This window comes from Providencia sp. wls1914 (genome assembly GCF_009706645.1).
Lineage (GTDB): Bacteria > Pseudomonadota > Gammaproteobacteria > Enterobacterales > Enterobacteriaceae > Providencia > Providencia zhijiangensis.
This window is the reverse complement of sequence record NZ_WLUN01000012.1, coordinates 1-57,671: the sequence shown is the minus strand read 5'-3', so window position 1 is coordinate 57,671 and position 57,671 is coordinate 1. Positions and strand designations below refer to the sequence as shown.

39 protein-coding genes and 5 pseudogenes (1 of these 44 running past the window's edge) are annotated in these 57,671 nt (G+C 44.5%); 23 read left to right on the top strand and 21 right to left on the bottom strand.

All coding sequences use genetic code 11. The features are described from left to right. The 3 genes from GKR74_RS08360 to GKR74_RS08350 all read left to right on the top strand — a co-directional run. Positions 1 to 1,553, top strand: partial view of a PTS ascorbate-specific subunit IIBC gene (locus tag GKR74_RS08360; RefSeq protein WP_154603229.1) — the 3' portion only. The gene continues 220 nt to the left of window position 1, outside the view; the window shows 1,553 of its 1,773 coding nt (coding positions 221-1,773); the start codon falls outside the window, past its left edge; the stop codon is at positions 1,551 to 1,553. Positions 1,554 to 1,619: 66 nt separating this feature from the next. Beyond that, positions 1,620 to 2,087, top strand: a complete 468-nt coding sequence (locus tag GKR74_RS08355) for a PTS sugar transporter subunit IIA (RefSeq protein ID WP_154603228.1) — start codon at positions 1,620 to 1,622, stop codon at positions 2,085 to 2,087. A gap of 50 nt (positions 2,088 to 2,137) precedes the next feature. Beyond that, the gene (locus GKR74_RS08350) at positions 2,138 to 2,782 is read left to right on the top strand and encodes a 3-keto-L-gulonate-6-phosphate decarboxylase UlaD (RefSeq protein ID WP_154603227.1); all 645 of its coding nucleotides are present in this window, start codon (positions 2,138 to 2,140) and stop codon (positions 2,780 to 2,782) included. Positions 2,783 to 2,835: 53 nt separating this feature from the next. On the opposite strand, the gene GKR74_RS08345 is transcribed toward GKR74_RS08350, so the two are convergent. Continuing rightward, a complete protein-coding gene (locus GKR74_RS08345) occupies positions 2,836 to 4,128 on the bottom strand; it encodes an MFS transporter (RefSeq protein WP_154603226.1) in 1,293 nt (430 codons plus the stop codon). A 559-nt stretch (positions 4,129 to 4,687) separates the two neighbouring features. Here GKR74_RS08345 and GKR74_RS08340 point away from each other — a divergent pair. Then, entirely contained in the window at positions 4,688 to 5,764 is a 1,077-nt protein-coding gene (locus GKR74_RS08340; protein WP_154603225.1) for a nitrilase-related carbon-nitrogen hydrolase, read from the top strand. A 68-nt stretch (positions 5,765 to 5,832) separates the two neighbouring features. Here GKR74_RS08340 and GKR74_RS08335 read toward each other — a convergent pair whose 3' ends face one another. Genes GKR74_RS08335 through GKR74_RS08325 form a run of 3 tightly spaced genes read right to left on the bottom strand, consistent with a single transcriptional unit; the run spans position 5,833 to position 8,477 of the window. After that, positions 5,833 to 6,807 carry a sugar phosphate isomerase/epimerase family protein gene (locus GKR74_RS08335; RefSeq protein ID WP_154603224.1) on the bottom strand — a complete coding sequence of 325 codons (975 nt, stop codon included), beginning with the start codon at positions 6,805 to 6,807 and terminating at the stop codon, positions 5,833 to 5,835. Between the two features lie 23 nt (positions 6,808 to 6,830). Next, positions 6,831 to 8,084 (bottom strand): MFS transporter, encoded by a 1,254-nt coding sequence (locus GKR74_RS08330; RefSeq protein ID WP_154603223.1) that lies wholly within the window; start codon positions 8,082 to 8,084, stop codon positions 6,831 to 6,833. A gap of 15 nt (positions 8,085 to 8,099) precedes the next feature. Continuing rightward, entirely contained in the window at positions 8,100 to 8,477 is a 378-nt protein-coding gene (locus tag GKR74_RS08325) for a RidA family protein (RefSeq protein WP_154603222.1), read from the bottom strand. 193 nt (positions 8,478 to 8,670) lie between these two features. Here GKR74_RS08325 and GKR74_RS08320 point away from each other — a divergent pair, with 193 nt between their 5' ends. After that, the gene (locus GKR74_RS08320) at positions 8,671 to 9,318 is read left to right on the top strand and encodes a helix-turn-helix transcriptional regulator (protein WP_154603221.1); all 648 of its coding nucleotides are present in this window, start codon (positions 8,671 to 8,673) and stop codon (positions 9,316 to 9,318) included. A 62-nt stretch (positions 9,319 to 9,380) separates the two neighbouring features. Here the strand turns inward: GKR74_RS08320 and GKR74_RS08315 are convergent, their stop codons facing one another. Further along, positions 9,381 to 10,253, bottom strand: coding sequence for a hypothetical protein (locus GKR74_RS08315; RefSeq protein WP_154603220.1), 873 nt, complete (start codon positions 10,251 to 10,253; stop codon positions 9,381 to 9,383). A gap of 69 nt (positions 10,254 to 10,322) precedes the next feature. Then, positions 10,323 to 10,862, bottom strand: a complete 540-nt coding sequence (locus GKR74_RS08310; protein WP_154603219.1) for a TetR/AcrR family transcriptional regulator — start codon at positions 10,860 to 10,862, stop codon at positions 10,323 to 10,325. Between the two features lie 93 nt (positions 10,863 to 10,955). Here GKR74_RS08310 and GKR74_RS08305 point away from each other — a divergent pair, with 93 nt between their 5' ends. Then, on the top strand, positions 10,956 to 12,455 hold the full coding sequence (locus GKR74_RS08305) for an MFS transporter (RefSeq protein ID WP_154603217.1): 1,500 nt from the start codon (positions 10,956 to 10,958) through the stop codon (positions 12,453 to 12,455). 30 nt (positions 12,456 to 12,485) lie between these two features. Here GKR74_RS08305 and GKR74_RS08300 read toward each other — a convergent pair whose 3' ends face one another. After that, positions 12,486 to 13,916, bottom strand: coding sequence for an MFS transporter (locus GKR74_RS08300; RefSeq protein WP_154603216.1), 1,431 nt, complete (start codon positions 13,914 to 13,916; stop codon positions 12,486 to 12,488). Positions 13,917 to 13,990: 74 nt separating this feature from the next. On the opposite strand from GKR74_RS08300, the pseudogene GKR74_RS08295 reads away from it, so the two are divergent. Further along, positions 13,991 to 14,689: pseudogene (locus GKR74_RS08295) on the top strand (helix-turn-helix transcriptional regulator). On the opposite strand, the gene GKR74_RS08290 reads toward GKR74_RS08295, so the two are convergent. From GKR74_RS08290 to nagK, 5 genes are all read right to left on the bottom strand, one after another. After that, entirely contained in the window at positions 14,654 to 15,232 is a 579-nt protein-coding gene (locus GKR74_RS08290) for a rhomboid family intramembrane serine protease (protein ID WP_154603212.1), read from the bottom strand. The pseudogene GKR74_RS08295 and the gene GKR74_RS08290 overlap by 36 nt on opposite strands. Beyond that, complete coding sequence (locus GKR74_RS08285; protein ID WP_154603211.1) at positions 15,232 to 20,169, bottom strand: DNA repair ATPase; 4,938 nt, start codon at positions 20,167 to 20,169, stop codon at positions 15,232 to 15,234. The genes GKR74_RS08290 and GKR74_RS08285 overlap by 1 nt, the downstream gene beginning before the upstream one ends. Positions 20,170 to 20,288: 119 nt before the next feature. Next, the gene (locus GKR74_RS08280) at positions 20,289 to 22,490 is read right to left on the bottom strand and encodes a flotillin family protein (RefSeq protein WP_154603209.1); all 2,202 of its coding nucleotides are present in this window, start codon (positions 22,488 to 22,490) and stop codon (positions 20,289 to 20,291) included. Positions 22,491 to 22,564: 74 nt separating this feature from the next. Further along, entirely contained in the window at positions 22,565 to 23,203 is a 639-nt protein-coding gene (locus GKR74_RS08275; RefSeq protein WP_154603208.1) for an OB-fold-containig protein, read from the bottom strand. Positions 23,204 to 23,598: 395 nt separating this feature from the next. After that, on the bottom strand, positions 23,599 to 24,510 hold the full coding sequence (nagK, locus tag GKR74_RS08270; protein WP_154603207.1) for an N-acetylglucosamine kinase: 912 nt from the start codon (positions 24,508 to 24,510) through the stop codon (positions 23,599 to 23,601). A gap of 195 nt (positions 24,511 to 24,705) precedes the next feature. On the opposite strand from nagK, the gene ykgO reads away from it, so the two are divergent. After that, the gene (gene ykgO, locus GKR74_RS08265; RefSeq protein WP_006660624.1) at positions 24,706 to 24,831 is read left to right on the top strand and encodes a type B 50S ribosomal protein L36; all 126 of its coding nucleotides are present in this window, start codon (positions 24,706 to 24,708) and stop codon (positions 24,829 to 24,831) included. Positions 24,832 to 24,913: 82 nt separating this feature from the next. Here ykgO and yidZ read toward each other — a convergent pair. Both yidZ and GKR74_RS08255 read right to left on the bottom strand, forming a co-directional pair. Continuing rightward, positions 24,914 to 25,903 (bottom strand): annotated as a pseudogene (yidZ, locus tag GKR74_RS08260) (HTH-type transcriptional regulator YidZ). Further along, a complete protein-coding gene (locus GKR74_RS08255) occupies positions 25,896 to 27,080 on the bottom strand; it encodes an MdtL family multidrug efflux MFS transporter (RefSeq protein ID WP_154603206.1) in 1,185 nt (394 codons plus the stop codon). The pseudogene yidZ and the gene GKR74_RS08255 overlap by 8 nt, the downstream one beginning before the upstream one ends. A gap of 325 nt (positions 27,081 to 27,405) precedes the next feature. On the opposite strand from GKR74_RS08255, the gene asd reads away from it, so the two are divergent. After that, complete coding sequence (gene asd / locus GKR74_RS08250) at positions 27,406 to 28,512, top strand: aspartate-semialdehyde dehydrogenase (RefSeq protein ID WP_154603205.1); 1,107 nt, start codon at positions 27,406 to 27,408, stop codon at positions 28,510 to 28,512. Positions 28,513 to 28,646: 134 nt separating this feature from the next. Here asd and GKR74_RS08245 read toward each other — a convergent pair whose 3' ends face one another. The 5 genes from GKR74_RS08245 to dnaA all read right to left on the bottom strand — a co-directional run bounded on the left by GKR74_RS08245 (position 28,647) and on the right by dnaA (position 37,922). After that, complete coding sequence (locus tag GKR74_RS08245; RefSeq protein WP_154603204.1) at positions 28,647 to 31,634, bottom strand: autotransporter domain-containing protein; 2,988 nt, start codon at positions 31,632 to 31,634, stop codon at positions 28,647 to 28,649. A gap of 253 nt (positions 31,635 to 31,887) precedes the next feature. Continuing rightward, positions 31,888 to 34,302 (bottom strand): DNA topoisomerase (ATP-hydrolyzing) subunit B, encoded by a 2,415-nt coding sequence (gyrB, locus tag GKR74_RS08240; protein WP_036950665.1) that lies wholly within the window; start codon positions 34,300 to 34,302, stop codon positions 31,888 to 31,890. A gap of 18 nt (positions 34,303 to 34,320) precedes the next feature. Then, positions 34,321 to 35,415, bottom strand: coding sequence for a DNA replication/repair protein RecF (gene recF, locus GKR74_RS08235; protein ID WP_036950667.1), 1,095 nt, complete (start codon positions 35,413 to 35,415; stop codon positions 34,321 to 34,323). A 9-nt stretch (positions 35,416 to 35,424) separates the two neighbouring features. Beyond that, entirely contained in the window at positions 35,425 to 36,525 is a 1,101-nt protein-coding gene (gene dnaN, locus GKR74_RS08230; RefSeq protein WP_132496996.1) for a DNA polymerase III subunit beta, read from the bottom strand. A gap of 5 nt (positions 36,526 to 36,530) precedes the next feature. Beyond that, positions 36,531 to 37,922, bottom strand: coding sequence for a chromosomal replication initiator protein DnaA (gene dnaA, locus GKR74_RS08225; RefSeq protein ID WP_181477752.1), 1,392 nt, complete (start codon positions 37,920 to 37,922; stop codon positions 36,531 to 36,533). 802 nt (positions 37,923 to 38,724) lie between these two features. Here dnaA and rpmH point away from each other — a divergent pair. The 5 genes and pseudogenes from rpmH to mnmE all read left to right on the top strand — a co-directional run bounded on the left by rpmH (position 38,725) and on the right by mnmE (position 42,610). Further along, positions 38,725 to 38,868 (top strand): 50S ribosomal protein L34, encoded by a 144-nt coding sequence (gene rpmH, locus GKR74_RS08220; protein WP_004906236.1) that lies wholly within the window; start codon positions 38,725 to 38,727, stop codon positions 38,866 to 38,868. An 18-nt stretch (positions 38,869 to 38,886) separates the two neighbouring features. Further along, positions 38,887 to 39,291: pseudogene (rnpA, locus tag GKR74_RS08215) on the top strand (ribonuclease P protein component). Beyond that, positions 39,210 to 39,470 (top strand): membrane protein insertion efficiency factor YidD, encoded by a 261-nt coding sequence (yidD, locus tag GKR74_RS08210; protein ID WP_006660611.1) that lies wholly within the window; start codon positions 39,210 to 39,212, stop codon positions 39,468 to 39,470. The pseudogene rnpA and the gene yidD overlap by 82 nt, the downstream one beginning before the upstream one ends. A gap of 2 nt (positions 39,471 to 39,472) precedes the next feature. Next, positions 39,473 to 41,134, top strand: a complete 1,662-nt coding sequence (gene yidC / locus GKR74_RS08205) for a membrane protein insertase YidC (protein WP_154603203.1) — start codon at positions 39,473 to 39,475, stop codon at positions 41,132 to 41,134. A gap of 111 nt (positions 41,135 to 41,245) precedes the next feature. Continuing rightward, positions 41,246 to 42,610 carry a tRNA uridine-5-carboxymethylaminomethyl(34) synthesis GTPase MnmE gene (gene mnmE / locus GKR74_RS08200; protein WP_154603202.1) on the top strand — a complete coding sequence of 455 codons (1,365 nt, stop codon included), beginning with the start codon at positions 41,246 to 41,248 and terminating at the stop codon, positions 42,608 to 42,610. A 103-nt stretch (positions 42,611 to 42,713) separates the two neighbouring features. Here the strand turns inward: mnmE and fdhD are convergent, their stop codons facing one another. Next, the gene (gene fdhD / locus GKR74_RS08195) at positions 42,714 to 43,544 is read right to left on the bottom strand and encodes a formate dehydrogenase accessory sulfurtransferase FdhD (protein WP_154603201.1); all 831 of its coding nucleotides are present in this window, start codon (positions 43,542 to 43,544) and stop codon (positions 42,714 to 42,716) included. A 175-nt stretch (positions 43,545 to 43,719) separates the two neighbouring features. On the opposite strand from fdhD, the gene fdnG reads away from it, so the two are divergent. From fdnG to fdoI, 3 genes and pseudogenes are all read left to right on the top strand, one after another. Further along, positions 43,720 to 46,767: a formate dehydrogenase-N subunit alpha gene (fdnG, locus tag GKR74_RS08190; protein ID WP_154599595.1), complete on the top strand. Its 3,048-nt coding sequence runs from the start codon at positions 43,720 to 43,722 to the stop codon at positions 46,765 to 46,767. Between the two features lie 11 nt (positions 46,768 to 46,778). Continuing rightward, a pseudogene (gene fdxH, locus GKR74_RS08185) lies at positions 46,779 to 47,792 on the top strand (formate dehydrogenase subunit beta). Next, positions 47,720 to 48,376, top strand: coding sequence for a formate dehydrogenase cytochrome b556 subunit (gene fdoI / locus GKR74_RS08180; protein ID WP_036950687.1), 657 nt, complete (start codon positions 47,720 to 47,722; stop codon positions 48,374 to 48,376). The pseudogene fdxH and the gene fdoI overlap by 73 nt, the downstream one beginning before the upstream one ends. Positions 48,377 to 48,450: 74 nt before the next feature. Here the strand turns inward: fdoI and GKR74_RS08175 are convergent, their stop codons facing one another. After that, entirely contained in the window at positions 48,451 to 49,104 is a 654-nt protein-coding gene (locus GKR74_RS08175) for a YoaK family protein (RefSeq protein ID WP_154603199.1), read from the bottom strand. Positions 49,105 to 49,417: 313 nt separating this feature from the next. Between GKR74_RS08175 and fdhE the strand changes: the two genes are divergently transcribed. The 6 genes and pseudogenes from fdhE to GKR74_RS08145 all read left to right on the top strand — a co-directional run. Then, on the top strand, positions 49,418 to 50,353 hold the full coding sequence (gene fdhE, locus GKR74_RS08170; RefSeq protein WP_154603198.1) for a formate dehydrogenase accessory protein FdhE: 936 nt from the start codon (positions 49,418 to 49,420) through the stop codon (positions 50,351 to 50,353). A gap of 37 nt (positions 50,354 to 50,390) precedes the next feature. After that, positions 50,391 to 51,827, top strand: a pseudogene (gene selA, locus GKR74_RS08165) (L-seryl-tRNA(Sec) selenium transferase). Then, complete coding sequence (selB, locus tag GKR74_RS08160) at positions 51,779 to 53,647, top strand: selenocysteine-specific translation elongation factor (protein ID WP_154603196.1); 1,869 nt, start codon at positions 51,779 to 51,781, stop codon at positions 53,645 to 53,647. Before selA ends, selB begins: the two are co-directional and overlap by 49 nt. A gap of 75 nt (positions 53,648 to 53,722) precedes the next feature. Continuing rightward, a complete protein-coding gene (locus tag GKR74_RS08155; protein ID WP_154603195.1) occupies positions 53,723 to 55,399 on the top strand; it encodes an LTA synthase family protein in 1,677 nt (558 codons plus the stop codon). Positions 55,400 to 55,464: 65 nt separating this feature from the next. Then, complete coding sequence (locus GKR74_RS08150) at positions 55,465 to 56,466, top strand: NAD-dependent epimerase (protein WP_108479134.1); 1,002 nt, start codon at positions 55,465 to 55,467, stop codon at positions 56,464 to 56,466. Between the two features lie 60 nt (positions 56,467 to 56,526). Then, positions 56,527 to 57,671: nucleotide sugar dehydrogenase (locus tag GKR74_RS08145; protein WP_154603194.1), on the top strand; the 1,145-nt coding region annotated here is incomplete at its 3' end.

Sequence of the window (57,671 nt, the reverse complement as noted above, 5' to 3'; positions counted from 1 at the left end):
CAGAGTATCATCACCTTACCGGTTCAGTTATCGACCCATACACCTCAATGATGGCCACCATGGAAACCATGGGGGATAACTATTCATGGGTTGGATATACGGTTCTGATTGCATTGGCGATTAATATTCTTTTGGTACTTTTCCGCCGTATTACGGGGATCCGCACCATAATGCTGACGGGGCATATCATGTTCCAGCAAGCGGGATTGATCGCCGTATTCTATTTTGTGCTGGGCACCAGCATGTGGGAAACCATTATCTACTCAGCCGTTCTCATGGCGCTGTATTGGGGCATTTCATCCAATATTATGTTTAAGCCAACGGAATCTGTTACAGGTGGAGCAGGGTTTTCAATCGGTCACCAGCAGCAAGTCGCATCATGGGTTGCCACTAAAATTGCCCATAAACTCGGTGATAAAAACGATAGCGTTGATAATCTTAAACTACCGAAATGGCTGCATATTTTCCATGATAGCATCGCTGCCACCGCGATTGTGATGACCGTTTTCTTCGGCATTATTCTTCTTTCCTTTGGGTTAACTAACTTACAAGAAATGGCAGGGAAAACCCATTGGACTATCTATATTCTCGAAACGGGTTTGAAATTCGCGGTTGCCATTCAGATTATTGTTACTGGCGTGCGGATGTTTGTTGCTGAGCTTTCTGAAGCGTTTAAAGGGATTTCCGAGCGCGTTATTCCTAACGCGGTACTCGCCATTGACTGTGCCGCAATTTACGCTTTCTCTCCTAATGCCATGGTATTCGGCTTTATGTGGGGGGCGTTGGGACAGTTTACTGCGGTATTGATTATGTTGGGATTAAGTTCCCCGATCATGATTATTCCCGGTTTTATCCCGATGTTCTTCTCCAATGCGACAATTGGGGTATTTGCCAACCATTTCGGTGGCTGGAAAGCGGTCATGAAAATCTGTTTCGTGATGGGAATTATTGAAGTTGTTGGGTCTGCATGGGCAATTTCATTATTTAGCCAGCAAGGAACGGATTTTAGCGGTTGGATGGGCATGGCCGACTGGGCGTTAGTTTTCCCACCAGTGATGCAGGGGCTTTCCTTCTCCAAATATTTCTTCTTTGTCTTGATTGGACTGTCGTTTGTTTACATGTACTTTGCGTCGAAAAGATTGCGTGCGGAAGAAGATGCACAAGCCGCTGCGGCAGCAGAGCCACAAGTGGAGCTGAGTGTTGAAAATACGTCAGTTGAAGCGACAGAACAGCCTATTTCAACGGGAGCTAGACCCGTCAGTATTCTCGCGGTATGTGGTAATGGGCAAGGTTCATCGATGATGATGAAAATGAAAATTGCTAAGTACCTTGAAGGTAAAGGCATTCCTCATGTGATGGATTCCTGCGCCGTCTCTGATTACAAATCAAAATTGGCGAATACAGACATTATTGTCTCTTCCAAGCATCTCTCTTCTGAAATGGATGCGGGGGAAGGTAAATTCGTACTGGGTGTGCAGAATATGTTAAATCCTAATTCATTTGGCGATGAATTACTGGCGATTATTCATAATAACTTTAGTGAATCGAAATAAATCCAATAACTAAATTTGTCATGGGGATTCAGTGATGTATGCCCATGACGATAGGAGAGCAATGCCATGGGTTTCAAACAATCTCTAATGGATAACAATTCCATTAAATTACATGCCTCAGCGGATAATTGGCAGGATGCAATTAAGATTGGCACCGATATGCTCATCGCATCTGGGGCGATTTTGCCGGATTACCATGAAGCCATTATTAGCAGCGTCAAAGAGTTAGGCCCTTATATCTGTATTGCACCTAATTTAGCCTTACCTCATGCCCGCCCAGAAAATGGTGTTTTAAAAACCGCATTTGCCTTGGTGACATTAAAAGAACCGATTTTATTTGATGGGGAAAGTGAGCCTGTGGATGTCCTCATTACACTCGCGGGAAGTTCTTCTGATGAACATATGGAAGGCTTAATGGAAGTGACTCAAGTATTGGATGATGAAGAGAGCGAAACGGGGATTGACCTCGATAAAATTCGCCGCTGCACCAGTGCAGATGAGGTCTATCAGGTGATTGATGCGGCATTGGCTTAGGCCATTATTCACCAGATACCCGATTTAATCTAAAACACTAGGATAATCAAATGACTAAACCTTTAATTCAAATTGCATTAGACCAAACCAATCTGAAAGATGCGCTGGCGGTTGCTGACAATGTGGAGTCTTTTGTTGATGTGATTGAAATTGGTACTATTTTGGCTTTTGCGGAAGGCATGAATGCGGTTTCAACCCTACGTAAAAATCATCCATCACACATTATTGTTTGCGATATGAAAACCACGGACGGCGGTGCGATTTTATCGAAAATGGCGTTCGAAGCAGGCGCGGATTGGATCACGGTTTCGGCAGCGGCGCATATTGCCACTATCACGGCATGTAAAAAAGTAGCGGATGAATTTGGTCGTGAAATCCAAATTGAACTGTATGGTAACTGGACATTAGACGATGCGAAGCGCTGGGTAGACTTAGGGATCAAACAGGCGATTTACCACCGTTCTCGTGATGCTGAGCTCGCTGGCGTGGGCTGGGGACCTGAAGATCTCACTAAAATGCGCCAACTTTCTGATTTAGGACTCGAACTGTCGATAACTGGCGGGATTGTGCCAGAAGATATTCACCTTTTCGAAGATATCAAAGCTAAAGCCTTTATTGCTGGGCGTGCATTGGTTGGGGAAAAAGGAAAAGCCACCGCAGAAGCACTGCGTGAACAAATTGCTCGTTTCTGGTAATTGGTATTGATAAAAATCCCCTCGAAATTACCGAGGGGATTTTGTTTTTGGGTTTATAAGCGTTTACTTGGCAGTAGCATTACGGCAATACCGCCTATTACCGTTACCGCAGAGAACGCGGCAAAGTTCCAACTACTGGTGACCCCAAGGCTGGCAATATAGGCACCAAACATAGGGCCTGACATGGCTCCGACACGGGAGATACTCATTGTCCAACCTGTTGCAGAAGCTCGCACACTGGATGGATAGAAATGGGCGACATAGCCGGTCAAAATTAATGGTGCAGAAATACAGCCAATCCCCGCGAGACCAACAAGCAAATAATTCATATAGATATTTTGCTTGAAGACCATCAATCCAATCCCCATAGCACCGAGCATAAAGAAGAATGCAACTGTGCCGCGAGCGCCGCATTTATCGGCGACTTTCCCAAGGAATAACCCGCCTAGCGCAGAAGATAAACTGAACACCACTAAGAACGTTAAGCTGGAGCCAAGATCATAACCTTCTTTACGCATGATGGATGGCAGCCACGTATTTAAGCCGTAAACGATGAAGCCTCCACAGAACAGCGCGACCCAAAAACAGCAAGTTGCTCGCAGGTAATCTTTGGAAAAGATAATCGCGACGACTTCTTTTAGGCTACGAGAAGCCTGCTTTTCTAGCTTCACGGGTTCGTGATAGGTGACTTCAAGTTTCTCCGCCAGTTTTCTCGCTTTTTCGTGTTGCCCTCGGTTATTGAGGTATTCAATTGACTCTGGTAACAGGCGGGACATTGGCCAAATTAATAATAAGGGCAACGACCCAACTATCATCACACCACGCCAACCAAATTGACTAAGAATAGCAATCGCGACTAAGGCGGCACATAAGATACCCAGAGAGTAGCCTGAGTACATAATGGCATAGTTAAACGACCGTTTTTCGGTTGGTGAATATTCAATGGTGAGCGCGGCTGCGACAGGGATCACACCCCCAAGTCCGATTCCGCCGATAAAACGCATTAATCCAAAAAACCAAGGTGTTGGCGCTAAAGCAGTGGCTAACATGGTGGACGAAAATAGCGTAACGCAGATTAATAGCATGCGTCGTCGACCATATAACTCGCTTAATGTTCCAATAATAAAAGCACCAAAGAACATTCCCACGAGGGTGTAACTGCTCAAGGCGCCTAATTCAATAGGGGTTAAATTCCACTCTTTATATTCAGAGAGTGTCGGTAAAACAGCACCCATCACCCCCACGTCATAACCTTCAAATAAAATGCTTAGCCAGCAAACCAGCATGACTTTGAAGGTCGTGCGCTTTGAGGAGACAGATGTAATTTCAGATGTTTGTATTGTCATAAATCACTCTCTAATCGTTATTCGACCGATATTTTTTTAATGGCAAGTACGTATATTTTTTAAATCTGAAAAGCCGACATTACACTTTACTTTTTTAAGTTAAATCACAATAGAAATGTTAATGAAATGTACAATAAATGCAGGAATAGGATATTTATTGCAGTTTTTGTTTTTGGATTAAATATTAATAAATCTTATATTTACTCACTATTTTTGTTTCTATTTTTAAGAATGAAAATGCTTTCCTATATTAGTTTTAAGCGGAAATTAAAAATAATAACAAAATTTCATGATATTGATATTAAATGATTTTAAAATAAAATAACGCAAGGTTATATTTATAATTAATAAGATAATTGCTAGATTGTTAATATGTTTATAGCCTGATTTTTTATTTTAAATATTAGTCTTAAATATTGAACAGATTAAGAGTGAATATCCAAAAAATGAAATTTAATATTTATTTGACATAAATTTAACATGTGAATAATATTCGATAAGTTTGATTTTTGAACAATACCAAATGCAGGTAAATCGAAAATAGAATCGGAGAATTATTATGATAAAGCCATATGGTGTAGTGGGTTTAGTGCCAACAACGTGGGGAATAAAAACGCGTAGCGATATTATGAAAAATATCGACCATCTTGAAGAGCTATCTCATGGTGCGCTGTGGCTATCTTCATTGGATCTCCCTGTTCGTTTACTCGTTCTTCCTGAAGGGGCTTTACAAGGTTTCAACGATGAAGCCCTAGATTTACCGATTGCTGAATTTTTAAAAGATGGCGCCATTGATATCCCTGGCCCAGAGACTGACAGGCTGGGAGAGTTAGCGAAATCTCAAAATGTGTACATCATGGCGCAAGCGAAAACCCGTGATCCTGATTGGCCGGGAATTATGTTTAACGTTGGGTTTGTTATTGATCCCAAAGGCAACATTATCCTGAAACACCATAAAATGTCCTCTTTGCTGCCGTGTGAGCGTTCGGCATCGCCTCATGATCTGTACGATGAGTGGATAAAAAAATATGGGCGCTCATTACAATCTTTTTGGCCAGTTGTTGATACTGAAATTGGTCGATTAGGGGTAATGATGGCCATGGAAGGCAACTTCCCTGAAAACGGTCGTGGTCTGGCATTAAATGGGGCAGAGGTGGTGTATCGCGCCTCATTACCGACACCATTTACTGAAAATGACCTGTTTGAAATTTCTAACCGCGCCCGTGCGTTGGAAAATAACTTCTATGTTGTGGCACCGAATATTGGCTCAATGTATATGTTCCCGACTACACAAGCACCAATTGACTGTGGCGGTGGTCGCTCACTGATTGTGGACTACAAGGGTAAAATTGTGGGTAAACAAGAGGATACTAACGGTTCAACCTATGTTTATGGGGTGATTGATATTGAAGCGATGCGTCATCACCGCGCAAATGCCTCGGTGAGTAACTGGCTGAAAGATATTCGAACTGAATGCGCTCAGCTCATTTATGAAACACCAATTTACCCGAAAAATACCTACTTACATGAGCCACAAGGCAATCATAAACACTATCGAGAGACTATTTTAAATAAGCAAATCGAGAAAATGATCGAGCGAAATGTGTTTGTGCCGAGTGTGTATGATAAAAAATAGAATCTTAATCGATAAAAAATCCGATGACGTTATTCACGAAATCGGATTTTTTATTATGGAAAGAAGGGCTATTTATTAAGAACTGCGAGTGCTTCTTGCTTTAACTCTTCAGCGATATTTTTGATGAACGTAAGCTGATTCATCGCATCATTGAGCTCTTTTTCTAACCGGGCATCGAGCCCCTCGACTGGCATCGGAGTTTCACTAGCTCCGCGGTAAGGGATCCATGGATTATCGCCTTCATCATCAAAACGAAATGCTGGCGCATAGTAATCCACTTCCTCTTCTAAACCGAATGAAACCACTTGAGGTTGTTCATCGCCTAAGCAAATCAATTGCTTTAATAATGTTTTGACGGGAACTTCCCCTTCACCAGAAAGACTGGCTTTATGACCAAAACCCTTGCCTTCAGGAACACGTATTGCATCTTTCATATGCACTTGGGTAATGTTGTTTTTCATGTTTTCGAATGCTTCTAGTGGAAGCTCGTTGGCATTAAACATATTGCCAAAATCAAACAGTAATGAAAAATTAGGGAAATTGGCGTCTTCAACCAATTGATTTAATTCATGACTTTTTAAATCTTCATGTTGTTCAATAACAAATTTCAGCCCTGTGTGCTCATAGGTCTCTTTGATGTATTGAATATCCCCTTTGACCTTTTGAAGTACGTCTTGCAGGTTGCCTTCATAGCGAGGGTAAAAGCGAATAGAACTTGCCCCGGTTTTCAACGCAATATGTACCGCTTCATCAATAGCGCTAGCTGCGGATGAGCTAGTTTCAATTTTAAGGTCGAGATTATACTCTTTGGCTTTTTGTCCAAATGCCTCTAATTGCTCGTCACTCATAGTTTTCAGTGCTTGAGTTTCGCCATCTTCAACATGGATTTTAGCGCCAGTTAAATAAAGCTTTTTCGCTATCTCTAATAAATCATCGGGTAAAATTCGCTCTTTTCTCATGTTTAAATGGAATGCATAAGCATGAAGATACAGCGGCATTGAATCAATTCGTTCAATAATTTTTTGGGCTTCGATATTAGTCATTTTTTTCACCTGTGATTTCAAGTCTATTCATTCGCTGTGGCAGTGTCAGCTTCGCGTTGTTTGATGCGTTTAGTTAAGATTTTAGCTGTCACAAAACCGAGTAAACTGAACATGATCATCATGCCAAAAACAAAGTTATAGCCAGTAATGCCCGGGTAGTTATCTAAGAATGAACCATAAATAGCGTAAGCAAACATCGCTGGCATATAACCAAGAATACAAGCAAATGCCATCGCAGAACCTGCATATTCACGCTTGGTACCAATTTCTTCCATTGGCGCGAAGAAGATAGCGCGTTGGCAGAAAATAATTGCGCCAAATCCTAATGTCGCTGCCATACCTAAATAGACGTTCATGGTTTCATGAGGTAGCAACATGAACAGACCCATTGCGGCTGCGGATAATAAACATGTGAACTGTAAAAATTTAGTTGGTGATTTGAATACTTTATCAGATAAGAAACCACCAATTGGGCCGCCGACCATTTTAAGAGCGTATTGGTTAATAATCCCGTAAGCACCGACTAGTGCGATTGGTAGTGCATAAATATCTTTCAAGAATGGGATAAAGTAAGTTAATCCACAATATGATGCATAGATAAAAAAGATGGTCATCGATGCTAACCATAGGTTAGGGCACTTAATGACGCTTTTAATACCTTCAATAACTTGTTTATTCGCTTCGGATGAATTCTCGGCCACTTTTTTATCATCATCACTGACAATAAAATAAGTGATGACCCCGATTAATACCGTTACGATGGTATAGAACATCAACCCAGCTTGCATACCTGCTTTGCCTTCACCAAATAGCACAAACACGTACAGTGCACCGGAAGCAATGATCACGTCAACAATACCGCGGCCAGCTTCTAAGAAACCAAATAAACGACCTTGCTCTTTTTTATCACCGAGCAAACGAACGGCTTTAAGCAAGACAGGCCAGTAAATCACGTCGGCGAACAAGGCCATCACAGCAAATGAGATGAGATAGCCTGTAAATGGCGGAAGTGTGGATAAGTATGCTCCACAAAGTCCAACACCAATTAATCCTACGGGTAGAAGAATTTTTTTGGAAAATCTATCCGCAATATATAACGATGAAAATAGACCAATGGTTTGAACAATAGTGTAAACAGTAAAACCGAAACCAATTTGAGCATTTGTTAGTCCCCAATCTTGCTGCATAGGAACATAGAAAACATCTTTCATGCTGGATAACTTGAAAATGGTTCCAGCACCAAGAATGAGAAAACTAAGTCTTATCCACTTATTCATACATCCGCCTTGTTATTATTGTTTTACAACGACAGCCTCAACTTCAATCAACACATCTTTTGGTAGACGAGAAACTTCCACACATGAGCGAGCAGGGTAGGTGCCTTCAGAGAAATAGGATTGGTAGATCCCGTTAAATGTTGCAAAGTTATTCATATCACTGATAAAGCAGGTGGTTTTGACGACGTCATTCATCGTCAAACCCGCAGCTTCAACGATGGCTTGTAGGTTTTTCATTACCTGATGGGTTTGTTCCGTGATGTCTGTTCCGACAACGGATCCATCTTCATGATGAAAAGGGCAGCAGCCAGAAATATAAACGGTATTACCTACTTGTCTTGCTTGAGAATAAGGGCCGATAGCCTTTGGGGCATTGGTGGTTGAGATGATCATTTTGACTCCTTTAATGACGCTATTTGATGATCAGCATTTAACCACATGGGAAAATTCAACACCGTGATGGGTGTCTATAATTTGATTAAGTAAAAAAATAGTTTACTAAGTAAGGTGATTTTGTTTTTTAGGATTGAAATAGTTGACTTGATTATCTAAAATTAATAAATCAATTGATTGAAGGCTAACAAATATGGAAACGAGTATTAATCATGTATTTACGGAAGATGACCGCAAGTTACTGCGATCTTATATTCCGATGATTGAGTGCCTTGGTGAATTTTTGGGGCCATATTGTGAAGTTGTTCTACACAGTTTTGAAGATTTGCACAGTTCAGTGATCCATATCGCGAATGGGCATTTAACAGGAAGGTCATTGGGTGCACCAGTAACCAATATCGCGCTAGAAAAGTTGGCAGGATTTAAAAAGAATCATTCATCGTGGGATGTTTACTTTAATACCAAAAGTATCCGCCCTTTTCGTTCTTCTTCCACACTGATTGTTAACTTAGATAATCAACCTATTGGAATGGTGTGCATGAACTGGGCATTGGACATGCCGATGAATGCTATGGTTGATTTGATGAGCAGTAGTCATAACTCAAAGAATGAAAATTTTTCTCAGGATATTAATAAGTTAATTATGGATCACCTTGAGCCTATCAAGAATACAGTCTATTCCAACAAAAATATCCCAAGTAAAAATAAGAATTACGAAATCATCAAAGAACTCCATGATAGTGGAATGTTTGAGTTTCCAGCGGCTCATAAAATTGTCTCTGCTGAATTAGGAATAAGCTCTGCGACAATATATAAGCACTTGCGAAAAATTAATGCCTAATACTTTCAGATAAAATCCGGTTAATGTTAACCGGATTTTCAGTTTGCTTATTAATTGTATTGTTATTGATTTTTATAGCGCTTATAGATTTCAATGGTACCTATAGACAGGGTGCGATTTAGCTGTTTAGGCTGCGCAGCAAAATCAGCATCAATTAAAAACAGATTATTGTGCCTGTCTTTTTTTACGTTACCTTCGGAGCCAGGATCAAAAAGAGTGCGTCCTCTTGATTTAACAAAATCAAAAGCCGCCTTGCCTTTTATCGATTTCCCATCAATAAACTTAGTGACTAAAACAACATTGCCGTTTGCTAACGTAGTCGAGCGAGCAAAATTAATATCTTGATTTATTTCATTTAATACTCTGACGCAGCGATCGTACTCCGCATATTTATTGTATTTAAATATTAAATCGCGATGAGGAATTTTAATCGCAAAGTCACCAATGCGATAGGCGGTTCCATATTCCCCCTTACCAAGATAATTATGTCTGTTGAGGGTGATTGTGCGACATGTAGGGTTATTTTTGACTAAAAAGGTAGGTCGATGATCAGCGCCGAACGCATCATTTTTAAAGATGATATTGAGGCGATGTAATTTTTCTGTGAATTGGTCTATTTCGCTTGGTGCCGTTTTCGCGATTATAGGCTCAATATGTACTTTATTCGGTGCTAAATTCGTATTTTTGAGTGTCTTTAGAGGGATAACTTCAGGTATTGCCAGCTTTACGAAACCCTGATTGAGAGGGATTATTTTGGTATTTTTTGTTTTCTTGGGATGTTTTAGCAATTTATTGAACAATCCGGTATTAAATAATCTGTTTAGTCTCTCTATAAACAGGTTTTTTCCATTTTTAGGTTGCGCTAAAGTGGATTGGTTTTGTTCAATATATGACTGAGATACTTTATCTCTGCACCCATTATTTATTCTATTCATTGAATACTCTCCTTTTTAGATAAAAATATAAAAAAGAGAGTGTTAGAGATATCAAAAATGGATTTTCACCTAAAATTTAAAGGTGTTTTCGATATCACTGAAGATTGACTGCCATTCTGCATCATCAATATCCATCAAACCAAAATGGCGCAAAATAAAAGTACCTTCAGTGGCTAAAAACATTAGTCGAGCTCGCTTGCCGCTTTCGGTTGATAAGTCTAAATTAGCAATGCGTTCTCGATACCATTTACGGGTACTTTCTAAATATTCGGGTGTTTGCAGCAAAGAAGCCATTAACGCAGCACCCTTGGCGATACTGGTTTTATCGTGCTCCGCTGTGGCTTTCATATGGGCAACTACATGGCCTTCTGGGGAATTATCTTGAGCAATCATGCGGCTGAAAATCTCATCGTAAGAGTGGCTCCAGCGCTCAAACATAGCATCAATTAAGGCCTCTTTATTACCAAAGCAGTATTGGACTCCCCCTTTCGAAATCCCCATTGATTTGGCGACTGCATCAATCGTTAGCGCGGTAGCACCTTGATTAATGACAATCTCTTCCGCTGCTTCTAGTACTTTTTCGCGATCGATTGTTCGTTGACGTCCCATTTAAAAAAACCTCTTTTCAATACGTACGTATGGAATTATATTATAGCACGATCATCCATAAAGGTGATCAATTAAACAAGTTGAGAAGATTTTATGATAGCAGATTATAAACGTTGGATTATCCTACTCTTAGTATCGAGTGTTTTATTTCTCATCGTCATTGATGTTACCGTGCTATATACCGCACTGCCTAAGCTCACTCATGACCTAGGCGCAACAGCGTCTGAAAAATTATGGATCATGAATGCTTATCCGTTAGTCGTGGCGGGGCTATTGCCTGCAGCGGGAATGTTAAGTGATAAAGTGGGTCATAAGCGAATGTTTGTACTAGGGTTGCCCTTATTCGCATTGGCCTCTTTGTGCGCAGCATTTTCACCAAGCGCATTGAGCTTAATTTTATCTCGCGGATTTTTAGCGGTGGGTGCCGCGATTAGTATGCCGGCGACATTAGCTATTGTTCGCCAAGTCTTTTTAGACCCGAAAGAGCGGGCGCTGGCAATTGGCATTTGGGCTGCGGTGGCATCGGGCGGTGCTGCAATTGGGCCATTAGTTGGCGGCATATTACTTAATCATTTCTGGTGGGGCTCTGTCTTTTTAATTAACGTACCGGTGGTGCTGTTGGTGATCCCTTTTGCACTTTCTTTAATACCAAAAAGTACGAGAAATTCGCAGCAACCAATTGATTATTTAGGTTCTTTATTTATTTTGGTGGGATTGATTGGTTCAATTTACGCCTTGAAAGAGCTTGGAAAAGCCAATATTGATTGGTTCACGTTACTCATTGCTGGTGCGATCGGCATTGTCTTTTTGGTTATTTTTAGCCGTCGACAATTAGCATCAGAATCGCCAATGATTGATTTCAAATTACTTGGCGACTCACGGTTTTTTGCGGGCATTATGATGGCGATTTTATCCATCGTGATTATCGTCGGTGTCGAACTTCTGCTAAGTCAGCGCTTGCAGTTGGTATTAGGTTATACCCCATTCGAGGCGGCGTTATACATTATTCCGATCCCGATTGCGTCCGTGTTAGCGGCTCCATTAGCGGGCATGTATTTGCATAAAGTCGGCGCTAAGCTGATGATGATTTTAGGGTTTGCTTGCACATTAGTGGGGGTTATTGGGGTTGCGTGGGTATTCAAAACCTCAACTGGCTTGGTATTACTGTCATGTCTATTCTGTATTGGGTTCGGGTTAGGTGCCATTTTTACCACAGCATCAACCACCATCATGTTAAACGCGCCAGATGAAAAAGCAGGAATGGCAGCATCCATTGAAGAAGTGGCTTACGAGTTAGGTAGCGTGCTCGGTGTGACATTTATGGGTGGCTTGATGAGCGCGGTTTATACTGCCAAGTTGGTATTACCGACAGGTTTAACGGTAGCAGACAAAGCCTATGATAGCCTTGATGAAGCGTTAATTGTGGCGGAAGGGTTACCGCAAGATAGTGCAAATCTTTTAGTAAATCAGGCGAGTATGGCATTTGATAGCGCATTTATGTCTGTCATGATGGCGACGATAATCGTGCTGGTGGTGAGTATTGTTGTGTTGCCTTTTTTCTTTCGCCGTAAAAATGTCAATACCGCTTACTAAATAAAAAGGGAGCCAATGGCTCCTTTTTTATTACTTAACTTTGCGAATTAAAATCGCAGCCAAGAGTGGGCTAATGGCAAACAAGGCAAATAGCCAGACAGAGGCTTGTTGAGCACCGACTAACCCACCAGGATTAATCAACCCACTATTGTTCACCACCACGCCCACTAATGCCGCAGATAACGCGGTTGCATACAATTGGATCGTAATCACTGAAGAGGATGCTAAGTTTTCCTCTCCTTTAGGCGCCGCATTAAATACTCGCAGAACTAAATGAGGCCAGCAAACGCCAATCCCCAATCCAACCCCCATCATGGCGATTAAATAGAGAATAAATAAAGAAATGGAGGTGACTAAGGCAAGGTTAGGGGTCAGTATCGCGAGAATAACCAATGATACCAATATGATAACAGGGCCTATCTTGAGAATACGTAAAACGATGGTGCCTGTTTTATTGGCGCTGAGTAAAGCACCCACCGTCCACCCAGCTGCCATCACGGCAGTTAAATAACCCGCCATCAACGGTGAAAACTGGTGAATGGTTTGCAGGAAGTAAGGGACATAAATTTCGGTGGTCATTCCCCCCACTAGCAGACACATTATCAGGAAAATAACCCCAAGTTGAGTTTTCAGGGAGTAAGCCCCTGTAGGGAGTAAACGCTTCCCGTTCTTGCCATCAATAAACGCAATGGTGATGAGCAAGGCAATACCAATGAGTAACCCGACAAGATTACTGAGCAAGCTTTCTGATAAGCTACCGATTGAGATAGCAAGTACGGAGATAACCAGCAGTGAAATCGCCAGAACTGGAATTTTTGTTGTTTGGGCTTGCTGAGATTTTTTCCCTGGCAATTGGTTGATAACAATCATTGCCAGAACAACCGCCACGGGCAATAAAGCCCAAAAAGCCCAGCGCCAATGACCCCCTTGAGCAAAAATACCACCAATGGCAGGACCACACAAAGTGGCGATCCCCCACATACCGGATATCACCCCCATGGCGCGAGACCACAAGTTTGGCGTGAAGACAATACGGATCAGCGCATAGCTAAGCGCGAATAACATTCCGCCGCCAAGCCCTTGCAAGGCACGTCCACCCAATAAGGTGAGCATGGACGGTGAGGATGCACACCAAATGGCGCCCAAGGAAAATAGTGTGAGGGCGCTAAGATAGGCAAGTTTAGGCCCTAGGCTATCCAGTACTTTACTGGATAATGCGGAGCCAATAATGGACGTTGCCACAAACAGCGTGGTGTTCCACGCATAATATTCAAGACCTCCAATATCATTGACGACGCTTGGTAAAATCGTGGTGACAATATAAATATTGATAGCATGAAGTGCGACGCCACCTGTGAGGGCTATCGTCAATAATGCATTAGTGCCGCTGAGTAAATCGGCCCATTTTCCTTGATGTTCTGTGCCTGTTTCATTGGGTTCGGAGACAGTTTTGTTGCTCATACGCAGACCTGCTGGACGAAAGAGTAAAGAAAAGGGTATTATCCAAGTATTGGCTTGGATAATAAAATCACACTATGAATAAAGCAAGTAAATACTTTGATAATCTAAATCTCACTCAAGCAGTGGATAAGGTGCTGTTTTGCATCAAAACCAAAGGACCCGTTTCCACGGCTGTGATTGCTCATGACCTGGGTTTAACGGGGGAAGCAGCCCGCCAGCATATCCATAAATTAACATCTCTGGGGCTGGTGGAAGGTGTCCAGTGTACCGCTCAATCAGGTGCTGGGCGTCCTCGACAAAACTGGGTATTAACGGAACTGGGACATCAACGTTTTCCCGATACTCATGCCCAGCTGGCTTTGCAGCTCATTGATTCAGTGAAAACCATTTTTGGTGATGCGGGGCTAGAAAAACTGATTGAACAGCGAGAGGCGGAAAGCCGCAGTAAATATTTAGAGCGTTGCCAAGGGTTGCCATTGGAAAAATGTTTAGCTGCACTCGCCGAGGTTCGTAGCGAAGAGGGCTATATGGCGAAGGTTGAGCAGGAAGGCGATAGCTGGTTATTTATCGAAAATCATTGCCCTATCTGCGCGGCGGCAACCGCGTGCCAAAACTTTTGTCGTTCGGAATTGGCGCTATTTCGCGAAGTATTAGGGAGCCAAGTGAATGTTGAGCGGGAACAATACCTGCTTGATGGCGCAGGGCGTTGTGTGTATAGGGTTACAGTGTGTAGCGAGTTACTTTGAACGTGTAGTTGTTGGCGTTGTTCTTAGTTTTTTATTGGCAAACCACGCATAAGCAATTCCGGCGATGGCACCAGCAATATGGGATTCTGTCGATATTTGTTGATGAACAGGCAATAACCCGCTTGCCATCGCACCAAAATAGAACAGTACCAACAGGGCGATAATGATATCTAATAGTTTTCGGCGGAAAAAACCTTGGGCAATCAATAAACCCCAAAGCCCAAAAATCCAGCCGCTAGCGCCAATGTGCAGTGCATTTCTGCCCACTAGCCAGACAATCAAGCCGCCAACCACAATAATAAAGGCGCTGGCGTAAGCGTACTTTCGAATGGAATCATGTAGCAGTAGGGCGCTTAACACCAGTAATGGTGGCAGATTACTCAGAAGATGCGCCCAATCCCCGTGGATCAGTGGGGCGAAGATAATCCCCACCAGCCCGTGCAGCGTTCTGGGTTGGATACCGAACCCAACAAGCGCGTAGCCACTTAAACTATTGGCGATTTGGATCGCGATCAGCAAACCCGCAAGGGTAATCAGTAATTTAATTCGCGGGCTTAGCCAAGTTTGCATTATCGATGTCCGAGAGATTGTACGCTTTCAACCAGTTGGGCGAGCTGAGTCACAACGCGGTCGCCCACATCGGCATTATCACCACCTAATGCTTTGTTACGCAAGAAGTCTTTCTTGATTTGCCGCCAGCGAGCGGCATCTTTCTCATTCAGCCTTCCGCGTAATTCTGCCAGCTTCAATAAGTTCTCTTCAGCACCGGTCGTTAATAATTGCGCTTCCCCAAGATAATGGTCATCCAGCAATCTCTCCAATTCATCATCATTCATAACGGAAGAGACTTTCTCGCTGAGTTTGTTCATATTTCGGTAACTGCCTTGCAGACGGAATGCCGGCTCAGTTCGGTATTTGTCTGACTGCGCGGCACTGGCAATATACTGCTGGTTTACCTTCAGTACCACATCACGCAGGTTGAGTAATCGGGAAATAACCGCAGTAATTTCATTGACTTCTGCATCAGAGTACGGGTAGCTGAGTGCGTTAGTGGAGACTGATTTGCCCATGGCTTTATCCACTAGCAAGTACAAATCGTTTAAATCGCGCAGCGCCAACGGTGCCAATACTGGGTTTGAGGTTAGGCTATTTTCTATATAGCTCAACGCAAAGGCTTCATCCATCCCACCGAGCACTTCACCCAGGTTATAAATATCCGCACGGTTGGCGAGCATATCAGGGATACGGAACACTTCGCCAGATTCGGTATATGGGTTTCCTGCCATTACCACGCAGAATTTTTTACCGCGCATATCGTAGGTTTTGGTTTTGTCTTTCCATACCCCTTCGATGCGACGGGTTCCATCACACAGGGAGATAAATTTCTGTAAAAACTCAGGGTGAGTATGTTGAATATCATCCACATACAGCATTACGTTATTGCCCATTTCGAGGGCGAGGTTGAGTTTTTCCAGCTCTTGTCTGGCGGTAGCATTCGGGGCTTGCTCTGGGTCGAGGGACAACACATCATGCCCAAGTGCAGGACCATTAATCTTCATAAAGATTAGACCAAGACGGTCAGCCGCGTACTCCATCAGGGTGGTTTTACCGTAACCTGGCGGGGAGATCATCAGTAACAAGCCCATTAAATCGGTACGTTTGTTTTCGCCTAGAGCACCAATTTGCTTCGCCATGTTGTCACCGATAATCGGTAAATAAACATCATTAATCAGCTTGTTACGCACAAATGAACTCAGTGGCTTAGCTTTGAACTCATGGAGTTTTAGGCGGCTGCGCTCTTCACTCACAATGCGTTGACGTAGCGCTTGGTATTGACGGAAGGCCGGAATAAATTGCTTGCGCTGTTCGCGCATTCGACTGAAAAAGTCATCCAAACTTAACGAGAGAGTTTGGTTGTGGATTGTGGGGTGATCCCCCAGTAATCCAGTAACCTTAAAGTATAAATCGGCTTCGCTATAACGTGCGGATGCTATTTTATCTAAGATAATAATGGCGATGGCGCCCGGAATGTACGGGCGTAAGTGTGTAAATTCATCAATAGAACACAGCCCTTGCAGCCAATTTTGCAACAGCGCCCAGCGCTGAGCATAGCGAGTGCCAAGGTTTTGCTGTGAATGATTGAAATCCAGCCACATATGGGCGTCTTCTAAGCGCGTTTGTAGTGCTGCCACTAAGTCCCGTGCATATTTGCTGTACACCAATTCAATCGGCGTTCTTGCTAATGCAAAACTGAGGTATTCCGCGGCTTGAGCTTGCTCATGAGCTTGGCAATTAATTGGGTTATCTTGCAGGAATAAGCTGATATCGGCTTCGATCTCCGCTTGAAGATCTAAAAGGGCATCATCGTTATTGAATAGCTGGCGGATATTCATCGCGGTTCTGGCACGTTCTGGCCATTGGGCAGGGTATTCGTTGTTTTGAATGTGATGCCAGAAAATCGTCGCGATAGCGCGAGCCGTTGGGTTGAAACGCAGTAAATCCGCGCTTTCGCCAATCGGGATCAGCTTTTTCAATATCGCGATAGCGTCGTGGTCGTGGATCCCTTTTTCGTAGCCTTCTTTGTAGCGTGGCGCCGAAAAATCACGCACCAGTTTATCGATTTTCTCAGGAGCAGACAGAGCACTTTTTAAGGTGTCGTAATCCAAGCCATCTTGGCGTTTTGCCGCGGCATAAATGATGGAATACGCAAGGTATTCAGCACGATAAACGGTATCAGATTCGGACTCAAGATTAGCGGTCCAATAAGGCTGTAATTCAGCAAGTTCAGCATTATCAATCGGTTCTTGGAAATCCGTTCCGGTGAGGTACACCCACAGCTGGTTATCTTTTGGCAAGATAGTCAGGTCAAGCTCTTGGGTGTTCACACTGAAACGGTGACGACCCAGCTTAATAATGTTTCCACCATCTTCAAAGATGTCGGTTTTATCTCGCAAAATACGAATGGCTTGGTCGCGAGAGGCTTTGAGTCTGGCGTCGATATCGTCGGCTTTAACGTTATCGTTGATTTCCCGAAGTTTTTCGATGATTTCACGGGTTTTTTGCGCGAGTGGGTCGGTAGCAAAAAACGCATTCAGCTCATCTTGGTTTTGCAGGCGTACAGTGCGGCGCTGAAGGCTTTCTAACAAGCGGTCGGCGGCGGTTAATAAATTCTGCGAACGGCGCTGGCGGTCATCAATCAGAACTTGTTTATGGGACTCAAACGTTTCCAGTAGTTCTTCACGTTTTGCCAGAATATCATCAAGAAATTCATCATGATGACTAAACTGACTTTCTAGCTCTTCTAATTGAACCAGTAATCGGGATAACTGATCATCACAACGTTCCGGGTCAGTCGCGAGGGATAGTGCGTTAGTGATCCCTTGGCTAAATAGGCGGAATTGCGCCCCAAATTGTGCCACGCTCTCAACACTGGTTTGGGATTTGCGTTTTTGCTGTAAACGGGCGCGAGATTGGTTTAATTGAGCATAAATGTGCGAAATGGCATCGATGATGTGAGTCTGCAAAGTAACATCATCAAAACTCAAGGAAGCCATTAAGTTAGAGAGCATATCCAAATCCGCTGACATTTTTTCCATGTCATTCATTGGGACATCTAACTGAGCGCTAGTTTGTGCCTTTTCAATTAACTCTTCAAAGGTAGCGAGCTGAGTTTTAAACGGTTGCAGAGCTTTGTCGCTGGCAAGAAACTGAGCAGTACCTTGGGAGACGCGTTGCTGTGCTTCGGTGATTTCATTTTCCATCTCACTGAGTTTTGTGAGATCCATATAGCGAAATTCTCGCAATGAAATCAGGTGCCCTTGTTGGGCGTTTAAGGCGTTTAGCCCATCCACAAATTGTTGAATATCCGTCCATCCCTCCGGCAATGTGAGGGACAGTAAAGAGCGTTGGCGAGTGACCGCCTCATTCATGGATTTGACGGATTGTTGGCGGATGCTTTCGACTTTTTCGTATTCGTCGAGTACCAGCTCACTGGTTTGGGCGATCTCTTTTAAGAGTTTGCCAATGCCTAAGCATTGGTCGTCATTAAACCAATAGAAAATATCCAGCAAGTTTTTAGGTTGCTGGCTAAGTTGTTCATATCGAGAAACGGAAACTTGGTTGCCTTCAATCTCTTTGGCGACATGGAGAATTTCGGAGATCCCACGGACTAAATCGGCATTACCGATACGCCCAAGAAACCCACCCCGTGGCGGTTGCTTATCAGCAAATTCATCAGAATAGAATGGGGTTTGCCAAACCTGCATTGGGTGTACGCGGGTAGCTTCATCGCCTTCCCCTTCGAACAGTACCATTTTGCCATCTTCGAGCATGGCGTAGCCGTGGCCGATTAATGGTACAGCGAGTTTACGTTCAATCAGGTTGTAATTGAAAAGGGCGATGCGACCTTGGTTTGGGGAATAAAATACATACAGCACATCTTCCCCGTTAGGCGAACGACGCAGGCGGCGAAAACGCATGCCATCCATCGGTTGCTCGAAGGTTTTGTACTCCCCGTTTTGCAGGTAGTAGCCCCCAGGGAAGATAATGCCGTGATCTTCCGGCAACTGCACGCATGCTTGTCCAATGGCATCAATGCGTTGAACGGTTTGGTTGAGAATGTTGTAAACCAGATAGCGCCAGATCTCTTCGCGGTATGGCAAGATTTTGAGTAAAATTAGGCTGCCAGTCTGGGCATATTCAATTTGGGCGTCATCGAGGGATTGGTTTTTATCGAGCACCGCTTCGCGGTAGATGCCTAACCCATCTTCGGTATTATTTTCACATTTGATGGTGAGGTCGCCGCCGATAGTTTCCACAAAGACGGTATCGAGAATATTAATGTGAGGATAGCGACCATTAACGGTGTTTTCCCGCGTGGTGCGCACCCATTCGAAATCATTGGTTGGCGGCAGGGCAATATCGCGTTCGCCACGGTTATCGATGTATTCGATGCGGGATTTATCGCTGGAAATTGACCAGCGGAAAACACGCACATCGGTTAACCGATCACCAATTTGAAAGCTGGCTAACAGCTTGCCATCACGCTCGACCAATTGCAGTAATTGCGTGTTTTTGTAATAGGTATACAGCTCAGTAAAATCTTGAACAAAGCGGGTGTCATTGAGGAATGTCTCTTCATAAGGGACAGAGATTACATCAAAATCACCTTCATTTTCAGTCAGTTGATATAGTGAAAAAACATCTTCAATGTGAGTTTCTTTTTTCAGACCCAGAAAAACGTTATAGCCAAATAGCAGCCAATCACCGACACGGACAATGTCCCTTGCTTGGCAATTATTTTCGGTACGAATACGGATACGCCCGATGATGTCCATCTGGCTTTGACCAAATTCAGTCAACCGGCTGTCGTTGAGTTGAGCTGCTTTTTGGTGAAGTTGCTGCCCTTGTTCGGTTAGGCGCTTGCGTAATATTTCGTACGCGCCACCTTCTGCGACGGCACTGTCGAGAATTTCCTGTTCGCGATTCACATCTTGGGTTTCTGACATGTTTAACGAATTTCCTTGGTCTTAAAAAGAGATACGCTCATAAACGCCAAGTTGCCTATGTGCTGCAACTTGGCGGGATGAGGTATAAAACTTACCTGAAAAGCCTGAATATTGATGAATTAGCTTTGGTTATCATCGTAAGACACGGGTTTGCTCACGATGTTTTTCGCTGTTTGTGGCGCGCCTTTTGCTGCCATAAAGCCATTGATTAACTCTTTGACTTCAGGGTGTTGCAGTAAGGATGCGATATCAATTTTCTTCTCTTCTGTGACGCGATTGACTAACTTTTCAAGGTTATCTTTGGCAAAGCTGCTTTTATCCATAAACCCATCAACGGCTTTACCTAAGCTTAGTGCTTTGGAGAAGGTGTTAAAGAAGTCGCCATCGCCGCCCACAATTTCGATGTTGGTTTTGCTGAGCGCTGCAGCCAGTACATCCGCTTGTTCGCGAGCAATTTCTTTGTTCGCTTCAATGGATGCCATGGATTGCTCGAACTCTTTCTCAAGGCGCATACGGAACTCTTCGTGTGAACGCGCTGTGTCACTGAGGTGATCCATTGATTGGAATTTATCAGTCAGACCGTCAGCTTCCGCTTTCAGACGCTGGCGGATAACTTCAGCTTGCGCTGCGCCTAATTGGCCTTCACCGCGAGCTTGGGCTGCCAGTTTTTCTTCCAAGACTTTGGCATCCGCCAAGCCCAGTTTTTCTTTCGCATTGGCTTGTTGCTCTTCACCACGCGCCTGCGCTGCCAATTTTTCTTCCAGAATTTTCGCTTCGGCGAAACCTTGTTCGCGTTCGGCATTGGCTTTGGCTTCCATCACTTGTGCTTCGGTTAAGCCTTTTTCTTTCAGACCACGAGCTTCGGCTAACAGTTTTTCTGCGGTGATATTGGCTTGAACCAGACCTTCTTTCTCTTCAGCTTCAGCGGTCGCTTGGCGAACGCGGGCTTCTGCTAAACCAAGTGCGGCATGTTCTGCTTCAATCCCTTCCGCTAAGCGTTTTTTGGCTTCGGCTTGTTTGGCGGACGCTTCCAATTCGGCTTGTGCCATGGTGCTGATTTCTTCTGCACGGTGTTTGGCACTGGCTTCATCGGCTTCGGCTTTTTTCACCTGACGAACTAACGCTTCTTCTGCTTCTGCTTGGGCGTTGATCACGGTAACTTGCTTCATACGCTCAGCTTCTGAAATTTCGCGGACTTCCTTGATGCGTTCTTCTTCTTGAGCAACGGTTTTTTCAACGGCGACGCGTTCGCGGATCACGTTAGAAATATTCTTACGTTCTTCTTCTAATGCTTTTTCTTTTTCAATTCGTTGGAGTTCAACTTCACGTTCACGGGCGACAATTTCGAGCTCGCGAGCACGGTTGACGCGCTCTTCTTCGATAGCCACGGCGCGGGTGCGGTTCTGTTGAGCCACTTCCACTTCACGCATGCGGTTTTCTTCACGGATCTCAATTTCTTGCTGAGTTTGAATGCGAGCTTGTTCGGATTTGAGGCGCTCTTCTTCTTGAACGCGTAGCGTTTCGGCTTGTTCACGCGCACGAATATTATCAATTTCGCGTTTTTGACGGGCTTCCGCATCGGCTTGTTGGCGCTCTAATGCCAGACTCGCTTCACGAGTTTCCACATTTTTCTTTTTGATAGCTAACTCTTGGTCGCGCTCTTTTTGGTTAGTTTCGATATTGTGGATAGCGGTAATTTCGGTGATTTTGCGAATACCTTCGGAGTCGAAAATATTATTCGGGTCGAGGGCAGATTTCGGCGTTTGTTCTAAATAGTCGATTGCCACGTCTTCTAGCGCATAACCGTTAAGATCTTTACCAATCACGTCCACAATACGATCACGGAAGCTTTGGCGGTCTTCGAACAGTTTGGCTAATTCTAATTGCTTACCTACGGTTTTTAGGGCTTCTGAGAATTTAGCACTGAATAGAGCACTGACGGCTTGATGGTCAGATGCGCGCTCAACACCGATAGCTTTAGCTACTTTTAATACGTCTTCGGTGGTTTCATTCACACGTAGATAGAAGGCAACGGTAATATCGGCACGTAAGTTATCTTGGCAAATTAAGCCATCTTTACCACGGCGGTCCACTTCCAGAGTCAGTAGCGAAATGCGCATAAACTCTTTTTTGTAGATAACGGGATACACTAATGCACCCGTAAAATGCACTTTGGGTTGTGAGGACATGTCGTTGACAATCAGAGCGGTACCTTGAGGGACTTTGATGTAGAAGGCTTTAAATAAACCAAAGAACCCAAGAATGATGATGATCACTCCCCCAACAACCGTTAAAAAAGGCATGTATTCAGCCAAATCCATATTTCTTCTCCATGGGTTCTGACGATATCGTCATTCTTTATTAATTAGCAAAGTAGGTAGTTTATTTTTTGTGTTTACTGCCTGAATTCGTTTTCAGTGACAACTTGGTAGCTGTGGGATTGTGGGTCATAACTGATGATAACGACGCGATCTCCGCGTTTAATATTTTCAGCGCTAGGTGCTCTAACCTGCAAAATCAGCCCTGCACCACCATCTTCTAAGGTGGCTTCCCCATTTTGTTCTGTGACTGTCCCTGAGCGCACTGTTGCCAATTTTCCCATTAGCTGATGAACCGTTTTGGGTTTATTAAAGTTAATCAGTCGACTACGGATTGGTTTTAAGCAAATGGCGGTTAAGTGCAGGGAGATAAAGGCGGTGATCACCAGTGATGTGACGCCGACGGCGTAACGCAGCAAGGTCATATCAATGAAACGTAGGAATAAATGCGCAGCAAAGTAGCTAATCAACCAGCCGAAGAGGGTAAATAATGTCAAGATAATGGTGACGGGGATACCAGCTAAACCGAGTTTTGTTAGCCAGCCAGCAAAGCCAGTAAGATCGAGGCCATCAGCATCTAATTCGGTATCGATATTAAATAAATCAATATCTAACAGGCCAAAAGCGGCACAGAGCCAGTAAAAAAGAACAATAATCAGTAAACCGCTAAAGATAATGGTCGGAAAAGCCAAGCAATTTTCTAAAAACAAATTCATTTATTTTTCTCTTTAGTTAAGTGGCTGAATGTGACTTTAGCGGGTATCTGTCGGCTGCGAATATGACCTTTAATTGTGTTTTTACTACTCACCTATCAAAAAATGAGCAGAACTGAATCTATCATAAGCGCTTTTCAAATGAACAATATAGGACAAGTCTAGTTTCTAGATTATCTCGCTGATTTCTATGGTTAATTTTCTGTAGTTAATCTGAAAAAGAAAAATAGGTTCAACTTATTGATTATTAGTCAATTTAATTAAATCTAACAAAGATGATAACCATTCTCAATTATATTTTGGTAATTTTGAGGTATTGGTCATCTCTACTCTCGATAAGTCGAAAGAGTAGAGATGCGATTGTGGAACAATATGCGGAAATAATAATGTGCGGAAAATTAGTCGACGAGATTCAAAAATGCAGCGCCACGGGCGCCGCCAGAGGCTCCGTAACGGGCTTTTTCGATAGCTGGCATTTTCGCAATGCCATAAAGATATTGAGGTACTATTTCCGGTAATAGGCGATAAATCTCATCAAATTGCGACAGACCGCCACCAATCACCACTAAGTCAGGATCAAAGACGGTGATAACTTGCCCCATAAACATCGCCAGCACCATCATATAGCGTTCAACATGCTGTTTAGCGGCAATATCACCGTTGTGATAACGTTCAATAATCTCGATGGCAGAGCGCTTCTCACCGGCAAATGCAGCATAGATGCGTTCGAAGCCGGGGCCTGACAGGTAGGTTTCAAAACAGGCGGTTTGACCACAACCACAGACAATTTCAGGGACGGTTTCCCCGAGGTATTTTGCAGCACGAACACTCATATTCATGTGTCCGATTTCCCCTGCAATGCCATTTTTTCCCGATAAAACCTTACCGTTGATGACGAAACCGCCGCCAACGCCAGTGCCCAGAATCAAGCCTAGAACGCTAGGGTAACGCTTGAATTCAGGATCCCACGCTTCTGATAGGGCAAAGCAGTTGGCATCGTTTTCAACTTTAACTGGACGATTTAACAGCTTGGTTAGGTCATGAATGAAAGGCTTGTATTGTGCGCTTGGGACATTGGTCGTAAATACCACGCCTTCTGAGTGATTGACGATCCCCGGAACACCAATACCAATTTTACCTTGGCAGTTAAACTGCGCATCCGCTTCAGCTGTTAAATCACGAAAAGCATTGAGCAATGCGAGATAGTCATCTTTGGGGGTTGGAACACGTTTTTGCCACACTTGATTGAGCGCTTGGTCAAACACTGCTAGCTCAATTTTGGTGCCGCCCATGTCAAAGCCGTAATACATTTCATCTTCCTCAAATTGGTCTATTTCATTAAATAGAAATGTATCTATTTGATAAGTAATGACGGGAAGTCAGTAATAGCTTAATTATACAAAAGTTTCCCAGAAAATGATTGCGGGATAATTGGAATTCCTTTATTGTTATATTATAACATTACATTGCTTTTTATTCACACTAAACTGTTATTAGGAGTTACCGTGAAAGTTCTCAGTTCATTAAAAACCGCTAAGCAGCGCCACCCTGATTGCCAAGTTGTGCGCCGTCGTGGTCGTATCTACGTGATTTGTAAAACCAATCCTCGTTTCAAAGCTGTACAAGGTTAGTATTCCGTTAGTCTCTGTTTCTTCGCATCCTTGCTTTCGCCCTAGCAATTCATACTCCTTGCTAGGGCGTTTTTTTAGGGTTTTACAAGCTTAAAGTTTCACAAAGTCAGGGTTTCACAAATTCAAGCGTACTGTTTTTGATCTGTTCTCTGAGCCACAGAGTTTTTGAGTTATAGGAATTGCGCTTGTGCCACAGCATTAAAAAAGGAATTTCGAGCTGCTGGTAGAGAATGTCATCAACAGGAAGAGGAAGGCAGACTAAATCAAGATTGAAATCATTAACATAGTGTTGGCAATAGCCGGGGGAGCTTGTGATCAGGTTATGATCGGGGCGAGACGCCATTAAGAGGGATTGTTCAAAGGTCGAAAAGGATAAATGGATTTGGCGATGTAACCCCATGGTTTCCAGTAAATCATCGAGCGCCCACGGAATACGGTTGCCAAATTCAGTACTGATATGCGGGTACTTTAAGTAATTCGCTAGTGTCCATTCTTCTTGCAAAATCGGGTGGTCACTGCGGATAAATGCCAGCGGTTTATCGGTGAATAACACTTCGAAATTTAGAATATCGGGGAGTTGGCTTATCGACTCTCTGGATAAATGAAAACTTTCACGACCGACTAACCCGATATCTGCATCCCCCGCAATCAGTGCTGCCAACGAGTTATAATCCCAATCCCGTACAATGACCTCCGATTCTGGGTATTGATTGAGGATATTCAGGGATAAATCGTGAAGCATGATTAAGTTTAACGGGGCTTCCATCATTAAGCGGAAAGTCATCCCGCTGGGTTTTTCGGTATCACGAATTTCAGCAATATAGTGTGAGAGATTTAAAAACTCAGGCAGTGATTTTTCAATACGTAGCATGAGTGGGGTCGGAAGCAGCCCTTGCGGGCTGCGGATAAATAGGGGGTCATCAAACCATTGGCGTAATTTTGCCAAGGATTTACTGACCGAAGATGGGGTGATTGCCAAGCGCTTAGCCGCAAGGCTAACACTGCGTTCTTCCATCAAATACTGCAGAATAACCAGTAAATTTAAGTCTAATCGATGCAGTTGCTTATTCACATGTAGCGACCTGTTGGTTGACTTGCGTGGTGGGCACCCTTAGCAACACCATGCCAATCATTCCCGCCGCAAGCAAGATAATTAACAACATACTGATTGATGGAACGCCCATCACACCCATCACCCAAATATATGCCGAGGCGCAGCTTAATTGTGAGATGGCCAATACAGAACTGGCAATACCCGCTTTTTTGGCAAATGGCGATAGCGCTTGGCTCATGATGATGCCGAACTGCATTGAGAAACCAACACCGCAGAAGGCGAAAACGATGTACAGCATCGCCAAATATGGGAAGGCAAATAGATAGATGGAAAGCAGGACGCCACTGACCAAAAATAGACTTAACGCGGTATTCAGTAAGGTTCGGCTATTAAATGTCGAAATCAGTTTTGGCATCAAGAATGAGGTTCCCATACTCACCATCGCCAACAAGGTCATGGCGGTTGAGTATTGACCGGTTGTGAAACCGAGGTTTTCCATCAAGATAATTGGGGCGACGTTAACGTAAGTCAGGATCACACCCATGCCGAAGCAGGAAATAATCAAGCGTGTGACAAAGAAGGTGCTAAATAACTTTTCTTCTGTGGCTGGTTGGGTATTCGATTGCTCTGTTGGTGATGCTGAAGAGGGCTTTGTCTCTTTAATTGAGATTAAGCAAAATAGCATACTGATCACCGCATAACCGGCCATAAAGTAGAACATCACAGACCAGTGGTAGATCAGTAAAATGGCAAATCCAATGACAGGTGCTAACACGGGCGCAATACAGGTTACGCCATTCATTGCGGCGAGCACTTTGGTGCGTCGCTGCGGCGTCAATACATCACGCAAAATAGCGAAGGTCACGACATAACAGAAGCCTGCACCAATCCCTTGGAAGAATCGTGCTATTAAGAAGGTATCGATGGATGTGGCATTTCCGGCGATAACAGAGGCGATGGCAAATACCATCGTGCCAACTAAAACGACTGGTTTTCGACCAATATGATCGGCGCACCATCCGGCAATTAACATGGTGGATGCCATACCCGCTAAATAGATAGAAAATGCCACATGGAGCTGGCTTTCATTGGCATTTAAATCGGCGGCAATATAAGGAATACCGGTTAAATGGAGGTCGACGCCCAAAGGATAGATAAGGACGATCCAGAAACTAAAAAGGACATATTTGGTCATGAGATACGCTACTTTGTGAGGATTAATCCGCTAATCTTAATTGGGTTGAGTGATGGAATGTATGGATTAATTGGAAAATAGTATTTTCCAAAATGGAAATTATCAATCAATAAGTTTTTACTAATTATTAGCGTTATTACTAATCTTCTTGCTATTAGTGATGAAATTCACTTGCACACTGGTTCATATTTTGTCACGTTTAATACGGTTGATTGATGGTTTCTGAATTTCATCTTTCCGAAAAATTTCCCGCTTCGATTGGCAAAGTGAAAGTCGAAGGCAGAAATTTTTTGGGTGATGTATGTAAACAGACAGGGTGAAGAGAATGAAAAATGTAGGGTTTATTGGCTGGCGTGGAATGGTCGGTTCCGTATTGATGCAAAGAATGGTAGAAGAAGGGGATTTTAATGTTATTCACCCGGTCTTTTTTACCACCTCCCAACACGGGGCTGAAGCGCCTGTTTTTGGTGGTCATCGCAGCACGTTGCAAGATGCATTTGATATCGATGCACTGAGCGCACTGGATATTATTATTAGCTGCCAAGGTGGCGATTATACTAATGAAGTGTATCCAAAATTACGTGAAGCAGGCTGGAAAGGCTACTGGATTGATGCCGCGTCTGCACTGCGTATGAAAGACGATGCGATTATTATTTTAGATCCAGTGAACCACCAGCATATCCAAGACGGCTTAAATAAAGGCATTAAGACCTTCGTCGGCGGTAACTGTACGGTGAGTTTAATGCTGATGTCGCTGGGCGGCCTGTTTGCAAATAACTTGGTTGAGTGGGCTTCCGTCGCAACGTATCAAGCGGCATCCGGTGCGGGTGCGCGTAATATGCGTGAACTGCTGTCACAAATGGGTTCTTTACATGCGCAAGTGGCGAAAGAGCTGCAAAATCCGGCATCGGCTATCTTAGAAATCGAGAAAAAAGTCACAGACTTTACGCGTAGTGGTTCCATGCCAACGGACGCGTTTGGCGTTCCATTAGCGGGTAGTTTGATCCCGTGGATTGATAAAGCGTTAGAAAATGGCCAAAGCCGCGAAGAGTGGAAAGGTCAGGCGGAAACCAACAAAATTCTGGCAACGGGTAGCAATATTATTCCGGTTGATGGCTTATGTGTTCGTGTGGGCGCATTACGCTGCCATAGCCAAGCGTTCACGCTGAAACTGAAAAAAGATGTGCCACTGAATGAAGTGGAGCAGCTGCTGGCTTCCCATAATGAGTGGGTGAAAGTGGTGCCAAATGATCGTGAAATCACGATGCGTGAACTGACTCCTGCAGCAGTGACAGGCACTCTGAGCACACCAGTAGGGCGTCTGCGTAAATTGAATATGGGCCCTGAGTATCTGTCCGCATTTACTGTGGGTGACCAGTTGCTATGGGGTGCTGCGGAGCCTCTGCGCCGCATGTTGAGAATTCTGCTGTAGTTCGCTTTTCTTAACGAACCTAAATAGGAATGGCACCGGAGTGATTAAACGCTCCGGTGCCATTTTGCTTTATTGTATTGATGCTTACTGTGTTGATAATTATCGTGTTGATGAATTACAACGAGACTAACGAATTAAAATGATACTAACAATTTGGCATCAAGATTATTTTCTAAATATCCCTTGGCCGTAAATTGGCTGTAATCCACGGATAGCTTGGTATTGTCGGTAATCTGAATATTCGATCCTAGCTTGAGTGCCATCCCATCTTGCGGTGCATTCACACCATGATAGTTAAGCGGTGACGCAAGTAGGTCGCGCTGGGCGAATCTAAATGCCATTTCACGCTCCCGCTTGTCATATTGATGTTGCCAGCCGAGTTCCCCATGTACATCGATTGAGGATGATTTACCCACTTTCCACTGGTTATCTAAACGTAATCCCAGCGTTGTGGTGGTGGCATCAAGGGATTGGCGACCTGTAACGAACGAGGCTTTTTCTCCTTTTTCTCTAAATCCATGGCTTTCTGCATTGGTAAAGGCAAAGTTGGCAAACGGCTCGGCATTGATGAATGCCGATTTCCACGGATAAGCTGCCTCTATAAACAGGTGGTTGGTTTTGCCTTTATAATCGGCGGTATTGTGATCGGAATAGATGGATGAGGTGACTGTTCTATCCGTTTTGATGGTGTGCCATGTGTGCCCAAGCCCTGCTCGTAAGGTGATTGGCGCTAATTTTAATGAGCCATAAGCTGTTAAATAATAGTTGTTGCTATGGCTATGACCGACACCGCCTGATACGGAGTTTTTGGTAAAACCGGAGCTCATTCCAAAGATAAAGTCATCATTAAAGAAATGCTTATCTGCTCCTAAGAACACCCCATAATTGCTATTGGTAAAGCCGGATGCGTTGCCGTCGCTTTGGGTTCTATCCCAATGATAAGGCACGTTTACCCAGACGTTACCGCGGTTATCGCCACGCTCTTTGACGATATTTTCTGATGCGCGTGTTTGTTGCAGCAGCGTACCGTGATATTGGCGATGGTTATTTAACTGGCTAGCAAGGGTATCAATATGAATTTGTGGGGATAAGGTTCGAAGAAGATCGTTAACCCCTGCGGTGGTTTGGCTGAGGATTAAACGTTTATACAGGGTGTTATTCAATGGGAGATCTTCAAGGGCGTGAGCAATGGCGGTTTGGTTTGGCGTCTTTGCAAAGGCATCAAAAGTCAGGCCACTACGACCGACGTTGAGTGTGACACGTTGCATCGTGGGTGAACGAGGATCTGCACCATAATTTAATGTAGTACCAATAAATAGATAGTTAGGTTCGATACTGTCAAATTTCCCTTGAATATTGGGGGCGCGAATAATTTCATATTGAGTGCGGAATCGACCCTGAATTTCATCTTGACTAGGTATCCGTTCATTGAATGGTTCTGATTCTTCAGCGAAGAACACGTTGACCTTGCCCCCGTTGATGGTCACTGTACCGCCAGCATGTAGGGCGTCAAATTCCTGTATTACATCTTTTTGAATACTCACATGGAATTCACTGCCGGGCTGGAATATGGCGGTGTTATTCACCCTGATATGCCTTGTCGGGTCTCTAGTATTATCTCCAGGGGCTAAGATAGCGCCGCTGTTAACCACTAAGTCATCAACCGTGCCAGAAGCTATAAATCGGGCTCCTTGGTTTAATGTCACCGTATTTTTGATGCTGTGACTGAGCTGTAATGTGCCATTGGTGACGTCAACTGGCGCATGTAGGATGTGTTTGACCTCAAGCTTTCCACCATTGACATTGACGGGGCCTGTTAAGTGGTTTTCTTGCGTTAAAACCACACGACCTTGCTGTATTTCAAGCCCTGCAAAACGGTTAATTCCAGCTAAGGTTAATGAGCTATCCCCTTGTTTGATTAATCGCCCTTTGCCATCGATGTCATTGCTCCAAATATCAGTAATGCCGACGTTTGCAACGTCGTTTTGAGTTACCCGTTGATTGACGACCCAATCTTCAGCGAAATGCGTAGGCCCTTTGTAAGCTTTGGATAAGTTAATCAGTCCCCAATAGCTTTCCGGTTGATCCGGCTTAACGCCCCAGCCTGCTAAAGAGTTTGTAGGATAAGCGGTGCCTGCAATAATCTGCTGCCACTGTGATTTGTTAAGATAGGCAAAGCGAGAGCGTAGCAAATACGCAGCATCAGCGGGAATTTGGTCAACGCGGGGTGCTAGGGAAGGCTGTTCACTCTGCTTAGCGTAATAACCTAGGTTTTCATTAAAAGAGGGGAGAGAGCCTATTGGCGGTTTACATTTCTTATCACTGATGGTGCATTGACTGTTTAGCTCTTGGCGTACTTCTTTGGCTTGGCTAATCAGTATATTGGCGGTTTTATTCTCTTTTAGTAAATGGGCGAGAAGATAATAATTGGCTGCCCGTGAGGCAATGGTGTCAGTTGGGAAATGTGCGCCGACAATCACGCGGCTTTCTCCATAGCCTATGGCTCTATCAAAGAATTGAGCGCCTTTTTCTGGATAAATCGTGGCAAAGATAGCGGCTTGTTTGAATCCATTCCAAGTGTGTCCGCTTGGGTAAGAGGAACCTGTAATATCGACATAGTTTGTGAGATATTCACCTTTATCATCGAGTACTTGATTTGGGCGACCACGTAAATAATAGTCTTTGAGAATAAAATCCATTGAGCGAGTTCGATTTTGAATTGGGTCATTTGCAAAGGTGGCTAAATGGAATAAATTATCTAAACGTTTATAGGCTTTAATTTCTTTAAAATCATTATAATTAAATCCTTTTTGATTAAATACGTATTCTCGGTAAATATTAAAAAGATATTCTGGCGTACTTTTTTTGTCTTTTTCTGCATTCTTTTTACGTTTTCCCGTTAATTGGGTTGCCTGCTGGCTAACATCTTTATCCCATTGCGCCGCTTGAGATTGCGGGGCTGGGTATGGTGGTATTACCTGATTCCTTAGTTCTTCAAATCGCTGATTTCGCTGATTAATGATGAGTTCACTGGCATCAATATAATTTGAGTTTGCAAAGGTAATTTGGGCGTTAAATAGAGCAAATAGACCGAGCGATACCGCGGGAGTTATTTTATTCATTATAGACCTATAGATTTTTAGAGAGGATAAAATCTATTTCATCTTAATGCGCTATTTTTTATTTTCTATAAATAGAAAATAAAATGAGACAAACTTTATTTTTATTCTTAATTCTATTAATTAAATTCATTTAGTTATTTAATTAAATTTAAATTGGAATTAATAATAAATAGATACTTAAGATTAAAATTAAATAAAAAAATAACCCTATACCGAAGTATAGGGTTATTCAATGACTTGGCTGGAAAATCGATTAAATATCGATGTTCGCGGCTTTTAAGGCGTTCTCTTCGATAAAGGCACGGCGAGGCTCAACCGCATCCCCCATCAGGGTAGTGAACAGCTGGTCAGTTGCAATGGCATCTTTGACCGTCACACGCATCATGCGGCGAGTTTCGGGGTTCATGGTGGTTTCCCAAAGTTGTTCTGGGTTCATTTCACCAAGGCCTTTATAACGCTGCACGGATAAACCACGACGAGATTCACGGCTTAACCAATCTAATGCTTGCTCGAAGTTGTCGATATTCTGGCGACGTTCACCGCGTTGAATATAAGCACCTTCTTCGATTAATCCACCGATGATGTCACCTAATTCGGTGATACGGCGGTATTCGCTGCCATGAACGAAGTCGAAATCGAGGTTGTAGTCGCTATCAACACCATGGGTACGGATACGAATGGTTGGTTCGAATAGCTGACGCTCGCGGTTTTCGTGAATGATATAGCTGTAAGAGCTACCCGCTTGCTCGTTCTCTTCTAAACGCGCCACTAAGGTTTTCGCCCACTCTTCAACTTGCGCACTATCTTTCAGTGCTTCTTCAGTCAGTGTGGATTGATACACTAAGCTGTTCAGCAGCGCTTGTGGGTACAGGCGCTCAAGACGGCGGATAATACGGTGCGCTGCATTGTATTCAACAACCAGTTTTTCCAGTTGTTCACCTTTCATGGCTGGGGCTTCTGCACTTAAGTGCAGCTCAGCGCCATCCAGCGCGATAGAGATCAAATAGTCATCCATCGCTTCGTCGTCCTTAATGTATTGCTCTTGTTTACCGCGTTTCACTTTATACAGTGGTGGCTGAGCAATAAAGATATGACCACGTTCAACGATTTCTGGCATTTGGCGGTAGAAGAAGGTCAACAGTAACGTACGAATGTGCGAACCATCGACGTCGGCATCCGTCATGATGATGATGCTGTGATAACGCAGTTTGTCTGGGTTATATTCATCACGACCAATACCACAGCCTAATGCGGTGATCAGTGTCGCAACTTCTTGAGAAGAGAGCATTTTATCGAAACGCGCTTTTTCCACGTTCAGGATTTTACCTTTCAGTGGCAAAATTGCTTGGTTCTTACGGTTACGACCTTGTTTTGCAGAGCCGCCCGCAGAGTCCCCTTCCACTAAGTATAATTCAGATAATGCAGGGTCACGTTCTTGGCAGTCTGCCAGTTTACCCGGCAAGCCTGCTAAATCTAATGCCCCTTTACGGCGGGTCATTTCACGCGCTTTACGTGCAGCTTCACGGGCACGCGCAGCATCAATGATTTTGCCCACAACGATTTTAGCGTCGTTTGGATTTTCTAATAAATACTCAACCAGCTTCTCGTTCATCATGGTTTCTACAGCGGTTTTCACTTCTGAAGAAACGAGTTTTTCTTTGGTCTGAGAAGAGAATTTTGGATCTGGCACTTTCACAGAAATAACGGCAATTAAGCCTTCACGCGCATCGTCACCTGTTGCGTTGACTTTGCTTTTCTTCTGGTAGCCTTCTTTTTCCATGTAGTTGTTTAGGGTACGGGTCATCGCAGCACGGAAGCCCGCTAAGTGGGTTCCGCCATCGCGCTGAGGAATGTTGTTAGTAAAGCAGTAAACATTCTCTTGGAAACCGTCGTTCCACTGCATGGAAACTTCCACGCCAATACCGTCTTTCTCAGTGGAGAAATAGAATACGGATGGGTGAATTGGGGTTTTGTTGCGGCTCAGGTACTCAACGAAGGCCTTGATCCCACCTTCGTAGTGGAAATGGTCTTCTTTGCCATCACGTTTATCAATTAAACGGATGGAAACCCCTGAGTTTAAGAATGAAAGTTCACGTAAGCGTTTTGCCAGAATGTCGTATTCGAATTCAGTGACACCTTTGAAGGTATCCATGCTTGGCCAGAAACGTACGCGAGTCCCTGTCTGGTCAGTTTCACCGACGACAGTCAGAGGACCTTGTGGTTCACCGTGTTTGTACACTTGTTCGTGGACTTTACCGTCACGGCGGATCACTAATTCAAGTTTTTCAGATAAGGCGTTAACAACCGAAACACCTACACCGTGCAAACCACCGGAAACTTTATAGGAGTTGTCGTCAAATTTACCGCCAGCGTGCAGAACGGTCATGATAACTTCTGCAGCGGAGACACCTTCTTCTTCGTGGATGCCAGTAGGGATACCACGTCCATCATCTTGGACAGAGACGGAGTTATCGGCATGGATAGTGATGACGATATCGTCACAGAAACCTGCTAAGGCTTCATCGATAGCGTTATCCACAACCTCGAAGACCATGTGATGAAGACCTGTTCCATCGTCGGTATCACCGATATACATGCCCGGGCGCTTACGCACCGCATCCAGTCCTTTTAATACCTTGATACTTGAGGAGTCATATGTATTCGACATCAACGTTTCCTGCTCTTTCTATTCCTGAGGTTGAACTTCTATTTTGCCTTGCTCTACACTAAACATCTTACTGTTGGCATCAATCATATCATTGACTTGCGCCGGTGTAATAGCACTTACAAACACTTGTGCTTGCGTAGCTTTGAGTCGAGCCGCTAATAATTGCCGGCGACCAGAATCAAGTTCTGAAGCAAAATCATCCAGTAGATACAGGCATTGTTGCCCGCTCTGTTGGGTGAAATATTCACCCTGCGCTAACCTGAGTGCACACATTAATAATTTCAGTTGGCCGCGAGAGAGCATATCTTCAACGGGAATGCCGTTGGCTCGAATTCGCAGGTCAGCTTTATGTGGCCCCGATGCGGTGTAGGTTAACGCTCTATCGCGCTCAAACTGCCGCTCTAACTGTTCTGAATAATCAATTTCTTTGTCCCAACCACGTTGGAAAGAGACTGAAAGTGAAAATTCGGGTAAAAATTGTTTGCAGGTTTGCTCAATATTTTCTGCGATACCTGCAATATACTCGCCGCGCCACTGGCTAATTTGTTCGGAAATTGGAGCGAGTTGCTGATCCCAATGGCGAATTTGCTCATAACGAGTCACTTGTCGTAAAGCCGCATTTCGCTGCTTTAACAAACGTTTTAAGTCCGACCACGTCGAGAAAAAGAGGGCTTCATTATGAAAGCATCCCCAATCGATAAACGCACGTCGATATTTTGGACCGCCGTTCAGCAAGGTAAACCCTTCAGGGGTAATGAGCTGCATTGGCAATAACTTTGCGAGTTCTGCAATTTTATGCCCGTCGGTACCATCAATTCGGACTTTACTGTCGCCTTCGCGGTTTTTACTCAAACCCAGCGACAATGTTTTACGTTCGGTGTCTGAGTGCCCCAGTTTACCATGTAAAATAAATTGTTCTTGGTCATGACGGATAACTCTGTTCGCCTGAATGCTGCGAAAGGCCCGTCCATGTCCAAGTGTATAAATTGCTTCCAGTACACTTGTTTTGCCACTCCCATTAGGCCCAATTAAAAAATTGAACCCAGTTGCAAGGGAGAGATCGGCGTCTTCTATATTACGAAAATCGCGGATCAATAAACGCGAAAGGATCATACGGACTGATTACAAACGCATTGGCATAACAACATAGACCGCAGAGCGGCTTGCTGAGTCTTCAATTTGTACGCTAGAAACGGCATCCGTTAAAAACAGTGTGACATTTTCGCTTTTCAGCGCGTTCAAGACGTCGAGGATGTAACTGACGTTAAAGCCAATTTCCATCTCACCACCTTGGTAATTAACATCAACAATTTCTTCCGCTTCTTCTTGCTCAGGGTTATTCGCCGTAATGCGTAATTGGTTTTCACTGAAGAATAAGCGTACGCCACGGAATTTTTCGTTAGATAAAATTGCTGCGCGTGAGAAAGCTTGTTTGAGCAAATCACAGCGAGCTTCTAAGGTTTTATCTGGATTCTTTGGCAGAACGCGGCGGTAGTCAGGGAAACGACCGTCAACGAGTTTAGAGGTAAAGATAAAGTCGCCAACATGGGCGCGAATATTGTTGCTACCAATTTGTAGCTGCAATAATGCGTCGCCGCCATCGAGTAGGCGCATCAATTCCATGACACCTTTGCGAGGTACGATCACAGAATGTGATGGCAATTCTTGACCAATATCCATTGAGCAAACTGCAAGCCGGTGACCATCTGTGGAGACAGTTCTCAGCATTTGCCCTTCAGTTTCAAACAGCATGCCGTTCAGGTAATAACGAACGTCTTGGTGTGCCATTGAAAACTGGGTCGCTTCAATTAAACGTTTCAGTATGGATTGAGGCAGAGAAAATTCGACTTCGCTTTGCCAGTCATCTAAGTTCGGGAAGTCAGCAGCAGGTAAAGTAGATAATGAGAAACGGCTGCGCCCAGAGCGGACAAGCAGTCGGTCATCATTAAGCTCGACTTGGATTTCAGAACCTTCCGGTAAACCACGCCAAATATCAAAAAACTTGCGCGCAGGCACCGTGGTGGCACCAATTTCATGCTCACGAGTGAGCGGAACATTGGCCATCATCTCCATTTCTAGGTCGGTTCCCGTCAGTTGCAGGGCACCTTCTTTTACGTGAAGTAAAAGGTTTCCTAAAATAGGCAACGTTGGACGTCCACCTAAAGGGCCACTAACCTGTTGTAACGGTTTTAATAACTGCTCGCGTTCTATAATAAATTTCATAGCAATTAAGATGATAATGTTCTGATTAGATTTGAAAAATCTTCTTTGATGTCATGGCTTTCTTCTCGTAATTGTTCAATTTTACGACAAGCGTGCAACACCGTGGTGTGGTCACGACCGCCAAAAGCATCCCCGATTTCAGGTAAACTATGGTTTGTCAGCTCTTTCGCCAGTGCCATTGCCATCTGACGCGGACGAGCGACAGAACGAGAACGACGTTTAGAAAGTAAATCAGCGACTTTGATTTTATAGTACTCAGCAACAGTTTTCTGAATATTATCAATAGTTACCAGCTTTTCTTGCAGTGCTAATAGGTCACGTAACGCTTCTCGAACAAAATCGATAGTGATAGCGCGACCGGTAAAATTCGCGTTAGCGATAACGCGGTTTAATGCACCTTCTAACTCACGCACATTAGAACGTAAGCGTTTTGCGATGAAAAATGCCACTTCACCGGGCAGTTGGATTTCGTTCTCATCGGCTTTTTTCATCAAAATAGCCACACGGGTTTCTAACTCGGGTGGTTCAATCGCAACGGTCAAACCCCAGCCGAAACGGGACTTTAATCTATCTTCCACGCCGTTGATCTCTTTTGGATAACGGTCGGAGGTTAAAATAATTTGTTGATTGCCTTCAAGCAGGGCGTTGAATGTATGGAAAAATTCTTCTTGTGAACGCTCTTTGTTGGCAAAAAATTGAATATCATCAATCAGTAAGGCATCAACAGAACGGTAATAACGTTTGAATTCTTCAATGGCGTTATTCTGCAATGCTTTGACCATATCTTGTACAAATCGTTCAGAATGCATATAGACCACGCGGGCGTTGGCCTTGTGCTGCATAATGCTGTTACCCACGGCGTGTAATAAGTGCGTTTTACCTAAACCCGTTCCACCATAAAGGAACAGTGGGTTATATGCGCCGCCAGGGTTTTCAGCAACTTGCCTCGCTGCCGCACGAGCCAGTTGGTTTGATTTACCTTCAACGAAGTTATCAAACGTGTGTTTTGGGTTCACATTCGAACGGTATGACACGTCTGGCTGAACTTTAGTTGAGTTATCCCAACTTGGTTTTACTGGTGCAGATGGCGCGGCGAACGCAGGCATTTCATTATTAGTGCGTACTTGAGGGCTCACCGGCGCGATGGTCATCGGTTTGTTGCCTACTTCAAAGTGTAGAGCAGGGGCATCAGAACCGCAAAAGTCATTCAATAATTCATTGATATTATTGATGTACTTATCTCTCACCCAATCAAGGACGAAACGATTCGGGGCATACAGTGCCAGTGTATTATCGTTTAATTCAGCTTGAAGAGGGCGTATCCACATACTGAATTCTGTGGCAGGTAGTTCATCCTGCAATCGGGCAAGACATTGCTGCCAAAGCGAAAGTGACACGTTGGACTCCCCTAACAAGGTCAATGAAACAAGAATTACGGATTTCGTTAAGAATTTTTTACTGGCAACTATTCCATTAGTCACTTTTCGTGGTCACTAAGAGAATAGGGGGCCAGAGAAGGTGTTTGACTAACTTTTACTCACCATATCTATCCACAGCATATTCCTGATCCTCCGATCAGAAATAGACCTGCGATCATACCGCAAAATTCACTCAAGATCTCCATTCTTTTACACAGTTTTTATGCTTTTTATCCACAGGCAAATGTGATAAGGCGGCTCTGGTAGGGGAGAATTTTGCTGGGTGATCGCGGGCAACGACAAATTTTCCACATGTCTGGGGATAACTTTAGCCTATATATAGAAATAATCTCCCAAGATCAAAAAATATTTTCGGATCCCGCTAAGATCCTTGCGCTTTAGGGAGGAGTCCGTATAATCTTCCTCCCTGTGTACACTGCGAATGTCACTTTTTATGATGAATTTAGGCAGCATGGTTTTATGGGTAACGTCAATAAACGCTTGAGTTGATTGAAAGTTAAACTGTTAGACTTGCCTAAAAGGCAGCATAAATGAGTTCCATACGTAGCTTGTCACGGCACATATCGGCAAACCGGTCAGCCAGGTTTAAATAAAAAGTGGTTTGATTACGTCATTTTATTGACGTGACCCCCTATGTTTTATTACAATCCTGCCTCTTTCTATATTGTTGCGATAGAGGCACAGGTGTAAATCAGTTTCCACTGGTTGCCAACGCGTTTACTGAATCAGTAATAAATTTTAAAGTTAGGTAGAAATCGTTATGAAACGCACTTTTCAACCGTCCGTACTGAAGCGCAACCGTTCACACGGTTTCCGTGCTCGTATGGCCACTAAAAATGGTCGTCAGGTTCTGGCTCGCCGTCGTGCTAAAGGCCGCGCTCGTCTGACCGTTTCATCTAAGTAATAAAGCTAGCCCTCTATAGTGGTTACGCTCGCTTTTACCCGGGAGTTACGTTTGTTAACTCCCAGGCATTTCGACAATGTCTTCAAGCAGCCGCAGAGGGCGAGTTCCCCAGAGATAACAATCCTTGGTCGCCTTAACGAGCTGGGGCATCCCCGCATCGGTCTTACCATCGCCAAAAAAAATGTTAAACGAGCCCATGAGCGTAATCGTATTAAACGATTAGCCCGTGAATATTTTCGTTTGCATCAACATGAGTTGCCTTCAATGGACTTTGTGGTTCTGGTTCGCAGAGGGGTAGCCGATCTCGACAATCAACAGATTACGGAATCATTGGATAAGTTATGGCGTCGTCACCGTCGCTTGGCTCAAAAGTCCTGATCATGCTGATCAGAGGTTACCAACTGGCTATTAGTCCGTTGTTAGGACCTCGTTGTCGTTTCAATCCCACATGCTCTAATTACGGAATTGAGGCATTGCGCAGGTTTGGTATGCTAAAAGGTAGTTGGTTAACTGCCAAACGCGTATTAAAATGCCACCCTTTACACGCTGGTGGAGATGATCCTGTCCCACCTAGAAAAACTGATGATAATAGAGAATTATAACGATGGATTCCCAACGCAATCTTCTACTCATCGCTTTGTTGTTCGTGTCGTTCTTAGTTTGGCAGGCTTGGGAGAGCGATAAAGTTGCTCAGGAAACCAAGGCTGTTCAAGTTTCTCAGCAAAAGACGGACATGCCGAGCAGTGCAAGCAATGATGGTCAAGCGGTCACAGGTAGTGAACAAGGTAAGCTTATTGCCGTTAAAACCGACGTACTTGATATTCGTATCAATACTCGTGGTGGTGATATCGATGAGGCTGACCTGTTAGCCTATCCAGCAACCCTGAATTCACCAAACCCATTCCGTTTATTGGAAACCACACCAGGTTTTGTTTATCAGGCACAAAGTGGTCTGATCGGTCCTCATGGTCCAGACAACCCAGCGAATAACAATGGTCAACGCCCTCTTTATACATCAGAAGCAGCAAGCTTTGAGTTAAAAGATGGTCAAGACGAATTACGCATTCCGATGTCCTTCACCGATAATAACGGTGTGGTTTATCAGAAAACGTACATTCTGAAGCGTGGCAAATACACTGTTGATGTTGAATACAACATTCAAAACCCAACTGCACAGCCTTTAACGCTTGCGTTCTTCGGGCAATTAAAGCAAACCATCGCTTTACCAGAACAACGTGACACTGGCAGCAGTAACTTTGCTCTGCACACCTACCGTGGTGCGGCTTACTCTTCTGATGAAAATAACTATAAAAAATATAGTTTCAGTGACATCGAAGATAAAAACTTAAGCCTGACAACCAAAGGTGGTTGGGTCGCGATGCTGCAACAATACTTTGCAACTGCGTGGATCCCGGCTTCTTCTGAGCAAAGCACTTTCTACACCATTGATCTCGATAAGAAATCAGCCATCGTTGGTTATAAGAGTGAACCTCTGACCATCGCATCAAATGGTGCTGCGACCTACTCTTCTACACTGTGGATTGGTCCTGAAATTCAGTCAGAAATGGCGGAAGTTGCTCCTCATTTAGACTTAACCGTAGATTACGGTTGGTTATGGTTTATCTCTCAGCCACTGTTCAAACTGTTGAAATTCATTCACGGTTTCGTCGGTAACTGGGGTATTGCCATCATCGTTATCACCTTTATCGTCCGTGGTATTATGTACCCGCTGACTAAAGCGCAGTACACCTCAATGGCGAAAATGCGTTTACTGCAACCTAAACTGGCTGCAATGCGTGAGCGTATTGGTGACGATAAACAACGTATGAGCCAAGAAATGATGGCGCTGTACAAATCAGAAAAAGTAAACCCACTGGGTGGTTGTTTACCGCTGCTGATTCAAATGCCAATCTTCCTTGCGTTGTACTACATGTTGATGGGTTCTGTTGAACTGCGTCACGCACCGTTCTTTGGTTGGATCCAAGACTTGTCTGCACAAGACCCGTACTACATCCTGCCAGTGCTGATGGGTGTGACGATGTTTGTTATCCAAAAGATGTCACCAACGACTGTGACTGACCCAATGCAGCAGAAGATCATGACTTACATGCCAGTCGTGTTTACCGTGTTCTTCCTGTGGTTCCCATCAGGTCTGGTTCTGTACTATATCGTGAGCAACTTAGTCACCATTATCCAGCAGCAGGTTATTTACCGTGGTCTGGAAAAACGTGGCTTACATAGCCGTGATAAGAAAGCGAAGAAATAATCTAAATTCCAATCGAGTTTAGAGGGCTTCACAAAGCCAGATTCTATAGTAAAATTGAGGCGATCCATTTAGGGTCGCCTCAATTTTTTTAGTCATAGACAGAGAAACATCATGCAAATCAACGATACTATCGTCGCACAGGCAACCGCTCCCGGTCGTGGTGGGGTTGGAATTTTACGTGTATCCGGCCCGCAAGCAGCCCTTGTTGCTGAAACAGTACTCGGAAAGTTACCGAAGCCGCGCTATGCCGATTATCTGCCATTTCTTGATGCAGATGGTTCTGTCCTTGACCAAGGGATTGCAATTTACTTCCCCGGCCCAAACTCATTCACAGGGGAAGATGTTCTTGAACTACAAGGACACGGTGGCCCAGTTATCCTCGATTTATTACTTAGAAGAATTCTGACTATTGCCAATATTCGTATTGCCAATCCGGGGGAATTTTCTGAGCGTGCATTTTTAAATGACAAACTCGATTTAGCGCAAGCTGAAGCGATTGCCGACCTGATTGATGCGAGTTCAGAGCAAGCGGCGCGTTCAGCGATGAACTCTTTGCAGGGTGCTTTTTCCTCCCATATTCATCAATTGGTGGAAGCACTCACTCACTTGCGCATCTATGTGGAAGCGGCGATTGATTTTCCAGATGAAGAAATTGATTTCCTATCTGACGGTAAAATTGAAGCCAAATTAAACGAAGTGGTCGCAGACTTAGAAGACGTACGCTCACAGGCTCGTCAAGGGAGCTTGCTGCGCGAAGGCATGAAAGTGGTGATTGCAGGTCGCCCAAATGCAGGAAAATCGAGTTTACTCAATGCGTTAGCAGGTCGTGAAGCCGCGATTGTGACGGATATTGCAGGTACCACTCGTGATGTGTTGCGCGAACATATTCATATCGATGGTATGCCGCTGCACATTATTGATACCGCAGGTTTACGTGAAGCCAGCGATGAGGTAGAGCGCATCGGTATCGAACGCGCATGGAAAGAGATCGAGCAAGCCGACCGTGTTCTATTTATGGTAGACAGCACTACGACGGATGCCACTGAGCCACAAGAGATTTGGCCTGAATTTATGGCTCGCTTGCCAGAAACATTGCCAGTCACGGTTATTCGTAACAAAGCGGATAAAACGGGAGAGTCGATTGAATTTGTCGCTGATGCCCGTTACCCACTGATCCGTTTATCAGCCCGTGAAGAAAAGGGTATCGATTTGCTGCGCGATCACCTCAAAGAGACCATGGGCTTTAATAGCAATACAGAAGGCGGTTTCCTTGCCCGTCGTCGCCACTTACAAGCACTGAACAATGCCGCCACTCACCTTGCACAAGGCTATGACCAGTTAGTGAATGCTCGCTCTGGTGAGCTATTGGCTGAAGAGCTACGCTTAGCTCAGCAAGAACTGAGCGAAATCACCGGTGAATTTACCTCCGATGATTTGTTAGGGCGTATTTTCTCGAGTTTCTGTATTGGTAAGTAATTAAGTGAAATAAAAAACAAAAACCATTTTCCTGACATCGGGAAAATGGTTTGAGTCCACAGAAATTGCTAGTGAATTCATTTAAGCGGTGAGTAGATATAGGCTAGTCAATCACCCGGCTCGGATGGGTAAACACGGTGGCTTTACCTTGGCGGCAAAAACCCACTAGCGTTAAATTCGCTTTCTCAGCGACTTCAATCGCCAATGACGTGGCGGCTGAAACCGCAAACAGAATTTCCGCACCGCAGCTTGCGGCTTTTTGTACCATCTCATAACTTGCGCGGCTGGAGACTAAAATCGCCCCTTGCTGCCAGTCTGAACGGCTTTTCATTCCGAGCAATTTATCTAACGCCACATGGCGACCCACATCTTCGCATCCGCCCACTAAGTGACCTTCAGGAGAGATCCACGCAGCCGCATGAGTGCAACCCGTTAATGCGCCAATTTCTTGAACTGTCTTCAATTCTTGTAGGGCGTTATCGAGATAAGATAATGAGAATGTTTGAGTGAATGGCAGCGGAGTGATAGGCTTAAATATCTCATCGAGCTGTTCTGTACCACAAATACCGCAGCCAGTTCGCCCAGTCAGATTACGACGACGCTCTTTGAGCGCCATAAAACGGCGGCTTGATAACTCAATATGAACTTCAATGCCTCGGTGACAACCTTGCGCAATATCAATTCCGCGAATTTCATCACGGGATTGTATTATCCCTTCTGATAATGAAAATCCGACAGCAAAATCTTCCAGATCTTTGGGTGTCGCCATCATTACCACATGAGATATCCCGTTATAAACGAGAGCGACAGGGACTTCCTCCGCAACGAAATCATTAACCAGTGAACCGAGGTTATTTTTTTGTTGCACGATTGTGGATTGAACGCCGATCATTTTAGATAATTTAGGGTTATTTGTAGTATTTGTTTCATACATTAGATGAATTCCTATCACTAATGATACATAATATTCGATATGGGTAAAAAGAATTTACACCATTGATCAGGCAATGAACCTGAATACGTAAGGAAGACGTTGAATAAGAACAGTTTACCTCAAATTTTGTGACGAAGTTAGGTAAACATGAGCAATGTATATGAGGAGATCCCCCATGCAAGTCAGCAGAAGGCAGTTCTTTAAGATCTGCGCTGGCGGTATGGCAGGTACAACGGCAGCAGCGCTGGGTTTTGCTCCAGCAACTGCATTAGCCTCTACACGCCAGTATAAATTACTGCGTGCTAAAGAGACTCGAAATACCTGTACCTACTGTTCTGTCGGCTGTGGGCTGTTAATGTACAGCCTAGGTGATGGCGCGAAGAATGCGAAAGAAAGCATTTTTCATATCGAAGGGGACCCGGATCATCCGGTAAACCGTGGTGCACTTTGTCCTAAAGGTGCAGGATTAATCGACTTTATCCACAGTGAGAGTCGACTCAAGTATCCAGAAGTTCGCGAACCAGGCACTAACGAATGGAAACGCATCACTTGGAACGACGCGTTTGACCGCATCGCCAAGTTAATGAAAGAAGACCGTGATGCAAACTTCATTAAACAGAATAAAGATGGTGTAACGGTCAACCGTTGGTTAACCACCGGTATGCTGTGTGCATCAGCGGCAAGTAACGAAACAGGTTTTGTAACCCAAAAATTTAGTCGCGCCCTCGGCATGCTTGCCGTGGATAACCAAGCGCGTGTCTGACACGGACCAACGGTAGCAAGTCTTGCTCCAACATTTGGTCGCGGTGCGATGACCAACCACTGGGTTGACATTAAAAACGCAAACCTGATCGTCGTTATGGGCGGTAATGCGGCAGAAGCGCATCCAGTCGGTTTCCGCTGGGCGATGGAAGCGAAAATCCACAATAAAGCAAAATTAATCGTTATCGATCCACGCTTTACCCGTACTGCGGCTGTGGCGGATTTTTACACGCCTATCCGTTCAGGTACCGATATTGCCTTCCTGTCAGGTGTTATCAAATACTTGCTGGATAACGAAAAAATTCAACGTGAATACGTTGAGGCGTACACCAACGCTAGCTTAGTTATCCGTGAAGACTTTGGTTTTGATGACGGTCTGTTCACCGGTTACGATGCAGAAAAACGTCAATACGACAAGACCACGTGGAACTACGAGATGGATGAGAACGGCTTAGCGCTGCGCGATCCGACTCTGAAAAATCCACGTTGTGTTCTGAACTTATTGAAAGAGCACGTGAGCCGTTATACCCCAGAAGTGGTTAACAACATCTGTGGTACGCCAATCAAAGACTTCTTACAAGTCTGCGAATACATTGCAGAAACTAGCGCGAAAGACAAAACAGCGTCCTTCTTATATGCGCTGGGTTGGACTCAACACACCGTTGGTGCGCAGAACATTCGTACCATGGCGATGATCCAGTTACTGCTTGGTAACATGGGTATGTTAGGTGGTGGTGTGAACGCACTGCGTGGACACTCCAACATCCAAGGTCTGACTGACTTAGGTCTGTTATCTCAGAGCTTACCGGGTTACCTGACATTACCATCAGAAAAGCAAACAACTTTAGAAAGCTATTTAGCGGCGAATACACCAAAAGCGACCGTTGCTGGTCAGGTGAACTATTGGGGTAACTACCCTAAATTCTTCGTCAGCTTAATGAAAACTTTCTATGGTGATAAAGCGCAGAAAGAGAATAACTGGGGCTTCGACCTGTTACCTAAGTGGGATCAGGGTTACGACGTTCTACGTTATTTCGAAATGATGGATAAGGGCGAAGTTAACGGCTATATCTGCCAAGGCTTTAACCCATTAGCCTCATTCCCGAACAAGAATAAAGTCTCGAAATCGCTTTCTAAGCTGAAATTCTTAATTACTATCGACCCGCTGAACACAGAAACTGCAAACTTCTGGCAAAACCACGGCGAAATGAACGATGTGAAACCGGAAGAGATTCAAACCACCGTGTTCCGTCTGCCATCTTGCTGTTTCGCTGAAGAAAACGGTTCAATTGTTAACTCAGCACGTTGGTTACAGTGGCACTGGAAAGGTGCGGACGCCCCGGGTGAAGCTATCAGTGATGGTGAAATCCTGTCGGGTATCTACCATCGCCTGCGTCAAATGTATGAAACCGAAGGCGGCGCAGCACCTGAACAGGTTCTGAGCATGACTTGGGATTACCTCGACCGCGATAATCCAACGCCGGAAGAAGTGGCTCAAGAAAGTAACGGTTACGCATTAGAAGACCTGAAAGATGCCGACGGTAACGTGATTGTGAAAAAAGGCGAACTGCTTAGCTCGTTTGCTCAATTACGTGATGACGGTACAACAGCAAGCGGCTGCTGGATCTTCTCTGGTAGCTGGACGCCGAAAGGTAACCAAATGGCTAACCGTGATAACTCCGACCCAACCGGTCTGGGTAACACATTAGGTTGGGCATGGGCATGGCCACTGAACCGTCGTGTGATTTATAACCGTGCATCTGCTGATCCAATGGGTAAACCATGGGATCCGAAGCGCCAAATCCTTGAGTGGAATGGTAGCAAGTGGGTAGGTATGGATATTCCAGACTACAGCACAGCAGCGCCGGGAAGCGGTGTCGGTCCATTTATTATGCAGCCTGAAGGTATGGGTCGTTTATTTGCACTGGATAAGATGGCAGAAGGTCCATTCCCAGAGCATTACGAACCAATCGAAACGCCGCTGGATACTAACCCGCTGCATCCAAATGTGGTGTCAAACCCTGCAGCTCGTGTGTTTAAAGACGACTGGGCGCAAATGGGTAAAGCGACTGAGTTCCCATACGTGGGTACCACTTACCGCTTAACTGAGCACTTCCACTATTGGACGAAGCACGCGCTGTTAAATGCCATTATCCAACCTCAACAGTTCATTGAAATTGGTGAACGTTTAGCGAAAGAAAAAGGCATCGAGCAAGGCGATACGGTTAAAGTCAGTTCTAAACGTGGTTACATCAAAGCGAAAGCCGTGGTCACTAAACGCATTAAAACCCTGCAAGTGGATGGAAAAGACATCGATACCATCGGTATTCCAATTCACTGGGGCTTTGAAGGTGTTGCAGTGAAGGGCTTTATCACCAACACATTAACGCCATATGTGGGTGATGCGAATACTCAGACGCCGGAATTTAAATCATTCCTTGTCAACGTGGAAAAGGTGTAAGGAGATAAATTATGTCAATGCAATCTCAGGACATTATTCGTCGCTCGGCCACCAATTCCCTGACGCCCGCACCTCAGGTGCGGGACTATAAGGAAGAAGTTGCAAAGCTGATTGACGTCACAACCTGTATCGGCTGTAAAGCGTGTCAGGTTGCGTGTTCCGAATGGAACGATATCCGTGACAAAATCGGAACAAACGTTGGGGTGTATGACAACCCAACGGATTTAACCGCTAAGTCATGGACAGTCATGCGCTTCTCTGAAGTGGAAGAGAACGATAAATTTGAATGGCTGATCCGTAAAGATGGCTGTATGCACTGTGCTGATCCGGGTTGCCTGAAGGCATGTCCGTCAGAAGGCGCAATCGTCCAGTACAAAAACGGTATCGTGGATTTCCAATCTGAACACTGTATCGGCTGTGGTTACTGTATCGCGGGTTGCCCGTTCAACGTGCCACGCATCAACAAAGAAGACAACCGCGCATACAAATGTACGCTGTGTGTCGACCGTGTTGAAGCCGGACAAGAGCCTGCTTGTGTGAAAACATGTCCAACTGGCGCTATCCATTTTGGTAGCAAAGAAGACATGATTGGCATGGCTGGCGAACGTGTTGAAGAGCTGAAAACTCGTGGTTATGCAAACGCAGGTTTATACGATCCACAAGGTGTGGGCGGTACGCACGTTATGTACGTATTGCACCATGCGGATAAGCCGCAGTTGTATCACGGATTACCAGAAAACCCGACCATCAGCCCAACAGTTACCTTCTGGAAAGGTATCTGGAAGCCGATTGCTGCGGTTGGTTTTGCGGCAACATTTGCGGCGGCAATTTTCCACTATGTGGGAATTGGTCCAAACCGCGTCTCCAAGAAAGATGAAGAAGAGGCTCTAGAAGATTTGCACAACGCAATGTCGTCTGACACTTCGAAATCAAAAGAAGGGGAGGATCAGAAATGATGCCAGATGATAACGACAAAATTATTCGCCACAAACCGATTGAAAGGATCAATCACTGGGCGGTTGTAATTTGCTTCTTGTTCACGGCTATCAGCGGACTGGGCTTTTTCTTCCCATCGCTGAACTGGTTTATGAACATTTTAGGCACGCCACAACTGTCTCGAATTTTGCATCCATTCGTGGGTACGGCGATGTTCTTGCTGTTCGTCTTTATGTTCTTCCGTTATTTCCACCATAACTTCATTAATAAAGAAGATATCAAATGGGGGAAAAATATCGGTAAGGTACTGAAAAACGAAGAAGCTGGCGACGTGGGCCAATATAACCTCGGTCAGAAAGGGGTGTATTGGGTAGTCACTATCTGCTTACTGGCATTGGTTGTCACTGGCGTGATTATGTGGCGTCCATTCTTCGCGGACTACTTCCCAATTCCAGTGTACCGCGCAGCGATTCTGATTCACTCGCTGTCAGCCATTGGCTTGATCCTGATGATTGTTGTGCATGCGTATGCGGCAATTTGGGTCAAAGGATCTGTGCGTGCGATGGTTGAAGGTTGGGTAACACGTGGTTGGGCGAGAAAGCATCACCCACGCTGGTACCGCGAGCTAGTTGCTAAAGAGAAACAGCAACAAGAGCAGCAAGAGAAAAACTAAGGTTTTTTATCTCGATGAATCAAGCCCACAACATTGATTGTGGGCTTTTTTTTCTATCACTAAAATAGATAGTGCTAATCACGGATTGTGAAACTGTAAATTAGCGCACATCCCAAGAGAACTAATACAGCAGAAAACCCGACATACTGGTAATTCACCGATAAAATCCCGCCCGCTAATCCCCCCGTAATAAAAGAGAGTACCGCTAAGAGTAAAACTTTTTTGCTACTGTCTCCTGGCACATTTTTCAAAAAGGCATTAATGCAGGATGTGGTCATGCCGGTAACATAGGTGGAGTGGATCCCAACCGTGCCCGCCTTATTAAAATAACCATTTTGAATGCCCATTGATAAGCTGATCAGCAAAATGGCTAAATCAGGTGAATACAAAGGCTGGATGAAAAAATAAATAGTGAAAACACCACTAAATATTAAAAATACCAGACCTAGAACAAAGCGATATAACACAATTGCGCTATGCTTGAGCCGAATCCAAGAACCTAAAAATGTTCCTGCAAAAAATCCTAATATGGAAATTGCGGAGAGTAGCAACATGCCAATATTCATTTTGGCGAGGTAAATCATACTTAAAATGCTATTTCCTGTCAGATGGCCAGTAAACACCTCAAAGATGACAAATGAGCAGGCATCGACAAATCCGCCAATAAAGGCAAGCAATAAAAAGAAGGGTGTGTGAGACTTCGCTTCGAAGTGAAATAATGACGACATATTATTGCCCTTTATGCGGATAGAGAGCACACCATTATAGGTGCCAATTGGATTAACATCATGGGAATAACAGTATTTATATCAAATAAAAATGCCTTAATACCAATTTGTTATTTCCACAGACAAACTAGGGTTAACAACGGTGAATATTCGGAGGGCTAGAGTAGCCTATCAGTGACTTTTGTTTTATCCTGACGGGTACAACGGCAAGACTTGCTGGTTAATCGAATATTTTCTTAGAGGCTTGCGGGGAAATGCGAATAGGCAATTTCTCGGGGTAAGTTGTTATAAAAAATATAAAAGAGAGAGAGCAATGGGTATTCGTATCGTCCCGAAAGAAGAATTAGGTCAAGAGAGATTAAAAGAGAAAGGCATCGGTTTTATTCCGCCTGTTTTATTCCCGAATTTAAAAAGCCTTTATCAACGTCGTGCAGAAAGATTAAAAGAGTTAGGCGTTGGTGAACATCCTTTTGCAGATTATCTGAACTTCGCTGCGGAAGTGGCAACGGCGCAAAATAATGCGCAGCATGACAATCCATTAGAGATGGATATGGAAGCGGTTTTAGCACGTTCAATGGCAACGAATACCGCACCATTAGATGCAAAAACATTCCCACGCACTGGTCACTGGCACAAATTATTACGTTCAATCATCGCCGAATTGATGCCGATCGTGCCAGATTCTGTTCGTACTGCCCTCGAAAACTTAGAAAAAGCCTCAGAAGCTGAACTCGAAGAGATGGCAACTGCGCTGTTAAACGAACAGTTTGAAAAAGTCCCTGCGGATAAATCCATGTTCATTTGGGCGGCATTGTCTGTCTATTGGGCACAAATGGCGGCCAATATCCCAGGTAAAGCTCGCGCAGAGCACGGCGATCATCGTCATTACTGCCCAGTGTGCAACAGCATGCCAGTCTCCAGCATTGTACAAATTGGAACTAGCCAAGGTTTGCGCTATTTACACTGCACACTGTGTGAAACAGAGTGGCACATGGTTCGTGTGAAATGCAGTAACTGCGAACAAACTCGCGATCTTAACTACTGGTCACTGGATGATGAAAATGCGGCAGTGAAAGCGGAAAGCTGTGGTGACTGCGGTAGCTATCTGAAAGTGTTATACCAAGAGAAAGAAGCCAAAGTGGAAGCGGTAGCGGATGATTTAGCTTCGATCATTTTAGATGCGCGTATGGAAGAAGAAGGTTTTGCTCGTAGCAGCATTAACCCATTCTTATTCCCGGGCGAAAAATAATCTGTTAGCTGCACAGTAAGAAAAGAGAAGAGTGACTATGGATGAATCGAATGTCGCGCTATACCGCCAGTTACCTGCCATCGACAAGCTTTTACAATGCGATGAAGCACAGATATTGGTGGAAAAATCGGGTCTGCATTGGGTAACAGAATGCCTACGTGAAATGCAGGAACAAGCGCGAGCGTCTATTGCACAAGACGGATGTTTGCCGGATTGGCACGGTGATTGGTTAGCAGAACTTTCTGTTCGCCATGATGAGTTGCAACACAGTGCGTTAAAAAACGTCTTTAATTTGACGGGGACTGTGTTGCACACCAACCTAGGGCGTGCAGTGATGTCCAACTCTGCTATTCATGCTGTTTCGCAAGTGATGAGTTCACCAGTCACGTTAGAATATTCTCTTGATGGCGCAACGCGAGGGCATCGCGACCGCGCCATTGCTGATTTACTGTGCCAACTCACAGGGGCAGAAGATGCCTGTATTGTGAATAACAATGCGGCGGCGGTTTTACTGCTATTAGCCACGGTAGCCCCGCAGCGCGAGGTGATTGTCTCTCGCGGTGAGCTGGTGGAAATTGGGGGCGCATTTCGTGTTCCCGATGTAATGGCACAGGCAGGCTGTAAATTGGTTGAAGTGGGCACTACTAACCGAACCCATTTACGGGATTATGAAAATGCCATTAATGACCAAACTGGGTTGTTAATGAAGGTGCATACCAGTAACTACAGCATTGAAGGCTTTACCGCGGAAGTTGAAGGGGAAGAGCTGGCTGTTTTAGGGCAAAAATACCAATTACCGACAGCGATTGATTTAGGCAGTGGGTCGATGATTGATATGACCGCGTATGGATTGCCAGCGGAGCCGATGCCACAAGCATATTTATCTCAAGGCATTGATTTGGTCTCTATTTCAGGAGACAAATTACTGGGAGGGCCTCAAGCGGGGATCATTCTCGGTAAGAAAAAATGGATTGATGCCATTCAAAAACACCCTTTAAAACGCGCCCTTCGCGTAGATAAAATGGTGCTTGCTGCGTTAGAAGCGACGCTAAAACTCTATCTAACCCCAGAAAAACTCACCACTGAACTGCCGACATTACGTTGGCTAACTCGTTCCCAAGAAGAAATTAGGCAGAGTGCCGAGAATATCCTCGTGAAGCTGCAAGCCTATTATGGGGATCGCTTCTTTGTCGAGGCTGAGCCTTGCTTATCGCAAATCGGTAGTGGCTCTCTTCCCGTTGACCGATTACCCAGCTATGCGATTACATTCGCGCCTCTTGATGGAAAAGGCGGTAATTTAGAGCGCCTTGCCAGCCACTGGCGTCAATTACCTCAGCCTGTTATCGGGCGTTTAAAAGAGGGCAAACTGTGGCTAGACCTACGTTGCCTTGAGAATGAACACGAATTAGTGCAGGCGTTATTGTCATGATTTTTGCGACAGCCGGTCATGTTGACCATGGTAAAACATCGTTAATTCAAGCGCTGACTGGCGTGAACACCGCGCATCTTCCAGAAGAGAAGAAACGTGGAATGACTATCGACCTCGGCTATGCATATTGGCCACAATCTGATGGTAGCTCAATCGGTTTCATTGATGTCCCCGGACACGAAAAATTCCTCGCGAACATGTTGGCGGGGATCGGTGGGGTTAATCATGCCCTACTGGTGGTGGCGTGCGACGATGGAATCATGGCGCAAACCCTTGAGCATTTGTCGATTTTACGACTTGCGGGTTGCCAAGATGTCTCGGTGATTTTAACTAAAGCCGACCGTGTTGATGAGCCGCGAGTGGCAGAGGTCACTCAACAGGTTCACACTGAACTGCGTCGCCAAGGCTGGTTGAATGCGCCACTATTTATCACTTCAGCAAGTACAGGGCTAGGCATTGATGCACTGCGCCAATACTTGCAGCAACTGCACCAACAACACAATTCCTCTACTGACCTGCAACAGCGTTTCCGTTTAGCCATCGACCGTATTTTCCATGTGAAAGGAGCGGGGATTGTGGTTACGGGAACGGCGCTTGCGGGTAAAGTAATTGTGGGTGAATCCTTATGGGTTACGGGGGCTGATACTTCGGTTCGTATTCGTGGTATTCATCGCCAAAATCAAGTCGCTGAGTTTGCTCAAGCGGGGGATCGCGTCGCGCTGAATTTAACGGGGAACATCGATAAAGAATCGATAACCCGCGGTGATTGGCTGCTGGCGGAGCAACCTGCTTTTATCGCTTCTCGAGTGATAGTGGAGTTGACCTGCGATGCGCCACTCAAGCATTGGCAACCCGTGCATCTTTACCACGGTGCAAGTCACATTACAGGGCGGGTCTCTTTGCTGACGGAATCAGGCGAAACGCCGATGTTGGCCGAGCTGATTTTAGATACGCCACTGTGGCTGGTGGATAATGACCGATTAATTATTCGCGATATTAGTGCGCGACACACCTTGGCTGGTGCGCGTGTTATTCGCTTAGTCTCTCCGCGTCGTGGTAAGAGACAGCCTGAGTTCCTCGATTGGTTATCTCGTTTATGTGCAACGGATGATGAGCTGACACAGCTTAACCTACAGTTACCCAGCGGTGAGCTAGACTTAAACAGTTACGGTTGGTCGCGTCAGTTAACTCAGTTGGCATTAGATTCCTTGCTGGAACAAGTTGATATCGTCCGTGTCGGCGATGTCGTACTTTCTGCGTTTAAGGCGCAGGTTGCCAAGGATAAATTGATTCAATCCCTCGAAAACTTCAATGAAGTTCATAGTGACCAGATTGGTGTGGGTAAAGCGCGATTGAAACGGATGGCGCTACCCACGATGGATGAAACCTTAGTATTCAAATTGATTAATGATTTGATTGCAGAGGGGGCGATTAAGCAGACTCGTGGCTGGCTGCATATGCCGCAGCATGGGCTAGTGTTTGATGCCAAGCAGCAAGGTATTTGGCAACAAGTGGAAGGGCTGTTCACGCATCCTGAAGCTCGTTGGGTACGCGATATTGCCGTAGAAACGGGTCACGATGAAGATACTATTCGCCGTATATTGAAAAAAGCTGCACAAATGGGGCTGATCGTGGCGATTGTGCGTGATAGGTATTATAGCAGCGAACAGATCCGTCAATTTGCCCAAATTATTTCGTGCCACTGTGCTGAGCACGAGGTGATTTTTGCCGCTGATTTTCGTAATGAATTGGGTATTGGTCGCAAACTGGCGATTCAAATTCTCGAGTTTTTTGATAAAAGCGGCTTTACTCGTCGTAAAGAAGATGGGCATTATTTACGAGACAAAGGCATTTTTGTTGAATAAATTGTAGGGTTTCCGCCATTATAATGCTGGCAGTTTTATTAACCTCGATACCTTTTTGTGAATTGTGGAAGTCAAATGAATAAAAAACTAATTGCGAGTATTTATCTGGCGCTGATTTTTATTGGCTCGCTATTTTTAGTCTTTGAAAAAAGTGGCGTTATTTATCCTGGTCTGATTTCCATTTGTGTTTACGCTGTCATATTTGGTGTTTTATTTACAGTTACTGCTCGCTGGGTTTTCTCTGCAATTATTACGAGTACTCTGTTTATTATCATCAAAATCTTTAACCAGTTGAAAGTTCACTATTATAAAGAGCAACTTTTCTTTACTGATATTAATTTGATGACGGATACTTCCAACTTAGGGACATTAGGCCACTATTGGTTGGCGGGGGTGGCGGTACTTGCGTTATTTATTCTGCTTATCATCAACGGTGTGATCAGTTGGCGTTTATCTACACCATGTAAACGCAAGGTATCACGCGTGGTTAGTGTGCTCATGGTCATCGTGGGCTACTTCGGGGCGGATTGGGCAAGTGCGCATTACTTTGATAAATGGTCACAAACCTTGCCCAAAGGCCGCGGTACAGTGACTAACTTGGTGATGTCTGCACAGAATGCGAAATACAAATCACCGCATTTTGTCGGTGATGCGAGCTATTTTGAGCAAAAGGCTGAGAATGTTTCTTTAGCAAACAATGTTTCTGTGGCAAATAATGTACAAACCGAAAAGCCTGACATTCTGCTGTTATTACAAGAATCTACGGTTGACCCAAAAGTTTATGATTTACCTGCGGGAACGAAACTGCCAGAGTTATTTATGTTCCAGCAAGATGCCAATTTAACTGCACATAGTCCGATGCGCGTACAAACCTTTGGTGGTGGAACATGGTTATCTGAGTTTTCCGCATTAACGGGGTTAAATAGCGATGATTTCGGGGCACAAAAAAGTGGTGTGTTCTATTTTGTGGTCGATCATTTAAATAACAGCTTATTTAAAGAGATGAAAGCCAACGGTTATTATACGGTTGTCCTAACACCGTTTAATAAAGGGGCTTATCATTCTGGTCACGCTTATGAAACGCTGGGCGTTGATCGTATCATTCAGCCTCAAGAGTTAGGCTATCCCGGTAAGTTGCAAGATAATTTATGGACGATCAGCACGGAAGATATGCTGAAGTACGTGAAAGAAATTTTGGCAACAGAAACGGACAAGCCCGTCTTTATTTTTGCACTAACCATGTATGAACACGGGCCTTATAAAGAAGGGCACAGTGATGATTACGGAATTAAAGATAAGCTAGATAATAAAGATTCTGCGGGCGAATTTAGTCATTATATGGAAAAAATCGTCCACTCCGACGATGCGATTCGTGACTTTGTTTCGTTTATGGAAAAGCGGCAGCGTCCAATGATGTTCCTCTATTTTGGAGACCATCAACCGGGGATCAGCTTAGATAAATATCAGTCCACATTATCGTCCCCTGCTTATGCGACGCAGTTTACCCTAAGAGATAATCTCAAAGCGGGTACCGAAATTAAAACGGGTGAGTTAACGGATATTTCATTCCTTGGCGGCATGCTGCTGGAACGCGCAAATTTGAAAGTTTCGCCATTCTATGAAGCGAACATTAAGATGCGCCATTTATGCGACGGTAAACTGAATGACTGTGAAGATAAGCAGTTACTCGATGGTTATCGCCACTATATTTATCATGTGCTCGGTGTCGCCAATAAAGATGAGACCAAGTAGTTTATCTCTAATTAGTGCTAGAATGTTGATAAACCATCATTTAATAACGTAAGAAGATAACGAATATGAAATATTTGGTCACGGGAAGTGCCGGGTTTATTGGTTTTAGATTGTGTCAAAGACTGTTAGAAAGTGGGCATGAAGTTATCGGTATCGATAATATGAACGCCTATTATGATCAGGGATTGAAACAGTCTCGACTGCATATTCTTGAACAATATCCGCAGTTCCGGTTTATTCCTCTTGATATCACTGACCGCGAAAAAGTGCTGGTGCTGTGTACTCAAGAGAATTTTGACCGCGTTATCCACCTTGCCGCACAGGCAGGGGTGCGTTACTCATTACAAAACCCATTTGCCTATGCTGATAGCAATCTGAATGGGCATTTGGCGATTTTAGAAGGCTGCCGCCAAGCGAAAGTGAAACACTTGGTGTATGCCTCTTCAAGTTCGGTGTATGGCGTAACCGACAAAATGCCATTCACCACCGATATGTCCACCGATCACCCTATTTCATTGTACGCCGCAACCAAAAAAGCCAATGAGTTAATGGCGCACTCTTATTCGCATCTTTATCAGCTGCCGACGACAGGTTTACGCTTTTTCACCGTGTATGGCCCGTGGGGACGCCCGGATATGGCACTGTTTAAATTCACCAAAGCTATCTTAGCGGGTGAACCTATCGATGTTTATAATAACGGCGATCTTAGCCGTGATTTCACTTTCATTGATGATATTGTCGAAGGTGTTATTCGCGTTTCAGATATAATTCCGCAAGCAGACCCGCAAAATCGTTCTGATTCGCCAGCGCAAAGCAGCGCACCTTACCGCATTTATAATATTGGTAATGGGCAGCCAGTGAAGCTGATCGATTTTATTTCTGCATTGGAAAATGCGTTAGGAAAAGAAGCCATTAAGAACTTCTTACCGATGCAAGCGGGAGATGTTTACACGACATGGGCAGACACCGAAGACCTGTTTAACGTCACCGGCTATCGCCCACAAGTTTCTATTGAACAGGGTGTTCAGGCATTTGTTGACTGGTATAAATCGTATTATCACCGTTAATACTGACCATCGATATCATAAACCACCTGAAATATCCGCAGAAGGATTTGAGAGGCAACTTTGAAAATAGCAATCGCAGGTACCGGCTACGTCGGTCTGTCTAACGCCATGTTACTGTCCCAACACCACGAAGTGGTGGCGGTGGATATCATTCCTGAAAAAGTGGCGATGCTTAATAATAAGCAATCCCCAATTATCGATACCGAAATCGAACAGTTTTTAACGGAAAAACAGCTTAATTTCCGTGCAACCGAAGATAAAGTCGAAGCCTATACTGGCGCGCAATACGTGATTGTGGCGACCCCGACAGACTACGACCCAAAAACTAACTACTTCAACACCAATTCAGTGGAATCCGTTATTCACGATGTGAACAAACTGAATCCAGACGCGACCATTATCGTCAAATCTACTATTCCAGTGGGCTTTACGGAGCGTCTGCGTGAAGAGTTCGGTTACACCAACGTGATTTTCTCCCCAGAATTCTTACGTGAAGGTCGCGCGCTGTGGGATAACTTGTACCCGTCCCGTATCGTGGTGGGCGAGCGCTCTGAACGCGCACAGATTTTCGCTGACTTGCTGTTAGAAGGCGCGATTAAGAAAGATGTGCCGGTGCTGTTTACTGATGGCACTGAAGCCGAAGCGGTCAAATTATTCGCCAACACTTTCTTAGCCATGCGTGTGGCATACTTCAATGAATTAGACACTTACGCAGAAAGCCGTGGCTTAAATGCGCGTCAAATCATTGAAGGGGTTTCTTTAGACCCACGTATCGGCAGCCACTACAATAACCCATCCTTCGGTTACGGCGGTTACTGCTTACCAAAAGACACTAAGCAGTTACTGGCGAACTACGACGATGTACCGAACAACCTAATTAACGCGATTGTCGAATCTAACCGCACGCGTAAAGACTTTATCTCGGATGCGATTATTGCTAAAGCACCGCGTAAAGTGGGTGTGTATCGCTTAGTGATGAAAGCGGGCTCCGATAACTTCCGTGCCTCTGCGGTGCAGGGTGTGATGAAGCGTATCAAAGCCAAAGGAATTGAAGTGGTGGTTTACGAGCCAGTACTCAAAGAAGATGAATTCTTCCGTTCGAAAGTTATCCGTGATTTAGAAACGTTCAAAGCAGAAAGCGACATTATTCTGGCAAACCGTATGGTGCCTGAACTGGATGATGTGGCGGACAAAGTCTATACCCG

Coding starts and splice junctions, on each gene's coding strand:
- asd (WP_154603205.1), top strand. CDS start 27,406: ATGAAAAATGTAGGGTTTATTGGCTGGCGTGGAATGGTCGGTTCCGTA.
- yidC (WP_154603203.1), top strand. CDS start 39,473: ATGGATTCCCAACGCAATCTTCTACTCATCGCTTTGTTGTTCGTGTCG.
- GKR74_RS08275 (WP_154603208.1), bottom strand. CDS start 23,203: ATGAATTTGTTTTTAGAAAATTGCTTGGCTTTTCCGACCATTATCTTT.
- GKR74_RS08175 (WP_154603199.1), bottom strand. CDS start 49,104: ATGTCGTCATTATTTCACTTCGAAGCGAAGTCTCACACACCCTTCTTT.
- GKR74_RS08300 (WP_154603216.1), bottom strand. CDS start 13,916: ATGAGCAACAAAACTGTCTCCGAACCCAATGAAACAGGCACAGAACAT.
- mnmE (WP_154603202.1), top strand. CDS start 41,246: ATGCAAATCAACGATACTATCGTCGCACAGGCAACCGCTCCCGGTCGT.
- GKR74_RS08305 (WP_154603217.1), top strand. CDS start 10,956: ATGATAGCAGATTATAAACGTTGGATTATCCTACTCTTAGTATCGAGT.
- GKR74_RS08315 (WP_154603220.1), bottom strand. CDS start 10,253: ATGAATAGAATAAATAATGGGTGCAGAGATAAAGTATCTCAGTCATAT.
- GKR74_RS08330 (WP_154603223.1), bottom strand. CDS start 8,084: ATGAATAAGTGGATAAGACTTAGTTTTCTCATTCTTGGTGCTGGAACC.
- GKR74_RS08355 (WP_154603228.1), top strand. CDS start 1,620: ATGGGTTTCAAACAATCTCTAATGGATAACAATTCCATTAAATTACAT.
- GKR74_RS08150 (WP_108479134.1), top strand. CDS start 55,465: ATGAAATATTTGGTCACGGGAAGTGCCGGGTTTATTGGTTTTAGATTG.
- GKR74_RS08325 (WP_154603222.1), bottom strand. CDS start 8,477: ATGATCATCTCAACCACCAATGCCCCAAAGGCTATCGGCCCTTATTCT.
- fdhD (WP_154603201.1), bottom strand. CDS start 43,544: ATGTATGAAACAAATACTACAAATAACCCTAAATTATCTAAAATGATC.
- fdoI (WP_036950687.1), top strand. CDS start 47,720: ATGATGCCAGATGATAACGACAAAATTATTCGCCACAAACCGATTGAA.
- recF (WP_036950667.1), bottom strand. CDS start 35,415: ATGATCCTTTCGCGTTTATTGATCCGCGATTTTCGTAATATAGAAGAC.
- yidD (WP_006660611.1), top strand. CDS start 39,210: ATGGCGTCGTCACCGTCGCTTGGCTCAAAAGTCCTGATCATGCTGATC.
- GKR74_RS08320 (WP_154603221.1), top strand. CDS start 8,671: ATGGAAACGAGTATTAATCATGTATTTACGGAAGATGACCGCAAGTTA.
- dnaN (WP_132496996.1), bottom strand. CDS start 36,525: ATGAAATTTATTATAGAACGCGAGCAGTTATTAAAACCGTTACAACAG.
- GKR74_RS08345 (WP_154603226.1), bottom strand. CDS start 4,128: ATGACAATACAAACATCTGAAATTACATCTGTCTCCTCAAAGCGCACG.
- selB (WP_154603196.1), top strand. CDS start 51,779: ATGATTTTTGCGACAGCCGGTCATGTTGACCATGGTAAAACATCGTTA.
- nagK (WP_154603207.1), bottom strand. CDS start 24,510: ATGTATTACGGCTTTGACATGGGCGGCACCAAAATTGAGCTAGCAGTG.
- GKR74_RS08245 (WP_154603204.1), bottom strand. CDS start 31,634: ATGAATAAAATAACTCCCGCGGTATCGCTCGGTCTATTTGCTCTATTT.
- rpmH (WP_004906236.1), top strand. CDS start 38,725: ATGAAACGCACTTTTCAACCGTCCGTACTGAAGCGCAACCGTTCACAC.
- GKR74_RS08155 (WP_154603195.1), top strand. CDS start 53,723: ATGAATAAAAAACTAATTGCGAGTATTTATCTGGCGCTGATTTTTATT.
- GKR74_RS08285 (WP_154603211.1), bottom strand. CDS start 20,169: ATGTCAGAAACCCAAGATGTGAATCGCGAACAGGAAATTCTCGACAGT.
- GKR74_RS08255 (WP_154603206.1), bottom strand. CDS start 27,080: ATGACCAAATATGTCCTTTTTAGTTTCTGGATCGTCCTTATCTATCCT.
- gyrB (WP_036950665.1), bottom strand. CDS start 34,302: ATGTCGAATACATATGACTCCTCAAGTATCAAGGTATTAAAAGGACTG.
- GKR74_RS08340 (WP_154603225.1), top strand. CDS start 4,688: ATGATAAAGCCATATGGTGTAGTGGGTTTAGTGCCAACAACGTGGGGA.
- GKR74_RS08350 (WP_154603227.1), top strand. CDS start 2,138: ATGACTAAACCTTTAATTCAAATTGCATTAGACCAAACCAATCTGAAA.
- GKR74_RS08310 (WP_154603219.1), bottom strand. CDS start 10,862: ATGGGACGTCAACGAACAATCGATCGCGAAAAAGTACTAGAAGCAGCG.
- fdhE (WP_154603198.1), top strand. CDS start 49,418: ATGGGTATTCGTATCGTCCCGAAAGAAGAATTAGGTCAAGAGAGATTA.
- GKR74_RS08280 (WP_154603209.1), bottom strand. CDS start 22,490: ATGGATTTGGCTGAATACATGCCTTTTTTAACGGTTGTTGGGGGAGTG.
- GKR74_RS08335 (WP_154603224.1), bottom strand. CDS start 6,807: ATGACTAATATCGAAGCCCAAAAAATTATTGAACGAATTGATTCAATG.
- GKR74_RS08290 (WP_154603212.1), bottom strand. CDS start 15,232: ATGCAAACTTGGCTAAGCCCGCGAATTAAATTACTGATTACCCTTGCG.